Raw genomic sequence first — 56,677 nt, 5'->3', positions numbered from 1 at the left:
TCTCGCCGAGCTGCTTGGCCAGCTCCTGGGCGGCCAGCTTGCCGCCGGCCACGTTGTCGGAGGCCACGGTCTGGGCCACCTCCGCGCCGTTGACGCCGCGGTCGGCCGCGATCACCGGGATCTTGACCCGGTCCGCCGCCTTGACCGCCGGGGCCGCCGCGTCGGAGTCGACCGGGTTGACGATGATCGCCTTCATGTTCTGGCTGGTGAAGTTCTGGACCTGGTTCACCTGCTGGGAGGCGTCGTTCTGGGCGTCGGTGACGGTCAGCGTGACGCCCTCCTTCTTGGCCTCCGCCTCCGCGCCGCTGCGCAGCTGCACGAAGTAGGGGTTGTTCAGGGTCGACACCGACATGCCGATCTTGATGTCCCCGCCCCCCGAGGACGAGCCTCCGGAGCCGCCGTCGCCGGAGGAGCCGCAGGCGGCCAGGCCGAGCGTGAGCGCGGCGCCGGCCATGACAATCGCGGGAATCCGCATGATCTTTACTTCCTTTTCCTAGTTCGTTCCCCTGCGCCGCAGGGTGTCGACGAGGACCGCGAGCGCGATCACCACGCCGATCACGACCTGCTGCCAGAACGCCGAGACGGACAGCAGGTTCAGCCCGTTGCGCAGCACGGCGAGGATGAGCGCGCCGACGAAGGTGCCGAGCGCCCTGCCCTTGCCGCCGGACAGGCTCGCGCCGCCGATGACGACGGCCGCGATCGCGTCCAGTTCGTAGCCCGCCGCGGCCTGCGGCTGCGCCGAGGCCAGCCGGCTGGCCAGGACGATCCCGGCCACCGCCGCGAAGACGCCGGACAGCGCGTACGTGATGAGCTTCTGCCGGTTGACCTTGATGCCGGACAGCCGGGCGGCCTCCTCGTTGCCGCCGATGGCGTACATGGCCCGGCCCGGGTACGTGCGGTTGAGCACCACGGCCGCGATCACGCCCATGACCAGCATCACCAGCACCGGGATCGGCAGGTAGTCGCCGAGCGTGTCGCCCAGGTGCGAGACCGAGTCGGGCATCGCGATCGGGCTGCCCTGCGAGATGACCAGCGCCAGGCCGCGGGCGATGCCGAGCATGGCCAGCGTGGCGATGAACGGCGGCAGCTTGCCGTACGCGATCAGGGCGGCGTTGACCAGGCCGCACACGACGCCGACGGCCAGCGAGACCACGACGGCGACCGGCCACGGGAGCCCGGCGCCGGTGGCCGTCCAGGCCAGCACGATCGCCGACAGCGCGGCGACCGAGCCGACGGACAGGTCGATGCCGCCGGTGACGATCACGAACGTGGCCCCGAAGGCCAGGATCGCGGTGACGGCCGCCTGGACGCCGACGTTGAGCAGGTTCGTCACGCTGAGGAAGTCGGAGGACAACAACGACAGCGCCACGACCAGCACGACGAGCGCGGCGAGCGCGCCGTTCTCGGCGAACCAGGCCGCGGCGGGCGACCGGCGGCCGGTGAGCTTGTTCGGAACGGTGCTACTTGGCACGGGGACCCTCCACATCCGTGACCGCGAGGGCCATGACGTCGTCTTGCGTGGCCCCGGCCGCGGGCAGCTCGCCGACGAGCCTGCCGCGGGCCATGACCAGAATGCGGTCGCTCATGCCGAGCACCTCCGGCAGATCGCTGGAGATCATGAGCACGGCGTGCCCGGAGGCGGTGAGCGCGTTGATGAGCTGGTAGATCTCGACCTTGGCCCCGACGTCGATGCCGCGGGTCGGCTCGTCGAGGATGAGCACGCCCGCGTCGGCGACCAGCCACTTGCCGATGACGACCTTCTGCTGGTTGCCGCCCGACAGCGTGCGGACCTCCTGGTCCAGGCCGGTCATCCGGATGCCGAGCTGCTCGGCCACCTTCCCGGCGGCCCTGCGCTGGCCGGCGCGGTCGACGAAGCCGGCGCGGGTGGCGGCGCGCATGGTGACCAGGCCCAGGTTCTCGGCCACGTCCGCGCCGAGCACCAGGCCCTGGCCCTTGCGGTCCTCGGGGACCAGGCCGAGCCCGGCCTCCATGGCGGCGTGCACGTCGCCGGGCGCCAGGCGCGTGCCACGGACGACCACCTCGCCGGTGTCGTAGCGGTCGGCGCCGAAGACGGCCCGCGCGACCTCGGTGCGGCCGGCGCCGACCAGCCCGGCGACCCCGACCACCTCGCCCGCGCGCACCTCGAACGAGACGTCGTCGAAGACGCCTCTGCGGCCGAGGCCGGAGACCTTGAGCAGGGCCTCGCCGCGTTCGGCGGCCTGCCGCGGGAACTGCTGGTCGATCGGGCGGCCCACCATGAGCCTGACCAGCTCGTCCTGGGCGGTGTCGGCGGGGATCTCGGTGACGGACCTGCCGTCGCGCAGCACGGTCACCCGGTCGCCGATCTCGGCGATCTCCTCCAGGTGGTGGGTGATGAACACGATCGAGACGCCCTCGTCGCGGAGCTGGCGGACGATCGTGAACAGCTTGGCGACCTCGCCGGAGGTGAGCACGGCGGTGGGCTCGTCCATGATGAGCACGCGGGCGTCGAGCGCGAGCGCCTTGGCGATCTCCACCATCTGCATGCGGGCGATGCCGAGCCGGGAGATCGGCGTCGTCGGGTCGACGTCCACGCCGACGCGGTCGAGCAGCGCCTTGGCCTGCCGTTCCATGCGCTTCTTGTCCACCAGCCCGAACCGGCGCGGCGGGCGGCCGAGCGCCAGGTTCTCGGCGACGGTGAGCTGGGGGACCAGGTTGAACTCCTGGTAGATGGTGGCGATGCCGAGCCGCTGGGCGTCGCCCGCCGACCGGATGTCCACCGGCTGCCCGTCGACGGTGACGTGCCCGCCGTCCGGCCGGTACGCGCCCGACAGGATCTTGATCAGCGTGCTCTTGCCCGCGCCGTTCTCGCCGAGCAGGACGTGCACCTCGCCGGCGCGCAGGCTCAGATCGACGCCGTCGAGTGCCACGACGCCGGGGAAGACCTTGCGCAGGCCCTCGGCCTTGAGTATCTCCGCGCTCACTCCATGATCCCTTTCCGCTCGCAAGATCGGCGAATCACCAGGCGCGCCGGCAGGACGTGCGAGTCGGCCGCCTGCCCGCTCTGGATCCGGCCGATCAGGAGCCGCACGGCCAGGCGCCCCATCTCGGCCGTCGGCTGGGCGATGGCGGTGATCGGCGGGGCGGTGTGCTTGAACCAGGTCACGTCGTCGAAGGAGGCGACGGCCACGTCGGCGGGGATGCGCAGGCCCCTGGCCTGGATCTCCTCCAGCCCGCCCAGCGTCATCAGGTTGTCGCCGAAGAAGATCGCCTCGGGCGGCTCGGGCAGGTCGAGCAGCTCGGCGGTGATGCGCCGGCCGCTGCCCTCGCGGAAGTCGCCGGGGCGCACGTACTCGGGGCGCACCTCCAGGCCCTCGGCGGCCATCGCGGCGGCGAAGGCGGCCGTGCGCTCGCGGCCGGTGGACAGGGTGGCCGGGCCGGAGGCCAGCGCGATCCGGCGGTGGCCCTGCTCGCGCAGGTGGCGGACCAGCTCGGCGATGGCGGCGGCGCCGTCGGAACGCACGGAGGGCACGTCGAGCCCGGAGATCGTGCGGTCGAGGAACACCACCGGCCGGCCGGCCTCGGCGAGCTGTTGCACCAGCGGCGTGACCTCGGCGGTCGGGCAGATCAGCAGCCCGTCGACGCGCTGCTCCAGCAGCGTGCGCACGTAGTGGTCCTGCTGGTCGGCGCGCTCGTCGGCGTTGCCCATGACGACCGTGAAGCCCTCGCGCCTGGCCTCGTCCTCGACGCTCCTGGCCAGCTCGGTGAAGAACGGGTTCAGGACGTCGCCGATGATCAGGCCGATCGTCCTGGTCGCGGTGGTGCGCAGGGAGCGGGCGACGGCGTTCGGCACGTAGTTGAGCGCGCTCATCGCGTCGTAAACTCGGCGCCGGGTCTCCTCGTTGACCGAGGGGTTGTCGTTGAGCACGCGGGAGACCGTGGCTACGGAGACACCGGCCTGCGCGGCGACGTCCTTGATCCTTGCCATCGTTCCTCCGTGTAATCGATTACACGGCAGCTTATGAAATCGATTACATGATTGGCAAAGTGAAATGGCTCACACCCCCGGGGGAGAGGGTGTGAGCCGGCTTTCGGTGGTTCGGGTGTCCGGTCCGTCAGACCTTGCTGATCCGGACCGCGTCGGCGATGACGAGGCCCGTGCCGGCCGTCCATCGGCTGATGCCGACGGCGTTGTAGGTGCCGGCGTTCAGCGAGAAGGTGCCGATGCTGCGCCAGCCTCCGCCGCCGGAGCGCTGGTCCACGTAGACGGTCTGGTTGCCGCCCGAGGCCGCCACGATGTACGGCGCCGAGCTGTTGTAGCCCGGATCCGACGGGTACCAGACCTCCACCTTGTACGTGCCCGCGCTGGGGATCGCGGCCTGGAACCAGGCGGGGTCGCTGGAGGCGACCGGGTCGGCGAAGCGGTAGTCGGCGCCGTAACGCTGGCTGGAGTAGGCGGAGGTGCCCCAGTTGGCGCTGGCGGTGAACTTGCCGGAGGTGGCGTTGTCCACGGTGGTGGACCACGAGGGCGTGCCGCCGCCGGTCACGTAGTTCATGTACGTGGTCCAGTTCCAGTACGGCCCCGGATCGGTGTGGTCGGCCCCGGGAACCTCGTTGTGCCCGATGATGTGGGCGCGGTCCTTCGGGATGCCGTACTTGTCGCAGATGGCCTTGGTCAGGGCCGCCGACGCGCGGTACATGGCGTCGGTGAACCACGAGGACTCGCTGACGTAGCCCTCGTGCTCGATGCCGATCGACCTGGTGTTGTACGTCCAGTTGCCGGCGTGCCAGGCGACGTCCTTCTCGCGCACCATCTGGGTGATGGCGCCGCTGGACGACTTCACGACGTAGTGCGCCGAGACCTGCGCGGCCGGGTTCTGGAACCAGGAGATCGTCCCGGCGTACGAGCCCTGCGTCACGTGGATGACCACGCGGTCGATCGCGTAGCTCGACGGCCGGCTGGAGGCGGTGTAGTTGCTGGAGCTGGCCGGGACCCAGGCGGCCGGGCCGTAGTCGGTGCTGAGCACGCCGACGTCGGAGCGCGCGCTCAGGTCGGGGGCCTTGGCGTAGTCGCCGCGGTCGGCGGTGACCTCCTGGGGCTTGACCGTCACACCCCGGGCCGTGATGCCGAGGCCGAGCTGCTCGTAGACCGAGTCGGCGTACAGCCGGGCGATCTCCGGCGAGGAGGCGTTGCCGTACTTGGCGACGGCCTGGTACCAGCGGCCGGCGTCCTTGCGGCCGGCGTCGTCGAGGCCGAGCTCGTCGGCGTAGGAGCGGAGCAGGGCGGCGCCGCCGAGGATGTTGGACTCGTTGTCGGAGCGCAGCTTCTCGACCGGCAGGCCGGCGAGCTCGGCGGCCTTCTCCAGCGCGTGGGTCGTGGGGTTGCTGACCAGGTGCATCAGGCCGTAACCGCCGCTGGCGCTGGGCTTGCCCTGGTGGTTGTCGAGGTGGGTCTCGGCGTAGGCGAGCGCGACCAGCAGATCGCGGGGGACGTCGCTGGCCGAGGCGGCCTTGGCGAACGCCGACGGCAGTGCGGGCTCCCGGGCGGCCTGGGCGGCGGGCTGGCCCGCGGTGATCAGGGCGACGGTCAGGGCGGAGGTGGCGAGGGCAGCTAATCGCGTGCGGGCGAGAATCATGGGGATGCTCCTCGTTGGGGGGTGACGGGTGGAACGCGGGCGCGTGTCCGCGGCCCGCGTTTGGCCGCCGAATGCGGCCCAACGTATGTCACCTCTGACACAATGTCGATAATTGACATTACAGACGTGTTAGGTGAAACTTTCCGCCCGCCGACCGGAGGGTGGCGGGAAAGTTGGGCCCCTGAAAACTATTGCGCTCTGCGGTCGGGGGACTGAAACTTCCTTTCGTGACCGCGCTCCTGCGTACCGTCCTGGCGGCGCTCACCGCCGCCGCCGTCGTCGCCGCCGTGGCTCCCGCCCCCGCCTCCGCAGCCCCCACCTCCGACTCCGCAGTCGCCTCCGCAGCCGCCTGCGCGACCGACCCCGCGACGCCCAAGCGGCAGCTCCGGGCCATGTGGATCTCCTCGGTCGCCAACATCGACTGGCCGAGCCGTACCGGGCTCAGCGTCTCCGCCCAGCAGGCCGAGTTCCGGGCCTGGCTCGACCTGGCCGTCGCCAAGCGCATGAACGCCGTGATCGTGCAGGTCAGGCCGACGGCGGACGCGTTCTGGCCGTCCCCGTACGAGCCGTGGTCGCAATGGCTGACCGGCACCCAGGGGACGAACCCAGGCTACGACCCGCTGGCGTTCATGGTCAGCGAGGCCCACGCGCGGAACCTGGAGTTCCACGCCTGGTTCAACCCGTACCGGGTCGCCAACAACGACGACCCGGCCAAGCTGATCTCCACGCACCCCGCGCGGCAGCACCCCGACTGGCGCTTCGCCTACGGCGGGAAGCTCTACTACAACCCGGGCATCCCGGCGGTCCGCGACTTCATCGAGGACGCCATCATGGACGCCGTCACCCGCTACGACCTGGACGGCGTGCACCTCGACGACTACTTCTACCCCTATCCCGTCAGCGGCCAGGCCATCCCCGACTCGGCCGCCTACGCCCAGTACGGCGGCGCGTTCCCCGACATCGCCGACTGGCGGCGCGACAACGTCAACCTGCTCGTCCGCGAGCTCGGCCAGCGCATCCACACCGCCAAGTCGTGGGTGTCGTTCGGGATCAGCCCGTTCGGGATCTGGCGCAACTCCTCGACCGACCCGCTCGGCTCGCGCACCTCCGGCCTCCAGTCCTACGACGCGATCTACGCCGACAGCCGGCAGTGGGTCAAGCAGGGCTGGATCGACTACCTGGCGCCGCAGATCTACTGGCACATCGGGTTCTCGACGGCCGCCTACGAGGTGCTGACCGCGTGGTGGTCGGACGTCGTGCGCGGCACCGGCGTGCAGCTCGTCGTGGGACAGGCCGCGTACCGGGCCGGCGCCTCGGGTCAGGAGGCCGCCTGGCAGGACCCGGCCGAGCTGAGCGACCACCTGTACGACAACAGGAAACATCCCGAGATCGCCGGTGACGTGTACTTCAGCGCCAAGGACGTCAAGGCCGACCGGATCGGGGCGATCACCAAGCTGGTCACCGACCACTACGCCAAGCCCGCCCTGCTGCCCGCCCGGGGCTCGGGGGCCGCGCCCGCCGCGCCCACGATCACCGCGGCCACCGCGGGCTCGAACGGCGTCCAGCTCACCTGGACCGGCTCCGGGACGGCGTACGCGGTCTACCGCGTGGCCGGCTCCCCGCCCTCGGCCGATCCGTGCTTCTTCGCCGACGCCCGCAACCTGATCGGCACGACCAGGCAGAAGTCCTACACCGACCCCGGCGGCGGCGCGTCCACCTACTACGTGACCGCGCTGAGCAGGACCCATCAGGAGAGCGCGCCGAGCGCGGGCCGGGCGGTGGGCGGCACGGGCGGCTTCAGCGTCGTGATCGACAACGCCGACGCCGGTTTCACGGCCTCCTCCTCCTGGGGCACCTCCAGCTACTCCACCCAGGCCAACGGCGCCGACTACCGCTTCGCCGATCCGGTCGCGGCCAGCGATCCGGCCTGGTTCCGGGCGGCGATCCCGAGCGCGGGCAGCTACCGGGTGGAGGTCTGGTACCCGGCCAACGCGGGGTACAACGGCTCCGCGCCGCACATCGTGGCGGCCTCGGGTGGCAACCAGACGGTCAACGTCGACCAGCGCACCGGCGGCGGGGCCTGGCGGGTGCTGGGGACGTACACGCTGGCGGCCGGGACGTACAACGTGGTCGGGGTGAGCAGGTGGACCTCGGCGACCGGCTACGTGATCGCCGACGCCGTCCGCATCACCAAGGTCTGACCCTTCAGGAGCGGGCCTTCGCCCAGGCGGGGCTGTCGATGAAGTGGTTGTCGAAGCGGTCCTGCGAGGCCAGCAGCTCTTCGAGCGTGGCCTCGCCGGTCTTGAGCCGGGCCAGCAGGCGGAAGTACTCGAACCGCTCGACGCCCGGCGTGATGACGATCAGCAGGTCGGCCTCGGCGCCGGGGGCCGCGGCGAAGGCGTGGGCCACGTGGGGCGGCACGACGGCGACGTCACCCTGCTCCAGGGTGATCACCTCGTCGCCGGCCAGCACCTGCGCCCGGCCGTCGAGGACGTAGAACATCTCGGAGGCGGTGGTGTGGGTGTGCGGCACGGCGCCGTCGGCGCCCTCGCCGAGTGTGATGCGCATGGTGCTCAGGGCGCCGCCGGTGGCGCTGGAGTCGAGGAGCATGCGGCCCGTGCTGGGCGGGCCGCCGATGACCTCGGCGTCGACGGAGCGGATGACGGCGGCGGTACGGGGGTCGAAGAGCGACATGGTGTTTATCCGTTCTCAGGGGTGGCGCCGCGGAGGGCGGTGTCCACGAGGCGTTCGGCGTAGGCGCGGTCGACGGGGGAGCCGGTGATCAGGACGCGGTAGTACAGGGCCCCGGCGAGCTGGTCGAACAGGGCCTCCACGTCGAGGTCGGCGCGTAGCTGGCCGCGCTCCCTGGCCCGTTCGAGCAGGGCGCGGGCCAGGGTGTTGCGGCGGGCGTACATCTGCCGCTCCAGCTCGCCGACGTCGGCGTGGCGGGCGGCGGCGGCCACGAGCTCGGCCACCGTGCCCGCCGACCCGTCGTCGTCGCCGGGCGCGCGGCCCGCCGCGCGCATCCGGTTGAGCCCGGCCGCGATCTTCTCCAGGTACGCGGGCAGGTCGCGGCGGATGTCGCCGGTGTCGGTGATCTCGTCGTGGTCCTGGAGCCGGTTGACGACGGCCAGGGCCAGGTGGTCCTTGGTCGGCCAGCGGCGGTAGAGCGTGGTCTTGGCGATGCCGGCCCGCTCGGCGACCTCGTCGGGGGAGAGCCCGGCGTAGCCGCGCGCGAGCAGCAGCTCGGTGGCGGCCCTGAGCACAGCCTCGTCGACGTCACTCCTGCGCGGCCGTCCCACCATGCCTGCCTCCTTTTCGCTACCTGAGTAGCGTAACTGGCGGCGGACGAATTACGCAACCCGAGTATCGAAACTCTGCCCCTATCGAGGAACCAGCGCCCACACGATCCGCTCCCCGGCCCTGTCCAGGTACGTGCCCCACAGCCCTTTGGTCAGCTCGTGCACCAGCCGGAGTCCGCGTCCCGACTCGTCCGCGTCCAGTGGCATGCGGGGGCGCGGAACCAGCCCGTTCCGGCCCGGGTCGGCCACGGCCAGTCGCCAGAACCCCGCCTCGGGGGCGAGGGACAGCCGAACCCACTGCGCCGCCGCGTGCTGCAACGCGTTCGCGACCAGCTCCGAGGCGATCAGCCGCAGGTCGTCCAGTGCTTGGTGATCCGCCCCCAGCCACGCCGCCAGTTCGGTACGCGCCAGCCGGGGCAGCATCGCCGGATCGCCGACTTCGCCGACCGTCCACACCTTGACGCCCGCGTGCAGGGAACTGGACATGATCACCTCCGGGATGGGGGCGTACAGGCCAGAGATCGCTTGTACGCAGGCCCTCAGGATGCGGTCCATTCGGCTGACGAGCCCCTGAAATCGGCCTTACAGTTCCCTACAGTGAGTACGCCATGCCTCTGCGTGACCGCCCGGCGGAAAGGCCGTGACATGCCGCAAGAAGAAGCAGACACCAGCAAGGAGGCGTGGGCCGAGTACGCCAGACGCCTGCGTACCTTCCGTACGGACCACGGGTTGAGCCAGGAGCGCCTGGCGGACCGGCTGGCCTACAGCGAGAGCGCGGTCGGGCACGTGGAACGCCTTCTGCGCAAGCCGAGCGAAGACTTCACCCGCGAGGTGGAGAAGGCCCTCGGGCTCAAGGGCCAGTTGGCGGAGCTGCTGCCGCAGATCCACGGCGCGCTGGGCCCGCGCTGGTTCCGCGAGTGGCCCAAGGTGGAGGCGGCGGCCCACACCATCAGGACGTCCGAACCCCTGCTGATCCCTGGCCTGCTCCAGACGGAGAGTTACGCCAGACATGTGTTCCTGGGCGAGCCAGGGGTCGTGGAGCAGGAGGCCGAGGAGGCCGTACAGTTCCGGCTGCACCGGCAATCCGTCTTCAGCCGCGCGTCCCCGCCCATGTACTCGGCCCTCGTGGACGAGAGCGTCCTGCATCGGCCGGTCGGCGGCCCGAAAGTGATGAGAGAACAGCTTGCCAAGCTGCTCGACGTGCTCAATCCGCCCTACGTCACGCTCAGGATCATCTCTCTCAGGGCGGGGCTCACCGTGGGGTGTCTCGGAGCCTTTGAGGTGGCCACCCTCCTGGAGGGAGGCCCCGATCACGCCTACCTGGAAAGCGCCGAGGAGGGGCGGGTGACCAATGGCGCCAGGACGGTTCAAGCGCTTATCGTGCGATGGGAGGCCCTGTCCGGCATGGCGTATCCCGTGGACAGGAGCCGCGAGATCATCCGTGAGGTGATGGAGAGCTATGAGTGATGTGAGCGGTCTCCGTACGGGCGTATGGGTCAAGGCGACGGCGTCCGGGGGAAACGGCGGGAGCTGTGTCGAGGTGATGCGGCGGGCGGACGACGGCGTTCTCGTCAGGGACACCAAGGACCGCGGTGAAGGCCCGGTTCTGGCTTTCACCCGGGACGAATGGCTCGCCTTTCTCGACGGTGCCGCCAAGGGGGAGTTCGACCTGTCCTGAGCGCCGGAAGGGTGTCCAGGACGGTGTTGACCATCGGATGTCTCGGCGCCTGCGAGGTGCCGCCCTCCTGGAGAGCCGGCCCGATCACGCCGTGCCAGCGCAGTGCGAGCGCTTATTGTGCGATGGGAGGCTCTGTCCGGCATGGCGTTCCCCGTGGACAGGAGCCGCGAGATCATCCGCGAGGTGATGGAGAGCTATGAGTGACGCGAGCGGTCTCCGTACGGGCGAATGGACCAAGGCTAAGGCGTCGGGCGACAACGGCGGGAGCTGTGTCGAGGTGATGCGGCAATCGGATGACGGCGTTCTCGTCAGGGACACCAAGGACCGGGGTGAAGGTCCGGTTCTGGCCTTCACCCGGGACGAATGGCTCGCCTTCCTCGACGGGGCCGCCAAGGGGGAGTTCGACCTGTCCTGAGCCCGTCAGGAGGCGTACATCACCGACAGGAAGCGGAGGAGGAGGGCTTCCCTGGTCTCGGCGGGCAGGGCGTCCAGGACCGCGTTGACCGTCGCCATCCCCGGCTGGCCGGCGCCCGGACGCAGGTCCACGCCCACCGAGGCGGCCAGTTCGGCGAAGGTCGCGTCGTCAAGGGCGTCCAGGTCCAGGCCGGCGATCAGCTCGACCAGGCCGTCAGGGACCGCCGCGGGGCCGCGACGGCGGGCCTCCGCAGCCGCATCCGCGATCACCCGCAGCATCGCCTCCACGCCGTTCAGCGTCACGCCGGTGACCGTGACGTGCAGGTTCGCGGGGATCCCGGCGTAGGAGAGCTGCGGTTGCAGGAACCAGCCGCGCTCGCGGGCCGCGTCGGCCAGCACGAACACGTCGACGTCGTCCCCGGCGAAGGCCACCAGCGACGACTCGGGCGCGCCCAGGACCCGCAGGCCGGGGATCGCGGCGATGCCCTCCCTGAGCCGGGCCGCCGCCTTGAGGGTGGCGCGGCCGAGCTCCACGTACCCCTCCCGGCCGAGCGCCTGGAGCGTGGCCCACGCGCCGCCGAGCGGACCGGCCGACCTGGAGCTCTGCACGGTGGCGTTGATGATCGTGTAGCCGGGCCAGGCGGCCGAGGCGAAGTACGCCCGGCGCCGCGTCGCCGGGTCGGCGAACAGCACCACCGAGGCGCCCTTCGGCGCGTAGCCGAACTTGTGCAGGTCACAGGAGAGCGAGGTGACCCCCGGCACCGACAGGTCGAACGGCGGCACGTCGGCCCCCGCCTCCCGCAGCCAGGGCAGCAGCCAGCCGCCCACGCACGCGTCCACGTGACAGGCCACGCCCGCCTCGGCCGCCACGGCGGCGACCTCCGCGACCGGGTCGATCACGCCCTGCGGGTACGACGGCGCCGAGACCACCACCAGGACCGTGTCCTCGTCGATCGCCGCCGCCACGTCCGCCACCCGCACCTTGTACGTCTCCAGGTCCACCGGCACGGCCTTGACCCGCAGGCCCAGGTAGTGGGCCGCCTTGTGGAAGGCCGGGTGGGCGGTCACCGGCAGCACGAGGTTGGCGCCGGGCCGCCCGGCCGCGTCCCGCGCCGCCTTGACCGCCAGCATGATCGACTCGGTGCCGCCGCTGGTGAAGATGCCGTGGCCGCCGCCGAGCAGGTCGGCGACCGCGCCCACGACCTGCTTCTCCATCTCGACGATGCTCGGGAACGCCGTCGGGTCCAGGCAGTTGACCTCCAGCATCTCGGCGTACGCGCGGGCCGCCGCCTCGTGCACCTCGGGCCGGCCGGTGTCGTAGACGTACGCGGTCACCTGCCCGCCCCGCACCGGCAGGTCGTGCTGTTTCATCCTGGCCACCTCGGACAGCAGGTCCTCGGCGGTTCTTCCGGACAGGGGGAGGGTCACACGGTCTCCTTGGCGAGGGCGAGCCTGCCGTAGCGGACGACGAACGGCAGGCTGATCAGCATGAGCAGGGCGGGCAGCGCGGTGAAGCCGAGCAGCAGCCCGGTCAGCGCGCCGGCCGGCTGGGCGACGGGCGACTCCACGGGCGCGGAGACGAACCCCGACAGCGCCAGGACCAGCGCGAACAGGCCGGGGCCGAGCGCGAGCCCGGCGGTCTCGCCGGCCGTCCACAGGCCGGTGAACGCGCCGGCCTGGGCGTGGCCGGTACGGGCGGCGTCGGCGTGCACGGTGTCGGGCAGCAGCGACAGCGGCAGCAGTTGCAGCGCGGCGTAGCAGACCCCGGCCAGCGCGGTCAGCGCGAGCGTGGCGGCCAGGCCGCCCGCCGCGATGGCCGGGACCAGGGCGAGCGCCACGACGGCGAACCCGGCCGAGGCGGCCAGGTAACAGCGCACGGTCCCGTACGCGCGGGCCAGCCGGGCCCAGGCCGGCACGGCGAGCATGCTCGGGCCCACCAGGCAGACGAACATCACCGAGGTCAGCCCGTAGTCGCCCAGCCGGTACGAGGCCACGTACGGGGCGCCCGCCAGCATCACCGCCACCCCGAGCGCCTGCGTGACGAACGCCGCCAGCAGCGCGAAGAACGGCCGGTTGCCCCGGGCCAGCCGGAAGGCCGCCGCCGGGCCGAGCTGCCTGGGCCCCGGACGCGACGACACCCACCGCGTGCCCAGCGTGGCGGCCACCAGGGCGGCGGCCATGACCAGGCCGATCGCGACGCCCATGACCGCGTAGCCCGGCCGGCCGCCGCCCGCCAGGTCCACCACGGCGGGGGCCAGGCCGCCCGCGACCAGGATGCCGACGGTCAGGCAGACCACCCGCCACGACATGATCCTGGTCCGCTCGGCCGGGCTCGCCGACATCTCGGCCGGCAGCGCCACGTAGGGCACCTGGAAACTCGCGAAGGCGGTCGCGGCCAGCAGGAACGCCACCCCGGACCACGCGGCCCCCGTGACGCCGCTCGTGATGCCGCCGGGCACGGCGAACATCAGCGCGAACGTCACCGGCAGCGTGGCCGCGCCGACCGCCAGCAGCCGCGTCCGGCGGCCGGTGCGCACGGCCTCGCGGTCGCTGGCGGCGCCGACGAGCGGGTTGAGCAGCACGTCCCAGATCTTCCCGCGCGACCAGGACGGCGCCGCCGACGGCGGCGGGCACGCCGAGCATGTCGGTCAGGTAGTAGAGCAGCAGCAGGCCGGGCACGGCGGAGAACACGCCGGTGCCGACCGAGCCGACGCCGTAACCGAGCAGCCGTCCGCGGCTCAGCCGCCCGGCACCCGTCGGGGCCGCCACGGAGGGCCGGGCATCGGTCATCGGGGGTCGCCGGGAAGGGCGAGGGTGCGGTGGAGGGTGAGATGGAGGTGGGCGCGGAAGCGGCGGAGCGCGGCCCGGTCGCCCGCGCCCCTGCGGCGGCCCTCGGCGTCGAGCACGCCGCCCTTGGCGAAGCCGTGGATCGACCAGATGATCGTCCACATGGCGTACTCCAGGTCGACCGTGCCGTCGATCACGCCGGCCTCGACCGCCGGGCGCAGCGCGCCGGTGACGGCGGAGACCAGGGGCTGGACGTACTGGCGTTCCAGCTCGGTGATGTCGCTCGCGTCGGAGAGCCAGCGGTGCATCCACAGCGCGGGGATCTCCGGGTTGTCCGCGCAGAAGTCGAGGTAGTCGTCCACCAGGCGGTGGATGGAGGCGGCCGGGTCGTCACCGGGCAGATGGGCGAGCGCCTTGTCCAGCGCCGCCTTCTCCGCCCGGTGCGCACGTTCCATGACGGCCAGGTACAGCTCCCGCTTGCCGCCCACGTGGTAGTTGACGGTGGCGATGTTCATCCCCGCCGCGTCGGCGATCTGGCGCGTCGAGGTGCCGTCGTAGCCGAGCGCGGCGAAGAGCTGGGTGGCCGCCTTGAGGATCACGGCCGGCTGTCCGCTGTCGGCAGGTCTCATACGACCGACCGTAGTTCCGTCCCGCCCCCTTGGTCAATCGCTTGATGGAGAGGGTTGCGGTCAGTCCGGAGCCCAGTACTTGACGAGGACCTTGTCCAGGTGCGCCACCACCGGCTTCCACGTGCGGGGCAGCGTGTACCGCGTGGCGTGGTGGCCCTTGTGGGTCAGCGTGTACTTGAGGAAGTCCGCGCCCTGCGGCGGGCGTTCGGACCGGCCGATCCTCAGCTCCTTCAGGTAGCCGCGCAGCTGGCGCTGTTCCCTGGCAGTGAGGCACTTGGTCACCACCGGCCCGGTGCGGCGGCTGAGCCGGAAGCAGCCGTCGGTGTAGACCGTCACGCGGTTCAGCAGCCCCGCGAAGCCGCCCTCCTCGCGCAGGTCGACCAGCACCTTCCGCTGCGTGGTCACCGCCTCGGCGGGCAGCGCGGAGGCCGTGACGGCCAGCGCGAGCGCCGGCAGAAGCACGATTCGCCAGATCTTCATACCTCTATGACGTACGGGAGCCCCGAACGGCTCACTTCCCGAGGCCCGCGTCGCGGGCGCGGACGATGGCCTCGGCGCGGTCGGCGACGTGGAGCTTGGCGAAGATGTTGGAGACGTTGTTGCGCACGGTCTTCGGCGACAGGAACAGGGCCGAGGCGATCTGCGCGTTCGAACGGCCGGCCGCCACCAGCGACAGGATCTCCCGCTCGCGCGGCGTGAGCTGCGGGAAGACCGGGTCGCCGGGGGCCGCGGCGGCCCCCTGGAAGAACTCGGCGACGCGCAGCGCCACCGCCGGGCCGAAGATCGCCTCGCCGTGCGCGACCGCGGTGATCGCCCGGACGATCTCGCCCTGGCCCGCCCCCTTGAGCAGGTAGCCGCGGGCCCCCGCGCGCATCGCGGCGAACAGCGTGGCGTCCTCCTCCGACATGGTCAGCACGACGACGGCGACGTGCGGGCTGTCGGCCACGATGCGCCTGGTGGCCTCGATGCCGTCGAGCCCCGGCATGCGGACGTCCATCACCACGACGTCCGGCTGGAGGTCGGCGGCGCGCTCGACCGCCTCGGGGCCGTCGGCGGCGGTGCCGGCCACCTCGATGCCCGGGATCGAGCCGAGCAGCAGCGCGAGCCCGTCGCGGTAGACCGGGTGGTCGTCGGCCAGCAGGACCCGGATCGGCTCCTGGTCAGACATCGGCGGCCTCCACCCGCATCGGCAGCCGGGCCAGGACCAGGGTGCCGCCGCCGGGCGGGCAGCTCACCTGGCAGTCGCCGCCCAGCTCGGCCGCGCGCTCGCGCAGCGAGAGCATGCCCACGCCCGCCGCCACGTCGGGGCCGATGCCCGCGCCGTCGTCGCGTACCGCCACCTCAAGCGTCCCCTCCCGCGCGGTGAGCGTGATGTCGCAGCGTGCCGCGCCCGCGTGCCTGGCCGCGTTGGCCAGCGCTTCGGACACGATACGGTAGGCCGCCACCTCGACCGCCGCGGGCAGCGCGCCCAGCGGGCCGCCGCCGGTGACGCGGACGTCCAGGGCGGCCGTGCGGAACCGGCCGGCCTGCTGCTCGATCGCGCGCAGCAGGCCCAGCTCGTCGAGCGCGGGCGGGCGCAGGTCGTGGACCAGCCTGCGCACGTCCGCCAGCACCCCGCCGACCTCGGCGGCCGTCTGCTCCAGGATGCGGTCGGCCTGCTCGGGGGCGCTGCCGGCCAGGTTGCGGGCCGCCTCTATGCGCAGCGCCACCGCGCCCAGGCTCGGGCCGAGCCCGTCGTGCAGGTCGCGCCGGAGCCTGCGGCGCTCCTCCTCGCGGGCCAGCACCAGCCGGGCGCGGATGCGCTGCAGGTCGGTGCTCAGCTCGACGGCCCGCGCCGCGGCGGCGGCCTGGCGTACGAGGTCGCCGAGCAGCCGCTGGTCCCGCTCCGTCAGATCGGTACGGCACAGCACCAGCCGCCCCACGGTCTCGCCCCGGTAGGCCACGGGCAGCGACACCGACGGCCCGCGCGGTGACCCGTGCTCCACCACGGAACGTTCCCCGCCCGGCCGCTCGATCTCCACCCGCACGTAGGCCAGCCGGAACGCCTCCGCCAGCGTCGTGGCCACCGCGAGCAGCTGCTCGTCCGGGTCCGTGGCCAGCTCCAGCCGCTCGGCCAGCGTCGAGACCGCGGCGTACGGGTCGTCCCTGGAGCCGCGCACCAGCCTGCGCACCGCCCGCCAGAGCCAGGTGCGCAGCGGGGCGTACAGGACGGCGACGATCGCGATGGCGGCCAGGGCCGAGTCCCGTTCCCCGAGGACGCTGCCCACCAGCGTGAACACCACCACGTCCATGAGCACCACGAGCGCGGCGAGCAGGCCGTAGGCCACGGTGGCCGACAGCAGCCGGTCGATGTCGTACAGGCGGTACTTGGTCACCGCCACCACCACGGCCGCGGCGGTGAACGCGATGGCCAGCGTCAGCAGCACCGCCGGGATCTGCGGGGACAACGACAGCGGCAGCAGGAGCACGATCATGTCGACCAGCGCGGCCCACATCAACCAGCGGATCTGGGCCCGCCGCTCGGCGTCGGCGACCACGTACCTGCGCACCATCGACGCGAACGGCACCACCAGGCTCACCAGGACGGACGCGTACGCCAGCGCCAGCGCCGGCTCCCAGAACCCGTACGGCAGGTCCACGGACAGGAAGTCGAGGCCGAGCCGCGCGATCTCCGGCGGCATCGCCTGGTCGTGGTAGCGCTCCATCACCGCCGTCGGCGCGGTCACCAGCAGGGCCGTGAGCAGCCCGGTCAGCACCAGGCTCGTCACCGACAGCGCCCGCCACACCCGCCCCGGCGGGAGCCGGCCGTCCGGGAACAGCAGGATCAGCAGCGGCAGCCCGAGCAGCAGCGACGCCCCGAACCGCGAGTAGGACCAGTACGCCGCCGCGGCCCCCGGCAGGCCGGGCGAGACGTAGGCGGCGTACGTCGCCCAGCTTCCCGCGAGCCCGTCCAGCAGCCACAGCAGCCCGAACACCACCAGGACCCGGGCCACCGGATGCCGCGGCAGCCGGCGCAGCAGCAGCGCGCCGGGGACGAGCTGGGCGAGCCCGGTCAGCGCGGCCGGCCAGCCGGGCTCCAGCTCCGACGCCGCGGGCAACCGCAGGTCCCCGGCGGCCACGTCCAGCGCCCCGGTGGCGACCGCGATCGCGACCCCGGCGACCGCCACGCCGACGGCCCACCACCCGCGCGCTGCGGTGGCAGGGGACGTCGCTGCCGCTGGAGGGGCGGAAGGTCCGGTTTCTGGCACGGAACGTATTACACCCGACGCTGTGTCCTTATGTCCCGGGACAGGGGTCCCGTCGGCGACGGGACCGGCGGCTCTGCCGGCCCGGGGCGGCCCGCCGGAAACCTGGAGGCACGACATCCCCTCAAGGAGAAAGGACCTCCCGTGGACGGCAAGATCACCACCACCCCCGCGCGGGCCCGCACCGACGTGCCCGCCACCCCGCCCCCATCTGCAGGCCCCGCCATCGCCCCGGCCGCCGTCCGCAGGCTCGGCCTCGCGCTGAGCGCCGGCACGCTCGCCTGGACCGCCAGCATCTTCGTCTACGGCACGCAGGCCCAGGGGTTCGGCGGGCGGGTCGGCGACCTGACCGGACTGCTCTTCCAGCTCGGCCTCTTCGCCCTGCTCGCCGTCCAGATCCAGACCCGCGCGACGGGCACGTCCGGCTTCGCCAGGATGATGCTCAAGGTCGAGCTGGTGCTGCTCGGGCTGGCCAGTGTCTGGTCCCTGCTGCACGGCGTCCTGCCCGACGACCTCCAGGAAGGGCCGGTGATGCAGGCGCTCGACGTGTTCTGGCCGGTGTCCATGCTGGGCATGATGGCCATCGGCATCAAGATCGCCTTCGCCGGGCGCTGGCGCGGTGCGGTGCGGTGGTGGCCGCTCGTCGCCGAGAGCTGGGCCGTGGTGACGGTGCCGGCGTACATGGTGTTCGGCGAGTCGATCTCGAACTGGATCGGCGGCATCCACCTGGTCGTCGGGTACGCCACCCTCGGCGCGCTGCTCGCCCTGCGGCCGCGGCTGACCTCCTAGGCCGGCGGCGTGAGCGGCAGGACGGCGGTCACCTCGGTGCCACCGCCCGGCCGGGGGCCGATCGCGCAGGTGCCGCCGATCTCGGCCGCGCGCTCGCGCATCGACGTCAGGCCCACGCCCGGCGACGGCTCGTCGGGCAGGCCGGTGCCGTCGTCGCCGACCGACACCCGCAGCGCCGCGGCCTCCCGCCGTAACGTGACCAGCACCGACGTGGCCTGGGCGTGGCGGCGCACGTTCGTCAGCGCCTCCTGCACGATCCGGTACGCGGCCGTCTCCACCGCCGCCGGCAACCCGCCCAGCGCCTCCTCGGCACGGTCGGCAATCTCGGGGACCACGGTCACGGTGACCTCGACCCGGGGGCCCGGGGCCTGGCCGAAGGCGCGCAGGGCGCCCGCGAGGCCCAGCTCGTCCAGCACCGGGGGGCGCAGGCCGTCCACCAGCTCGCGCACCGACATCAGCGTGCTGGTCATCTCCTCGCGCACCCGGACCAGCAGCTCCTCCACCGACTCGGGGTCGCGCTCCAGCCGCCGCCGCGCCTCGTCGAGGGTCATCGTCACGCTGGTCAGGGTGGGGCCGAGGCCGTCGTGCAGCTCCCTGCCCAGCCGGCGTCGCTCCTCGTCGCGGGTGGCGCTGATCCGCTCGTGGGAGTCCCGCAGGTCGGTGCTCAGCCGTACGGCGTGCGCCAGCTCGGCCAGGTGCTTGGCCATGACGTCCAGCGGCTCGCGGCCCGGCCGCGCCCCGGCGATCCGCAGCCGCCCGACCGGCTCGCCGTGCCAGGTCAGCTCGACGGACCGGGACCGGGCGCCCAGCTCGCCGTCCACGAACGACAGCGCGGGCTCGCCCGGCACCTCCACGCCCACCCCGCGGGCGACCAGGGACGTGCGCACGACGGAGATCGCCTCGGCCAGCGCCCCCGCCGGGTCCCCGGCCCGCTGCACGGTACGGCTGAGCAGGTCGGCCGCCCGGTACGGGTCGCGTTCCACGTTGAACAGCCGGTCCACCGAGCGCTGGAGGCGCAGGCGTACGGGATGGAAGGCCGCGCCGGTGACCATCGCGGAGGCGAGCCCCGCCGCCGCGCCGTAGCCGTCCGCCAGGCTGTTGGACGTCCAGATGAGCGCCGAGTACGTGAGGCCGGCCCCGACCGCGAGCGTGCCGTACACCAGCGTGCGGTTGAGGATGAGCCGGATGCCGTAGAGCTGGTGGCGCAGCACGGCGGCGATGATCGCGATGGGGATGCCCGCGGCCAGGAAGACCCGTACGGCGATGATGAAGGTGTCCTGGTTGCCCGCGCTGGCGATCCAGTAGCCGACGAAGATCACCATGGCGTAGAAGTACCAGGTGATCTGGCGGCGCACCTCCGGCGTCGCCGCCCGGTACCTGAAGCCCAGCGAGACCACGCCGAGCAGGCACAGCAGGATCATCGGGGGCCCGATCCACGACTCCACGACCTCGGGGATCCTGCCCAGCGCCGCCACCCCGAACGGGTTGCCCACCGGTACCCCGAGCTCGAACGACGGGTCGGGGGACAGGCCGAGCAGCAGCGAGTGCCCGACCATGAGCGCCAGGTTGCCGTAGAGCACCGGTCGCCAGCGCCTCGACGGCAGCCGCCCGTCCGGGAAGAGCAGCGGCATGATCCCCGTGAACGTGGGCACCGGCAGCAGCCACAGCCAGATGGCCGGCCAGGCGACGTAGGGCAGGAGCGGGCCGGGCGCGTGGAAGTACATCCAGCCGGTCAGCGCGAACAGCAGCGAGTACGCCGACCAGACGACGCCCGTCGCCCACATGAGCCAGGGGACCGTCAGCCGGGGCCGCCGGCTGATCAGGAACGCGCCGGCGAGCGGGAACATCAGCCCGATCGGGTCGAGCCCCTGCGTCTCGGCCAGTCCGCCGAGCTGCGCCGCCAGCACCGCCGCCGTCACCACGGCCGCGAGCGAGGCTGCGGCCGCCGCCCACACCCCCGCCAGCACGAGCCGCCGCCGCACCCGCGTGCGGCGGCGTGCGTCCGCGCCGGAGGCGGCCGGCCGCCCGGGGCCGTCGTGCTGAGCAGGGGTCATCGTGGCTCCTTGACCGGCAGTTCCGCGACGACCTCGGTGCCGCCGCCGGGGCGGACGTCCAGCTCGCAGACGCCGCCCACCTCCTCGGCCCGCCCGCGCATCAGGGCGGCCCCCTGGCGGCGCTGCTCGGGCAGCCCGATCCCGTCGTCGGACACCGTCAGCCGCAGCCCGTCGCGCCGCTCCACCCTGATCAGGGCGGTGGTGGCGCGGGCGTGCCTGCGCACGTTCGCCACCGCCTCATGTGCGATCTTGTACGCCGCCACCTCCACCGCGGCCGGCAGGTCGGCCAGCGAGCCCGAGACCACCACGTCCACCCTCGGGCCGGGCGCGTCGGCGAGCAGCCGCAGGGCGCCCTCCAGCCCGAGCTCGTCCAGCCCGGCGCCGTCGAGCGCGGGCGGACGCAGGCCGTACACCAGGTCGCGGACGTCCATGATGGCCTCGGTCATCTGCCTGCGTGCCGTGCTGAGCAGGGGTTCGACCGAGCTGGGATCGCTGGCCAGGCTGAGCCGGGCCTGGTCGACGCTCATCGCCAGGTTCGTCAGCGCCGGTCCGAGGCCGTCGTGCAGGTTGCGACGGAGTTCGCGGCGTTCCTCCTCGCGGGTGACCATCATGCGCTCGCGCGAACGTTGCAGGTCGGCGCTGAGCCGTACGGCGTGCGCCACCTCGGCGAGCTGCCTGGCCAGCATGTCCAGCAGCGCCCGGTCGCGCGGCTCACCGCTGACCGACAGCCAGCCCATCGACTTGCCGTGCCAGACCAGGCGTTCGACCGAGGGGGCCGGGTCCATCTCGCCCGCGATGACGCTGCGCACCCGTCCGCCGGGCAGGACGACCTCCACCGCGACGCCGGGCGCCCCGAGAGCCAGCCGGACGGCGTGGGCCGCCGACGCCAGGGCCTCGGCCGGCCCCCTGGCCTCCTGCACGCTCCGGCTCACCCGGTCGGCCAGCCGGTACGGGTCGCGCTCCCACCTGAACAGCCGGTCCGCCGCGCTCTGCAGGCGCAGCCGTACGGGCTGGAACAGCGCGCCCGCGGCCAGCGCGGCGATCAGGTCGGACCACGAGCCGAGCAGGCCGTCGAGCGCGCCGACCCCGAAGTAGACGGCGCCGACCACGGCGGTCAGCGCGAGGTAGACCAGGGCGCGGTTGAGCAGGAGGAGGGTCCGCTCGCGTCCGCGCAGCCCGGACAGGACCGCTGCCTTGACGAGCAGCGGTCTGACCGCTCCGAGCAGCACCCGCCGGACGTTTTTCGCCATATGTCGGGCACATCATAAGTGGCGTAACCGCTATCGCAGAGAGTCCACCGGCTGCATCTTCGCCGCCCGCAGCGCCGGATAGAGCCCGGCCAGCAACCCCACCACCGCCCCGGCCACCGGCGCGGCCAGCGCGAGCCGCGCGTCGAGGAGCGGCGTCCACTCCCTGGCGGCCGAGACGGCGACGACGGCGACCACGCCGAGGCTCGTGCCGATCACGCCGCCGGCCAGCCCGACCAGCGTCGACTCCACCAGGAACTGGGCGGCCACGTGCCGCCGCGCCGCGCCGAGCGCCCGGCGCAGCCCGATCTCGGGCACTCGTTCCATCACCGTGACGAGCGTGACGTTGGCGATGCCGACCGCGCCCACGACGAGCGAGACCAGGCCGAGGATCAGGAACAGCGCGTTGACGTCGTCCTGGGCGGCGTCGCGGGCCTTGGCCGGGCCGGGCGGCGCGACCACCTGGAGCATGTCCTCGTTGTCGGGGCTGAGCGCGACCGGCGTCTGGCCCGCGACCAGCGCGGTGGCGCCCAGGCCGGTGTTGACCAGCACCCTGGTGACCGTCCGCAGCCCGAACCGGGCCCCGGCGGTCGGCGGCACGAACACCGCCGCGCCCAGGTCGCGCTCCCGGCGCAGCCCGCCGAGCACGCCGATCACCGTGTACGCGTGCCGTCCGATGAAGACCGCGGGCGCCCCGTCGAGCCGGGTGATCCCGAGCAGCCTGGCGGCCTGGTCGCCGAGCACGGCCACCCGGTCGCCGCGCCGGACGTGCCCGGCGTCGTAGAACCTGCCGTGCAGCATCGTGCCGCGCAGGGCCCCGGGAAGTCCGGTGGTCGCGGCGACCAGGGGCAGCGACTGCGTGGTGATGCGCGCCGGATCGACGATGTCGTTGGAGCGCACGGACAGGTTCGCGGTGTCCTCGCTCTCCGACAGCGCGGCGGCCGACTCCACGCCGCGCAGCCTGGTCAGCCGGTCGACCGCGTCCCAGGTCACCAGGGGCGCCTTCGGCGAGGCGGGCACCTCGACGGTGATGGCCGTGGCCACCAGCGCGTCGAAGTGGCCCACGACCTGGTTGCCCGCGGTGGCGGCCACGCCGAGCGTCACGACGAGGGTGGTGATGCCGAGCACGGTGCCGAGCGTGGTGAGCGCCGTGCGCAGCGGCCGGGCCAGCAGGCCGGCGACGGCCTCGCCGGCCAGGTCGCGCAGATCCATCACTCCTCCACCAGGACGCCGTCGATGATCCGTACCCGCCGCTCGGCGCGCGCGCCGACCTCCTGCTCGTGCGTGATGACCATGATGGTCAGGCCCTGCTCCCGCAGCTCGTCGAACAGGTCGAGCACCGCGTCGGTGTTGCGGCTGTCGAGGTTGCCGGTGGGCTCGTCGCACAACAGCAGGGACGGAGAGCCCATGAGGGCCCTGGCGATGGCCGTGCGCTGACGTTCGCCCCCGGACAGCCGGCCGGGGGCGAACCCCGTACGGTGTCCGAGGCCGACGCGGTCGAGCGCCGCCAGGGCCCGCTCCCGCCTGCCCCTGCGTGGCTGCCGGGTGTAGAGCTCGGCGAGCATCACGTTCTCCACCACACTTCGGTGGGCGAGCAGGTGGAAGGACTGGAAGACGAAGCCGATCCGCTCGCCGCGCACCTTGGTCCTGGCGCGGTCGGGGAGCGTGGTGGTCTCGGCGCCGTCGAGGCGGTAGCTGCCGGAGTCCGGCCGGTCGAGCAGGCCGAGCACGTTGAGCAGGGTGGACTTCCCGGAGCCGGACGGGCCCATGACGGCCACGTGGTCGCCGCGGCCCACCCGCAGCGAGACGGCGTCGAGCGCGCGGACCGGCGGCTGCGCGGCGTACAGCCGGCACACCCCCGTCAGCTCGATGACCGGCTCGGCCCGCTGCTCAGGCATCGCCGACCACCACCCGCTCGCCCTCCTTGAGCGCGCCGGTGACCTGGACGTTCCCGTCGGCGGACAGGCCGGTGCGGACCTCGACGTCCCGGGTGCGGTCGGTGGCGTACTCGACGCGTACCCGCGCCTTGCCGTCGGCCGAGGTGATCACGGCCGTCACGGGCACCACCAGGACCGGCTCCTTCGTCGCCCCGACCGTGATCCGCGCGGTCACCGCGGTCCCGGCCTTGAGTTTCCTCGGTGACCGCGGCGTGATCAGGACGGGCACCGCCCCGGCCGCCGTCACGCCGGTCTCCGGCATCCTCGCCTTGTCGCCCACGGCCGTCAGCACGGCCTGGTAGGGCCGGCCGGCGTCCGGCTCGACGGTCACCTGCATGCCCGGACGCAGCAGCTCGGACTCCGCCGTCTCGACCGAGGCCGCGACCGTGAACACGGAACTGGTCACGGTGGCGACCTCGCTCTCGACGCGCTGACCCGCCTTCACCGACACCTTGCGCACCCGGGCGGGCAGCTTCGGCAGGAACACCACCTCGCCGGGCGGGATCGAGACGCCGTACGTGCGGGCGTACTCGGCCAGCATCTCCTTGGCCGCGGCCACGTCCTTGCGGGCGCCGGCCACCTTGAGCCGGGCCGGCGAGAGCTGCCTGGCCTGGCGCAGCGCCTGCTCGGCGGTGGCCAGCGTCTCCTCGGCGGTGCGCACGGCCGCGCGCAGCTCCGTGACCCGGGCCGCGCGGGTCTGCCCGGCCTCCTTCCGGATCAGCTCGCGGGTCTCCTGGGCCGCCGCCAGGTCGGCGCGGGCGTTGGCGACCCGCAGCTCCAGCAGCCGCGTGTCGCCGTCGGACGCGGCGGCCGGTCCGGCGGCTCCGGCGGCTCCGGCGGGAACGCCCGTGGGTGTCGGGGTGGGCGCGCCGGTGGGGTTCCCGGTGGGAGCCGCCGTGGGCGTCGGCGTGGGGGCGCTCGTGGGCCGGCTCCTGGCGGCGGCGAGGGCCTGCTCGGCCTCCAGCAGCCGCTCCTCGGCCGCCCGCACCGCCGAGTCGGCGGCCGACAGCCGGGCCTCGTCGGCGGGGGAGAGCTCGCCGGACCGTGCCTCGGCCAGGGCGCGGCGGGCCACCTTGAGCCCGGTCTTGGCGTTGGCCAGCTTGAGCCTGAGCGGCAGCACGTCCTGCCCCCGGTCGAGGGCCTGCTTCTCGGCCGCCAGGGTCTCCTCGGCGGTCCGTACGGCCTTGCGCAGGGTCTCGTACGTCTGCCGGTCGGCGAGCGTGGGCCGCTGGGCCTCGTAGCCCTTCGCCGCGTAGAACCGGGTGAGCGCGGCGACGGTGGCCGGGTCGAAGACGCCGGTGGACGGTGCGCGGTGGCCCAGCCTGCGCAGCGCCCGCTGCAACTGGGTGACGTCGTCGCCCTCGCTGCCCGGCGCGATCGTGCGGTGCATCGGCACCGAGCCGCGCAGGACGAACACCGGGCGGCCGTTGACCTCCATCAGCACCGCGCCCTCGGCGATCCGGCCGGGACGCGGCGCCCTGGTGGCCCGCTGGAGCTCCGACGTGCCCCCGACGGTCCCGGCCAGGCCGACCGGCAGCGGCGAGGCGTACTCAAGGGTGCCGTTGACCACCACGGTGCTGACCAGCCTGCGGCGCTCGACGGCGGCGGTGACCAGGGACGGTTTGGGCGCGGCGCGCCTGGCGGCCTCGTCGGCCGGCGAGCGCAGCCGGGTGCTCACCGCCCACCCGGCCAGGGCGACGAGCACGACCCCGGCGAGCACGACGGCCGCAAGCCTGCGTGGGGATCTCATGAGAAGGTCACCACGCGAACTGGTCGTTGATCTTCCGCTGGATCGCCATGTCCTTCGGCGCGTAGGCCGCGTAGAAGTCCTTGCCGCACTCCAGGTCGTCGAGCGCCGCCTTGATCTCCCTGTTCAGGTAGGGCTTGGCCTGGGCGGGCGTGAGCGTCGGCACCCAGATCTCCCCGCTGGTGTCCTTGGCGCTGGAGACGGACAGGCCGGGCTTCTGCTTGCGGCCGATCTTGTCCATCTCCGACGTGAAGACGTCCTCGCCGCTGTTGCTCATGGCCCTCGGCTTGGTGTCGCTCACCGCGTAGCCCTTGCCCTTGAGGCAGGCGGCCATGGACGTGGCCAGCTCGACCAGCTCGGGATCGCCGTTGAGCGCGCTCTCCTTGGCCGTCCTGTGGGCCTTGGCGAGCTGTTTGTAGTAGTCGGCGTACGACTTCACCGTGAGGCCGAGCACCTCCTTGCCGACCGTGACGAGGCAGGCGTCCTTCCCCTTGCCGTAGGCGCCGAGCTGGGCGGCGGAGAGCTGGCCCTGGATCTTGATGTTGGGGTCGGCGACGGGCAGGTCGGACCCGGCGCCCTCCAGTTCCTTGGGATAGACCATCGCGGCGAACACCCCGAACCCATATCTGGCGCGATATTTCCGCATTGCCTGGTAGTCACCGGAGTCGCGCTTGCGCACCTCTTCGCTCTTGTCCTCGGGCTGCACGTACGGCACGTACGTGAAGCCCTTCTGCTTCATGCAGTCGGCCTTGGCCGCCTCGAACTGGTGCTTCCTGTCCTTCGCCGCGGTCGGCGACGGCCGGGCGGAATCGGCGGTGACTGCCGGCTCGGCGGCGCCCCCGCAGCCGCAGAGCACGGCCGCCGACAGCGACACGGCGATGGCCAGGCGAGATCTTTTGAGCATGGCGAGGACCATACTCCGTTCCACGAAGTATGGTCAATCCAGACAATGCCGCTGCCGGCGGAAGGGCGCGAAGGCGGCCCCCGTGACCAGCAGGGCGAGCACTCCCCAGTAGGCCAGGTGCTGCCGGGTCAGGGCGTCGGAGTGCAGCACCAGCTCGCCCGACGTCGTCGCCAGGTAGATCGCCGCCGCCAGCGTCCACCGGTGGTCGCGGGCCAGGTAGGCGCTCGCCATCGCCAGCCCGAACGCCACCGCCTCCACGCTCAGCCTGCTCAGGCTGAGCGGGAGCGCCGTGGAGTCCTCCATCCACTCGGGGCCGGCCCAGCTCGCCGCGACGACCGCCGCCCACCACCACCACGACCTCGTGCGCGGCGCCCGCCGCAGGACGAGCAGGCCGGCCAGCGCCACCGTGTAGACGCCCGCCACCAGATAGGGGTCGCTGTCCATGAACAACGGCCGGACCTGGAGGAACGTCGGATAGACCGGTAACAGCGTCGCGTCGAACAGCGGCCACCCGCCGGCCAGCGCCACCGCCTTGGCCCCGGTGAGGAGCGTCAGCGCGGCCGCCGTACGCAGCCGTCCCCGAGCGGTCGCCAGCAGAGTGAGCGCCGACAGCAGCGTCCAGAGCGGCAGGGTGCCGGCGTAGGGCAGCAGCGCGGCCAGGTTCGCCGCCGCGACGGCGGTGACGGCGAGGTGCACGCCGTCCCGCCAGGGGCTGCCGCTCGCCAGGTGGACGATCCGGCTGCGCACGCCGCCCGTGAGCAGCCCCCACGCCTCGCGCGGCACCGGGATCCGGCGTCCCGGGGCGGCCGATTCGAGGAGCACGTCGAGCAGCTCGTCACCATGGGCCGCGCGGTAGGGCCTGGGGTAGGCGAGCATGAGCTTGCGGTAACGCCGTTCGAGCGCGGACGCGGCTCGCACGGACCCGACGGCCGTCATCCGGCCGACGGCCGCAGGACGAGCGAGGCGGCCGCCTGCATGCGCCTGGCCTCGGCCTCCACCAGCGCCTGGCCCTCGTCGGTGATCCGGAAGTAGCGCCGGTTGCGCCCGTTGACCGTCTCCTCACGGTCGACGGTGATGACGCCCCGCTCGTTCAGGCGTTCCAGGATGCCGTAGAGCGTGCCGACGGAGGGCTGGACCCGGCCGCCGGACAGCTCTTTGACCGACTTGCTGATCGCGTGGCCGTGCAGCGGGCCGGCACGCAGCGCGGCGAGCACGAAGTACATCGGCTCGCTGACTTCTGAGGTTCCCCTGGGCATGGGGAGACAGTATTCCGTTCAACGGAGCGTGGGCAACGCGGGCGGACCCCGGAAGGGCCGCCCGCCCGCGTCGGGCGTCACCGGCAGCGGTCGCCGTTGAGGCGGAAGACCTCGGGGGCGGGGTTGGGCCCCGAGGCGTGCGTGCCGACGAAGCCGAACGTCACGGATCCGCCGGGCCTGATCCGGCCGTTGTAGCCGAGGCTCCGCGCCGTCACCACCGCTCCGGACTGGGCGAGCTCGGCCCCCCAGCCCTCCTTGATCCGCTGGCCGCCGGGGAACGACCAGCTCAGGGTCCAGCCGTTCACGCTCTCCCGGCCGGTGTTCTCGATCACGATCTGACTGGTGAAGCCGCCGGGCCACGAGCCGTGCGCCGAGTAGCGCACCCGGCAGGCGGACTGCTCGCCCTTGTCCGCCAGGAACGCCGAGACCCACGCCAGCGGCGAGTTCCAGTTGATGGTCAGCTCGTTGGTGGACCAGGACTCGATGTCGTCGACGTAGCAGAACTGCGGCTTGCAGCCGCGCAGCAGCCGCTGGGCGACCGGGTCCTGGATGGCGGAGTTGGGGCCGCCGGCCAGCGAGCCGCGCGGCGGGTGGGGCAGCGCGTGGTCGAGCTGGTGGGCGTACCAGCGGCTGTGCTGGTTCTGGGCGGAGACCTCGCCGTAGCCGGTGACGTAGGAGATGTTGAGCGCGTTGCGGCCGAGCAGGTAGTCCATGCCCTCCCGGACGGCGGCCCGGTACTTCTCCTGGCCGGTCAGGTCGTAGGCGGTGGCCAGGACGACCAGGTTGTTGAGGACCAGGTTGTTGGAGCCCCAGTCGAAGTCCGCCGGCGCGTACGGCAGCCCGTACGGGTGCGCCCGCTGGACCGCCAGGTACTTGTCCGCCCCCTCGACGACCGACTGCCGCACCTTGTCCCGGCCCGGCAGCGCGTTGGGCACGGTCGCCAGGCCGAGCCGGCCGAGCTGGGCGGTGTTGCCCCAGTCGAAGCCGCGTTCGCGCCAGATGTCGCCGGTGTGGTGCGGCGAGGCCAGCACGAAGTCCGCGAACTCCTTCTCGCCCGTCGTGAGGTAGAGCTCGGCCGCCGCCCAGTAGAACTCGTCGGTCACGTCGGCGTCGTCGTAGGCGCCGCCGCCCACGCCGTCGGCGGGGTCGGCGTACCGGGCCGGGTTCGCCTTCGCCGCCGCCCACGCCCCGCGCGCCGCCTTGAGGTTCCTCGTCGCGAACGCCGCGTCGTAGGGCGCGAACAGCCGGGCCGCCTGCGCCGCCGTCGCGGCCAGGTTGAGCGTCGCGGCCGTGGACGGCGGGTGCAGCTCGCGCTTCTGCGGGTCGAGGTGCGGCAGCAGCGGAAGGCCGGTCCAGTTCTGGTCGTGCACCTTGTGATGGGCCATCCCCGCGTACGGCTTGCCGTCCGGCACCTGCATGCTCAGGATGAACTCCTGCTCCCAGCGGGCCTCGTCCAGCACGTCCGGGACGCCGTTGCCGCTCTCGGGGATCTTGAGCTGGCCGTCGGTGAAGGCGGCCCGGTCGCGCTCGTAGGCCGCCATCAGCTGGTGGACCGCGATGCCGCCGTTGACCACGTACTTGCCGTGGTCGCCGGCGTCGTACCAGCCGCCCTTGACGTTCAGGGTGTAGTCGCAGCCGCCCGGCCGGCAGGGCACGTCCGTGTCGCCCTGGTTGGGGGACGTGCCCGCGTGGCCGGCCGGGCGTCCGTAGCCGGGGCGCAGGCTGTCGATGATCTCGATGCCGCTGCGCTGGGTGTAGTAGAACTTCAGCGCGTCCGTGGGGAGGGAGTCGTACACGTCCGCGCCGATGTCGAACGGCCGGCTGGTCTCGCCGTCGGCGGTCAGCGTGTAGCCCTCGCCGGGCTTGGCGTAGGCGCCGAAGTCGATGGTGTGCACGTTCTGGCCGGAGCCGGCGTCCATGCCTTTGGGGGCGGTACGTCCGTTCGCGACCCTTTCCTGCGCCGCGTTCCGCAGCTCCCAGTCCAGGGGCGTGGTTGCCTCGGTGACCAGGGTGGCCTTCTTCGGGCCCGAGGGCAGGTAGCCGACCATGTTCACGCGGACGCGCGGGCCGGTGTCCGGCTCGTAGACCTCCGGTTCGGCGCCGCCCTTCAGCGACACGTCGTCCATGCAGAACCTCCAGGGCTCGGCGCTGCCGCCCAGCTGGAACGCCACCTGGGCGTTCGGCAGCGAGACCGGGGCGGTGAAGGTGTAGGAGTAGTCGTTCCCCGAGACGCTCAGCTCCGGGGCGGCCGACAGGTACTGCGTCCACGGGTCCACGGGGAGCTGGATCAGGGCCTTGCCGACCTTGGCGGGGGTGGCGGAGGCCGAGAACCTGTAGGCGTAGGTGTCGCCGGCGGCCAGCGGGACGCCGTCCTGGCCGATGATGACGTCCCAGGGGTTGGCGGTGCCGCCGGGGACGTCGGCGCACAGCCTGCCGCCGTCGATGGTCAGGGTGGTGTTGCCGGTGCTCCACCAGGGGGCGGTGCCGGCGTCGAAGGTGCCGTTCACGATCTGCTCGGGTCCCTCGTCGGCGGCGCGGGCGGACGCGGCGGGGGACAGGGCGACCATGGTGAGGAGGGCCAGCAGCGCGGCCCGGCGTCGGGTCATGGAGGTCCTTCGGGGGTTTGGGAGCGCTCCCAATAGCGCGATCCCGATCCTCCTTGCCCACCGCCGCCCCGTCAACGGGTGCGCCCGATCGGGCCCCGAAGACCCTGAAACTTTCACGCTCGGGGCCGCCCCAGCGCCGCAGCAATCGCGACGGGCCCTACCTCTCACAGGCCGGGGGACCGTGATGGCCTGGCCTCCCGCGGTGGCGGGGGATCGGTGAGAGCCCTCTCGCGTGCCTCGGGGAGCGCGAGGGCCCTGACTCTCACGTGGTGGGGGGATCGGAGGTCAGGTGGTGGAGGAGATCCGCGGCCCTGCGGCGGTCGTAAGCGGCGGCCAGGCGGTCTGCGGCGGCCAGCGCCTGTCCGGCGGCCCGGACGGCGGCCCTTCTCCTGCCCGCGGCGGCCAGCACCAGGGCGCGGGCCCACCCGATCCTGGCCGCCGCGCCCGGGTTGCGGGCCAGGTAACGGGTCAGGTGGATGTGGAGGCGGCGGGCGGTCGCGCGGTCCACGTGATCGCGTACGTGCCACAGCAGCTCCGCCAACCCCGACCAGCACTCCAGCATGCCGGGCTGCGCCGACGGCAACCCGTCCGCCAGCGCGAGCGCCCGAACCAGCACCCCCCGCACCTCGGCAACGCCAAGCACCACCGGGCCCTCGGGACCCGCCGCACCCAACGCACCCATCGACCCCGCCAGGGCCGCCGGGTCCATCGGGACCTCCGGGGCTGCCGCGCCCGCAGCGCCCGCCGGGACGGCAGCGGGGGTGGGCGCCACCCGGTCGACAGAGGCGGCGGTGGGGACGGGCGTCGTTCGGTGGGGCGGGGAGGTGGCGGTGGTGAGGCGGGTGGTGGCGGTCAGGAGGCGTAGGGCTTGGATGGTGTGCAGGGACGGGCTGTCATGGAGGCCGAGCCGGGCGGCGAGGGCGCGTCGCCGTTCCGTGGACGCGCGGGCCGCCGCCAGCACCTCCCCGATCCGCTCGGCGGGCACGCCGTCGAGCCGCAGCAGCGCCTCCGCGCGGCCCGCCAGGCACCAGTGGCGGCCGATGTCGTCCCCGCCCACGCGCGTGACCGACAGCTCCTCGGTCTCGGCGAACAGCTCCGCCGCCTCGGCGAACCTCCCCTCCCACAAGGCGGTCTCGGCCAGCATGCCCGCGCAGTTCTCCGCCATCCGGGGGTCCAGCGTCCGGGCCCGTCCCTCGGCGAACGACCGGCGGGCCGCGCCGAACGCGCCCGAGTGCAGCTGGTCCAGCCCGCGCGCCAGCCGCGCCCGGCTGGCCGCCTCCGTCGGGTGCGGGACGCCGTCCAGTGCCCGGTCGGCGAGTCCGCCGTAGTGGGCGGCGAGCCCGTGCCGGCCGGCGATCCGGGCGATCGTCGCGAAGTTCGCGTACGCCTCGGCCCGCAGGGCGGGGTCCGGCGCGCGTTCGGCGGCGTTGAGCTGGCGGAGCGAGGCCACCAGCATCGTCGGCAGATCCTGCTGGTGGTAGGCGAGCCGGGCCAGCAACGTGAGCGCCTGGGCGGCCTCCGGCCCGGCCGCATCCGTCCGCCGCGGCGGCACCAGGCGATGGACGGCCTGCCGGACGGCGGCGGCCAGCACGCCCACGACAGACCCGGCCTGCCGGACGGCGGCGGCCAGCACGCCCACGACAGGCCCGGCCTGCCGGACGGCGGCCGGCACGCCCACGCCAGACCCGCCAAACCCGGCGGACCCGCCGGGCACGGTGGACCCGCCGGGCACGGTGGACCCGCCGGGCCCGGCGGACCCGCCGGGCACGGTGGCGCTCAGCGTGCCCGTGACCGGCTCGGCCGGTCCGGTGGGCAGTGGTTCGCCGAGGGCGGTCAGTGCGGCTCTGGCCAGGCGGGCCGCCTCTCCCTCCCGGGCCAGCTGGTACGCGCTGATCCCCGCCATCCGCAACCACCGCGCCCGCAGGTACGGCACGTCCACGCCGCTCTCCAACCGGCGGCCCACGACGGCCGCCGACTCCTCGTACAGGCGTAACCGCAGGCACAACGTCCAGTAGTGGTCGAGGAAGGCGGGGTCGCCCGACGCGGCCCAGGCCGTCCTGATGTTGTCCAGGTCGGCGCCGAGCACCCGGACGGCCTCGGTGTCCGACGCGTCCTGGAGCGCCGCGGCGTGCCGGTCGAGCAGGCGGGCGAAGCAGGCGGCGTGCCGTTCGCGCACCGCGTCCCGGGTCGCCGGGTCCTCGGCCAGGCGGGCGGCGGCGAACTGCTGGACGAGCGGGTGGACCGCGTACCGGCCGGCCGGGGTGAGGTGCAGCATGCTCTGGTCGACCAGGCGGACCAGCACCCGCGGGGTCGTGCCGGTGACCTCCAGCGCGTGCGGCAGCGTGCAGCCGCCGCCGAACACCGACAGCGCCGCCAGCGCCGCCCGCTCCGGCGGCCCGAGCAGGCTCCAGGACGTCTCGAAGACCGTCCTCATGCACGCGTGCCGCGGGCGGACGGCGGGACCGCCGGCCGAAAGGAGCTCCAGGTCCACGCCGAGCCGCCGGGCCAGCTCCGCGCACGGGACGGCGCGCAGCAGCCCGGCCGCCAGCTCGATGGCCAGGGGAAAGCCGCAGGTGGCGGCGCAGATCGCGGCCACCATGGCGGCTTCGGCGTCGGGGTCGAAGGACGGCTGCGCCCGCACCGCCCTGGCCGCGAACAGCTCCTCGGCGGCCGGCCCCGGCAGCCCCGCCACCTCGACGGCCACCTGGCCGGGCAGCTCGGGACGCCGCCGGCTGGTCGCCAGGACCCGTACGCCGGGGGCGGCGCGCAGGATCTCGCCCACGACCGCGTCGAAGCCGGGAAGGTGCTCCAGGTTGTCCAGGACGAGGAGGAGCCGGCGTCCGGCGAGGGCGGACAGCAGGAGGTCGAGGGCGGGACGCGGCGGCGAGAGGTCCACGCCGAGGCGGCGGGCCAGCGTGGTCACGGCGGCCTCGGGCCGTACCCCCACGAACGAGACGAACGCCACCTCCCGGCCGTCCCGAACGGCGGCGGCCGCGACGGCCAGCCGGGTCTTGCCGACCCCTCCGGGCCCGACCAGCGTCACCAGCCGCCGCCGCGCCACCAGCGCGCGCACCCGCCGGACCTCGTCCGCGCGCCCGACCAGCTCGGAGCCGGGAACGGGCAGGGGCGCCCGCCCGGCGCCGGCCGTCGCGGCGGGGGTGCGGCGGGGGAGCAGGTCACGGCGCAGGGCCTGGGTCTCCGGGGCGGGGGCGACGCCGAGTTCGGCGGCCAGGCGGTGGCGCAGGTCGTCGTAGCAGGCCAGCGCCGCCGCCCGGTTCCCCGCCCCGGCCAGCGACGCCATCAGCAGCCGGTGCGCCTCCTCGTCGAACGGGTCCAGCGCCGCCACGATCCGCGCCAGCCGCACCACCTGCGCGGAACCGTCGGCCCCGGCCTGCGTGAGCAGGTCGCGCAGCAGCGTCCGCACCCGGCCGCGCTCCTCCGCCAGCCAGCCCGCGAAGGCGGGGGCGTCGCCGATGCAGACGCCGTCCAGGAACTCCCCGCGCCACAGGCGCAGCGCCTGCGTGACCGTCGAGGCCGCCACGAGCTGCCGGTGGTCCACGAAGCAGCCGTCGTCGTCACCGAGGAAGCGCACGTGGTCGCGGGTGATGTCGAGCCAGCCGCCCACCTCCCTGCGCAGCTCCGACAGCGCCAGCCGCAGGCTGCCGCGCGCGTTGGCGTCCGGGCGCTCGCCCCACAGCAGCGCGGCCAGCTCCGACCGCGACCGCGGCCCGGTAGTGGTGGCGAGGTAGCACAGCAGCGCCTTGGACTTGGCCGAACGCAGGTCCACCGGCGTGCCCCCGACGGCCAGGTCGGGCGGCCCGAGCAGCAGCAGGGTCAGCGACTCTCCCATGGCGGACGACAGTAGGCGCGCCCGCCCGGACAGACTGCGCCAAAAGCCACAGAAAGCGCGTGTTCCGCGCCACTGACCTGTGCTCTCACGATGTGCTCACGATGCCGTCCGCACTCTGGGACCGGCTTCGCGAGAGCCGCGAGGCACGGACCGAAGGACACGACAGCATGCACGCTCACCGACTGATCGCCACGCTCGCCCTGGCCGCCGGCGTCGCCGCCCCCGTGGCGCTGACCGCGGGCCCGGCCGCCGCCACGACCGCCACGACCGCCTCCTGCGTCATCACCCTGTACGACATCGACGCCAACAACGTGGCCGAACGCGACGGCAAGGACGAGCTCCGCTTCAAGGTCGACGGGAACCTGTTCCCCAAGTTCAGCGCGAACTACTTCTCGATGAAGACCGGCGGCGACGGCGACCCGGCCGACTTCGAGTACCCGTCCACGCTCCTCGTGGGCAGCGAGGACGTCAAGTTCGACCTGCGCGAGGTCACCCCGCCGATCGTGGGCGAGGGCGACAGCCTGGGCAAGGCCACCGCGCACGGCTCGGTCTGCGCGGGCCTGGCCGTCGGCGCGGACACGACCGAGACGACCATCGTCGAGGGCACCGACGAGACGGACTACACCTACACCGTCCGGCTCAAGCTGACCAGGCAGTGACCGAAGTGACCTGACCTGCGCAAGGCCCCGCCGCACGCCGGCGGGGCCTTCACTCACGCCGGATGTTCTGGGAGGGTTCGGAACGTGGTCCCTGCCCTCACCCTGGCCGGGTGCGTCGCGCACGAGTTGCTCGAACGCCAGACCGCCAAGCTGGCCAGGCAGCTCGTACGCGGCTTCGCCGAGGAGATCCCCCTCTACCGGCGGCTGCCGAAGGAGGAGCTCGACGGCGAGATCACCGTCATCACCGAGCACAACCTGCGGCTGATCGCCCGCATGTTCCGCGACCGCCGCCCGCCCACCAGGGCCGAGCTGGCCCCGCTGCGCTCGTCGGCGGCCCGCCGCGCCCAGGAGGGCGTGCCGCTGGAGGCCCTGCTGGCCGCCTACCACCTGGGCGCGCGCAAGGTGTGGGAGCACCTGTTCGCCGCGGCCACGCCCGCCGACTTCGAGGACGTGCTGGCGGCCAACCGCCTCATCCTCCTCTACACGGAGTCGGTGACGGCCGCCGTGTGCACGGCGTACCTGGAGGAGCGTGAGTGGATGCTCAGCCACGAGCAGCACGCGCTGCACGCCGCCGTGTCCGCGCTGCTCGGCGGCGACCGGGCGGCCCTGGCCGGGGTGCGGCTGGCCCCGCGTTACCTGGTGCTGGCGCTCGCCGTCGGCCGGCATCCCGACGAGGAGAGCGACGAGCCGGGCGGGTCGATCGCGGGCCGCCGCAAGCTCCACCGGATCAGGACGGCGCTCCAGCGGGGCGCGGCCGAGCCGGTGCTCTCGGTGCTGGACACGACGGGCGGCCTGGTGTTCGTGCCGATCACCGGTGAGGACCCCGACTGGTACGAGGTCGGCGAGACGGCCGCCGCGATGGCCAAGGCGGCCGGCGTGCCGGTGTGGGCGGCGGCCGAGATCGCCCCGCCGGCCGGGGTGCCGGAGGCGGTCAAGCTGGCCGAGGAGGTCCTGGAGGTGGTGCGGATCTTCGAGCAGTCGCCGGGCGCCTACCGGCTGGCCGACGTGCTGCTGGAGTACCAGCTCACCAGGCCGAGCCAGGCGACCGCCGTGCTCGCCGGCCTGCTCGACCCGCTGCTCGACAACCCCGACCTGCTCAGGACGCTCACGGTCTACCTGGACACCGGCCTCGACCGCCGCCGTACGGCCGAGCTGCTGCACGTGCACCCCAACACGGTCGACTACCGCCTGCGCAGGGCCGTCAGCCTGACCGGCCTCGACCCCGTCGACCCGGCCCACCTGCAACGCATCGGCGCGGCGCTGGCCGCCAGGCGCCAGCACCGCAAGTGACCGGGAGCCGTCCCCGGCGGGGGGCGGCTCCCGTCGCACGATTCAGAGTGCTCAGACCGAGGAAACAGCGGCGGTCACCACAGTGGCGAAGTTCCGCATCCCGAGACCGTTGGGGTGGAACGGGGCGGCGGGCGAGGCCGGCACGTACGGCTCGATCCAGCGCACGCTCGGGGCCTTGCACGGGTCGTGGCCCACGCTCGGCGTCTGCAGGTCGACGAACGACACGCCCGCGGCGGCGGCCTGCTCGGCCAGCATCTGGTTGAAGTACTGGAGGGTGGCGCGGATGTAGTTGGCGTCGGCCTTGATGATCGGGACGGTCGGGTAGCAGCCGTTCGGCGGCGCGTAGGTGGCGTAGCCGACCATGAAGATCCGGGCGCGCGGGGCGCGGGCGCGGATGTCGGTCACCAGCGTGGTCAGCTTGGGCCGCAGCGCGTCGGTCTTGACCCGCCAGGAGTCCTGGCCGTTGACGATGTAGTCGTCGTTGCAGGCGTCGCCGATGGGCGGGGGCAGCAGGTTGAGGCAGTCCTCGATGAAGCCGGTCAGGCCGACGTCGTTGGCGCCGATCTGCACCGTGACCAGGGTGGTGTCCGGGCTGAGCGCGTCGAGCTGGGGCGCGACGCTGCCGAGGTCGGTGCCCTGGGAGTTGTACATGTCGCGGGTCTTGGCGCCGGAGCAGGTGACGTCCCTGAAGGTGGCGGCGCCGATGGCCTGGGCGGTCAGGTGGGCGTAGTTGTGGTCGGAACGCCAGCACCCGAGGTCGGGCACGACCTGGTTGGGCACCAGGGGACCCGACGCGGCGGAGTCGCCGAGCGCCACGTACACCTCGCCCTGGGCGGCGTGTGCGGGCGGCGCGACGCCGAGCGCCAGGGCGGTCGCGGAGAGCAGGACGAGCAACCGTCGGACCATGGAGGACTCCTTCGGCGGGGGTGGGGGGTGCGGAAGCCGTGCCGGTCACCGGCTCCGGTGGGGTGAAGCCGTGCTGGTCAGCGGCGGAAGGGCCCGGTCACCTCGTACGTGATCCCGCCGGTCCCGGCGGTCTCGCCGCTGGTGCCGCGCTGGGAGGAGAAGTAGAGCCGGGTGCCGTCGGGGGAGAACGCGGGGCCGGTGATCTCCGACTTGGCCTGGCCGTCGAGGCGCATGACGGGGGCGACCACGCGGTCGGGGGTGATGATGTTGATCTCCATGTTGCCGCCGTCCTCGGCCACGTACAGGTCGCCGGACGGGCGGCCGGTGATGTTGTCGACGCCGTCGAGGGTGCCGCCGCCCTCGTAGATCGCGGTGACCGTCTGCCTGGCGGTGTCGTAGGCCCAGACCTTGCGGTCGCCCTTGGCGGTGAAGTAGCAGATCCCGGCGGCGTAGTGGCAGCCCTCGCCGCCGCTGAAGTGGCGGGCCGCGGCGACCTGGTGCCTGGTCTGGGTGTCGAAGACGCCGGGCGTCGCGTCGGGCACGGGCCGCCACTCGACGCTGTCGCCGCCGAGCCCGCAGAGCACGTCGAGCCGGCCGCTGGACAGGTCGCCCCAGGTGGTGGGGGTGAAGCGGTAGAAGCAGCCGTCGCCCTCGTCCTCGGTCAGGTAGACGACCTTGTGGTCGGGGTCGCAGGCCGCGGCCTCGTGCTTGAACTTGCCCATCGCGGGGCGCTGCTGGGCGGAGCGGTTGCCGTACGGGTCGGTCTCGTAGACCTTGCCGCGGAAGATCTCCTCGCAGGACAGCCAGGTGCCCCACGGGGTCGCGCCGCCCGCGCAGTTGAGGTTCGTGCCGCTCAGGATCCGGTACGCCCGGTCGATCGAGCCGTCGGCCCTGAACTTGATCGCCGAGGTCCCGCCCACGAGCGGCACCTCGGAGTTGGACACGTAGATCCAGCCGGAGCCGTCGGCGAAGCACGCGCCGCCGTCAGGAGCGGGGTGCCACAGCGTGCCGCCGACGACCCGGCCCGACCTGGCCACCACCCGGCTGGTGAATCCGGCGGGCAGCGCCATGCCGTTCGCGTCCGGGGCGCCGAGCGGCCCGTACGGGCTCACGCCCGCGCCCGCCGCTGAGGCGACGGCGTCGTGCCACATCGCCCCGGAGAAGGCGACCGCCGCGGAGACGGTCCTGAGAAAGGTACGACGGCGCATCATCACTCCACGTGGCTCGCGTCGTTCGATGTCGTTTGAATTCGCAGACATGACGATGAGCCCTGCTCGTCCTTCTGTGAACTGGACAGGGCAGTAAATCCGGACGGTCAAATCTGTGACGCCTCACAAATCTGGGCGGCATTCCGTGAAGCCATTGACGGCGGCCCCGGCGCGATCCACCATGGCCCGAACCCCCGGCCTCGATCAGCCCCCGAGGTGCCCGTGCGCGTGCTTCCCCGTCTCCTCACCGCCCTCGCCCTGGCCTGCGCGACGCTCGCGGCCCCGTCGGCGTCACCGGCTTCGGCGGTCCCTGAACCGTCCGGCTGCGATCCGATCGACCCGGCGGCCTGCCTGCTGCCGTTCCCGAACGACTGGTTCACCGTCGCCGACCGGCGCACCGACACGGGCCGCCGGGTGGCCTTCGCGGCCGGGTCCACGCCGGTCTCGGTCGCCGGCGTGCCGATCGCGCCCGCCGAGTGGAACAGGAACGACGGCTTCTCGCCGGGCTCGATGTTGCTGGCCAGGGTGCCGGGGCTCGACCTGGCCAGGACGGGCGCCGCGCCGATCACCGACATCGGCGGGTCGCTGGACCGGGACGCGCCCGTCGTGCTGCTGGACACCGTGACGGGGGAGCGGTGGCCGTACTGGGCCGAGCTCGACGCGAACGCGCCCGCCGACCGCCAGGCCCTGATCGTCCGCCCGGCCCGCAACCTGAGCGAGGGCCACCGGTACGCCGTCGCCCTGCGCGACCTCCGCGACGCCGCCGGCGCCCCGATCCCGCCGAACCCCGCCTTCGCCGCGGTCGCAGGGCCGCCCCTGCCGCCGGAGCACGAGCTGCACGACCGTCAGCGCCGCCTGCAGCCCGCGCTGTCCGCGCTGCGCCGCGCCGGCGTCGGCACCCGCGGCCTCTACCTGGCCTGGGACTTCACCGTCGCCAGCGCGCGCGGCCTGGCCGGTCCCGCGCTGGCCATGCGCGACGACGCCCTGCGCACGCTGCGCGGCCGCGCGCCCGCCTTCGAGGTCACCTCGGTCACCGACCTCACCCCCGAGCAGGACGCCCAGATCGCCCGCCGGGTCGAGGGCACCTTCCGGGTGCCGAGCTACCTCGACCGGCCCGGCGGCCCGCCCGGGTCGGCGCTCAACCGCGGCCCCGACGGCCTGCCGGCCCGCCTGCCCGGCAACGAGCAGGTGGCGCCCTTCCGCTGCGAGATCCCCCGCGTCGCCTTCGACCGCCCCGCCCGCCCCTCCCTGTACGGCCACGGCCTGCTCGGCAGGCACGCCGAGGTGGGCGCGTCGAACGTGAAGACCATGGCGCAGGAGCACGGCTTCCTGTTCTGCGCCACCAAGTGGATCGGCATGGCCGACGAGGACATCCCGCACGTCGCCTCCGTCTTCACCGACATCTCCCGGTTCGGCACGATCCCTGACCGCACGTTGCAGGGGTTCCTCGACTTCATGTTCCTGGGTCGCGCCATGACCAGCTCCGACGGCTTCGCCGCGCACCCCGCCTTCCGCACCGCCCGCGGCCGCCCGCTGATCGACCTGCGCCACGGCCTGGTGTACGACGGCAACAGCCAGGGCGGCATCCTGGGCGGCGCGCTGGTCGCGCTGTCGAAGGACATCGAGCGCGGCGTGCTCGGCGTGACCGGCATGAACTACAGCACCCTGTTCAACCGCAGCGCCGACGCCGCCCCCTTCCAGGCCGCCTTCGACCGGGCCTACCCCGACAAGCTGGACCAGCAGCTCATTTTGGCGCTCATGCAGATGTTGTGGGACCGCGGCGAGGCCGACGGCTACGCCGCCCACCTGACCGACCGCCCCTACCCGGGGACGCCACGGCACCGGGTGCTCATGCACGTGGCCTTCGGCGACCACCAGGTGGCCACGGTCACCGCCGAGGTCGAGGCCCGCACCGTCGGCGCCCGGCTGCTGACCCCGGCCCTCGCCCCGGGACGCAGCCCGGACGCCGTGCCGTTCTGGGGCATCCCCGCCATCCGCGGCCGGGCCCATCCCGGCTCGGCGCTGGTGATGTGGGACAGCGGCGCCCCCGCGCCGCCGCTCACCAACACCCCGCCCACGCAGGGCGAGGACCCGCACGAGAAGCCGCGCAGGACCCCGGCCGCCCAGCTCCAGAAGTCGGTGTTCCTCAAGACCGGCGTGGTCGCCGACGTCTGCGACGGGCCCTGCGTCACCCGGTGACGCCGGGCCGCCACTGCGTCACCCGGTGACGCCCGGGCGCCACATCGGCCAGAAGAGGGTGCCGTCGGGCAGCGCGAACGGCTCCTCGGCCTGGTAGCCGTGCCTGGCGTACAGGTCGCGGCTGCGGGCGCTGCTGGCCTCCAGGTAGGCGGGCGCGCCGTCCAGCAGGGCGTGGTGGCGGCGCAGCAGCGCCGATCCGAGCCCCCGGCCCTGATGGTCCGGGTGCACGGCCAGGAACGCCAGGTGGTGGTACGGCGGCTCCGGGTGGTGCCGTTCGAACAGCTCGTCCAGCAGCCGGAAGCGGTCGGCCCACCTGCCGGCGGCGGCGGCCAGGCGGCGGTCGTAGTCGGGCGGCTCGGGCAGCGGCGCGTCGGCGGTGTGCGCCAGCCACACCGCGACCGCGCGGCCCTCGTCGAGCAGGTCCACCTCGCCGTGCTCGATGGCGTGCGAGACGAGGATCAGGAAGTCGGCCACCATGATCTCGTGCCGCCCGGCCGGCTCGGGCACCAGGTACGACACCGCGGGCAGCCGCGCGAACGCGGTCGCGATCAGCTCGGCGACCGTGCCGGCGTCACCGGCCGTCGCCCGGCGGACGCCGTGCGCCGCCACGTCCTGTGCGCGCGTCAACGGACGGCCTCCGGCGTGGCGGCGGCCTTGGCGCCCATGCCCACCAGCGAGTACACGCCCGGCTGTCCCGCGCGCAGGACCAGTGCCCAGCCCACGCCGAGCAGGGCGGCCAGCGCGTACACGACCGGCAGGATCCAGGCGAGCGGATCGCCCTCGGGCACCCCGAGCAGCGTCGAGAAGTTGTCCAGCGCCAGCCACACCATCACCGCCAGCGCCAGCGCGGCGGGCACGGGGGCCACGAAGCGCCGCACGAGGCTCTCGCCGCTCGGCTGCCGGGCGAAGAAGGCGACGATCGCGATCGAGGTCACGAACACCAGCAGCAGCACCCCGAACCCGCCGAACGAGCCGCCGTAGAAGAAGAGCTGCACCAGCGGGTCGAGTCCCAGGACCGCGTAGACCACGATGACGACCAACCCGAGCACGGTCTGCGCGATCGAGCCCGACCGGGGCGCGCCGCTGCGCGGCCGGGTGCGGCCGAAGAAGGCGGGCAGCACCCGCTCGCGGCCGAGCGCGAAGAAGTACCGGGCGGTGGTGTTGTGGAAGGAGATCATGGCGGCGAACACGCTGGTGACGAAGAGCACCCGGGCGATGTCCACGACCGCGCCGCCGAGGTGCTGGTTCGCGATGATGAAGATCGTCTCGGCCTGGTCGCGGCGCGCGGCGGCCACGATGTCCGCCGGTCCCGTGGCCACCGTCATCGCCCACGACGACAGCGCGTACAGCCCCGCGATGATCGCCACCGACGCGTACGTGGCCAGCGGCACGGTACGCCGCGGATCCCGGCTCTCCTCCGAGAACACCACCGACGACTCGAACCCGACGAACCCGAGCGTCGCGATGACCAGCAGCGCCCCCACCCCCGGCACGAACAGCGCCGAGGGCGACAACGTCTCGGCCGAGAACCCCGACGGCGCCGGGTTGACCAGGTCCGCCAGGTCGAACAGCAGGATGACCGCCACCTCGGCGGTGAGCAGGACGGCCAGCAGCCGCCCGTTGACGTCCACCCGCATCAGCCCGAGGACGCCCACCAGCGCCCAGGCGACCAGCGAGATGGCCCACCAGGGCGGCGCGCCGCCGAACCAGCGTTCGAGCAGCGGGGTGGCCGCCGCGCCGAAGGCGCCGTACAGGCCGACCTGGAGCGCGTTGTAGGCGATCAGCGCCACCCAGGCCGCCGCGATGCCCGCCGGACGGCCGAGGCCCCGGCTGATGTAGGTGTAGAACGCCCCGGCGTTGGCCATGTGGCGGGCCATGGCCACGTACCCGACCGCGAACACCGCCAGCACCACGCCCACGACCAGGAACGCGATCGGCAGCCCGGTGATGCCGGTGACGGCGTAGCCGGTGGTGATCACGCCGGCGACGACGGTGAGCGGCGCGGCGGCCGACAGGACGAAGTAGACGACCGAGGGCGCGCCGAGCCGGTCGGCGGCCAGGGCGCCGGCGATCGGATCGGGCGCGGCGCCGGATCTCGCGGAGGGCATCGCGTTCCTTTCTGGGGGGTTCAGGTGCGGTGTGGTCAGGTCGGCGGTCCGGGGCTCACGTGCGGTAGGTCAGGACGGCGTCGCCGACGGCCGCGCCCACCTGGCGGCCGAGGTCGCTGAGCGGCTGGGGCATCGCGGCCAGCACCGTGGTCAGGTACTGGTGGGCGCCGCGCCGGTCGGCCGGGTCCTCGACGACGACGTCGGTCAGGTCGCAGGCCTCGGCCAGCGCCGCCAGCGCCATGTCGTGCGGGGTCAGCGGCTGCCACTTCACCAGCGCGAGCCGCAGCCGCGCGGAGGGCCACATGGCCCGGTTGAAGTCGGTGGAGAAATAGCGGAATTGTTTACGCTTGAGCAGCCTCGGGGATTCGCGTTCGAGCAGGCCATTACCCATCAGCCGGCCGGTGACTTCGGTGACCGAGCGTTGCGCGAGGTAGGCCAGCCAGGTCCGCACGTCGGCGTGCTGCGGGGAATTGCCTATTTCGGTCAGCACCTTTCCGGCCAGCTCGTCCGGGACCCGGCGCCGGTCGACCACCCGCAGCCGGACCCCCTCGACGGTGATCCGCTGCTCCAGCACCAGCTCCGCGAGCAGCGCCCCGGCCAGGCCGAGCGCCACACCCGGGACGTGCAGCCGAGGCTTGCCCGAGCCCGTCGCGTCCCAGCAGACGAAGAAGAAATCATCGGCAAGCAAAAAATCGGCCCGCTCACTATAGGGATTGGTGGATGACCGGTTCAGGAAGCAGCGTGTAGCTGCCAGCGGCAATTTGTACCAAAAACCCGCATCTCCGGGCTAGACCCTATTTATCGGGAAATAAAAAACACCGGCTTCATGGAGAAGCCGGTGCCGCCCTGCCGGGGTTTCGGATCGTCAGTTCGCGCAGTCCTGCTTGTCGAGGGCCAGGCCCATCTCGTAGATCTTGCCGTTGCGCAGCAGGAAGTAGTAGTGCGCCTTGGCGTTGCCCGGCACGGCGACGTACGGGAAGCCGCTCGCGGCCGTCCGCAACTTGTTCGCGTACGCGCGCTTGAGCTGGGTGTTGGTCGAGCCGATGCCGATGCCCTGCGGCGTCCTGGCGCCCTTCGGGGCGAAGATGATCGCCACGCCCTGCTTCTTGGAGATGAAGAGGCCGACCGCGTCGCGGCCGGTCCGCCGGGCCTTGAGGTCCCAGCCGGAGCAGGTGGCGGAGTCGAGGCCGGGCTTGTGGACGATCTTCCCGGTGGCCTGGGCGGCCTTGGCGCTCATACCCAGCGTGACCCCGCCGTACCCGTTGGGGCCGAAGGCGGGGGCGGCGAGCGCGGGGGAGGCGATCCCGGCCAGCGCGACACCCGCCGCGAGGGTCGCCGCCGCGATGATGTGCTTCGTCGTCATGCAGGGTTTGACTGCGCGCCCGGCGCACAAGTTCGCCCGGTTCTCGGGCGGGTCCGGGCTGACGTGTCCGTTACGCGGTTGAGGGATGGTCTTGTCCCAGGCCCGGGTACTGGTGCCGGTGATCACAGCCCAGGAGGCACCAGAGATGACGGATGTTCCTATCGTTGTCGGCATAAATCGTACTCAGGATGGTTCTGTTGCTGTCGCTGTGGGCGAGTCGGGCATGTACAGCCTGCAGAAGGAGCGCATCACCCGGCGCAGGCACCACTGGGGCCGCCTGGGCGACCTGCCGGACCTGTACCTGCCCGAGATGCCGCTGCTCAAGGAGCCCGTGGACCTCGTGGTCGAGGGATACGCCGCCGACACCGAGATCGAGCACAAGGGCGCCTACGAGGAGGAGCTGCGCGAGACGCTGAGCCTCAAGGAGGACGCCCGGGTCGTCCAGGTCTCCCACCATCTCAGCCACCTCTACAGCGCGTTCCCGCCCTCGCCGTTCGACCGGGCGGCGGGCCTGGTGATCGGCGCGCAGGGCAGCCGGGTCAGGGACCTCACCGAGCGCGTCCCGCTGCCGAAGGGCACCCGCGACGACATGCTGGAGGTCGCCTCGTTCTACCGCTGCGAGCGCGGCGGCCCGATCGAGTGCCTGGCCAAACAGCTCTGGGACGGCGACTGGGCCCGGCCGACCGGCCTCGGCTGCTTCTACACCCTGCTGACCAAGCTGCTGTGGCCCGAGGGCGAGGGCAACGAGGCCAAGGTCATGGGCCTGGCCCCCTTCGGCGACGCGTACGTGTACGGCCTGCCCGACCTCGACGTACGCGGCCACGAGGTGTTCATCCCCGAGGAGTGGATCGAGACGTTCGCCCAGCGGGACGCCTACGTCTACGAGCCCGGCGGCGAGCGTTTCTCCCGCGCGGCGGACCTGGCCGCGGCCGGGCAGCGGGTCTTCGAGAACGCCCTCGCCCAGGTGGTCGCCTGGCTGCACGGGCAGACCGGCCTGGACCGGCTGGTCTACGCCGGCGGCGCCGCGCTCAACGCCACGGCCAACGGCCGGATCGTCCGCGAGTCGCCGTTCCGCGAGGTGTTCATCCCGCCGAGCCCGCACGACGGCGGCACCGCCGTGGGCTGCGCCCTGTACGGGCTCGTCGAATGCCTCGGCGTCGAGAGCCGCTTCCGCTGGACCGACGACTTCCTCGGCCCCGACCCGGACGAGACCGAGATCACCGCCGCGGTGCGGAGCCTGCCGGACGGCCTGGTGGCCGAACAGCCGGCGGACCTCGTCGGCGCGACGGTGTCGCTGCTGGAGAGCGGCCGGGTCGTGGGCCTGCACCAGGGCCGCAGCGAGTCGGGCCCGAGCGCGCTCGGCAACCGCAGCGTCCTCGCCGACCCGGCCAGGCCGGACATGCAGGACTACGTCAACTTCGAGGTCAAGGGCCGCGAGTGGTTCCGCCCGCTGGCCGCGCTGGTGCTGGCCGAGCACGCCGAGCGCCTCTTCGGCGTCGACCGCCCGGCCCCGTTCCTGCAGTGCGTCGTGGACGTGCGCCCCGAGCACCGCGCGAGCCTGCCGGGCGTGACCCACGTGGACGGCACGGCGCGGATCCAGACCGTGGAGGAGCCGGCCACTCCGTTCCTGCACGCCCTGCTGACCGGGTGGCACGCGGCCACGGGCTCCCCGGTGCTGGCCAACGCCTCGCTCAACGGCCCCGGCGAGCCGCTGACCGAGACGCCCGAGCAGTCGATCGACACCCTGCTCTCGACCAACCTGCACGCCCTGGTCATGCCGCCGTACCTGATCCGCAAGCGCGAGGAGCCGCCGGTGCCCGGCCTGGACTGGGACCGCGACTAGCCCCGCCGCCCGTCGTCGGGAGAGCCGGTGGAAACCAAATCCAGGTCATTGTTCCCGCAGGTCAGGGTGGGTGGCGGAGCCGGTGGGCCGGTCCGGGTTACCGTCGGTCGCATGCGCCTTCACCCAGCCGTCCCCGTGGTGCTGACCGCCCTGGCCACGCTGTCGGCGGCCTGCGGCGGCGGCCCCGTGCGCACCACCCAGGGAGTGGTCGTGACCTCCGCCTCGCCGTCGCAGAGCACGCGGAACGCGCTGGCCGGGAAGGTGGTCGTACTCGACCCGGGGCACAACGGCGGCAACGCCTCCCATCCCAAGGAGATCAGCCGCCCGGTCGACATCATCACCGGGCGCAAACCCTGCAACACCGCGGGCACCCAGACCGCCGCCGGCTACACCGAGCACGCCTTCACCTGGGACGTTGCCCGCCGCCTCAAGCCGCTGCTCGAAGACATGGGCGCCAAGGTGGTGCTGACCAGGCCGGACGACACCGGCGTCGGCCCCTGCATCAACGAGCGGGCGGCCATCGGCAACAAGGCGCGGGCGGACGCCGTCCTGTCCATCCACGCCGACGGCGCGCCGCCGGCCGGCCACGGCTTCCACGTGATCCTGCCGGGCCTGGTGGCCGGGCACAACGACGCGATCATCCAGCCGTCCAAAAGGCTCGGCGTGGCCGTCCGGGACGCCTTCCGTGACGGCACCGGCCTGCCGTACGCCACCTACACCGGCGAGCAGGGCCTGCAGACCCGCACCGACCTGGGCGGGCTCAACCTGTCCACCCGCCCGGCGGTGTTCATCGAGTGCGGCAACATGGCCAACCCGGGCGACGCCGCCAAGATGTCCGACGGCGAGTTCCGCGGCGAGATGGCCGGCTCGCTGGCCGCCGGGCTCAAGCAGTTCCTGACCGGTTAGGCCCCGTAGGCGCGCAGGAAGACCTCGACCGCGGCGTCGGCGAGCCGGTCGAGCTCGGCCTCGGTGTAGTGGTCGCCGCCACCGGAGAACATGACCTTGTTCACCGGGATCCACAGCAGCAGGCCGACGAAGTGGTCGGCGGCCAGCCGCGGGTCGTCGATGAGACGCAGGCCGTGCCCGGCCAGGCGGCCGAAGGCCGTGGACATGCTCTCCAGCGAACGCTCGAAGCCCTGCTCGTACCAGGTGCGGCCGAGGTCGGGGAACCGGTCGGCCTCGGCGATGATCAGCCGCCGCAGCCGCAGCACGTCGGGCTGCATGATCGAGGCCAGGAACTCGTGGGCCAGCTTGCGCAGCCCCTTCTCCAGGTCGTCGTTGCCCTCCAGCGACTCGGTGATCAGCTTGGCCAGGCCCTCGATCTGCGCCGTGGTGTCGAGGATGATCGTGGTGAAGAGCTGTTCCTTGTCGCTGAAGTGCTTGTAGACGGTCTGTTTCGAGACCGCGGCGATCGAGGCGACCTCGTCCATGCTCGCGCCCACGTAGCCGTTGCGCAGGAACACCGCGCGCGCCGCGTCCAGGATCTGCCTGCGCTTGCGGGCCGTCCGGCCACCCTCGTCGGTCACTGTCACGCCACCTTTTCGATCATGAGTTCGCATAGTACTGGACACTTCCGTACTCATCTGAGTACTGTACCGTCCAGTTCCCGAAACGAACAGGAGTGACGACCTCATGAGCGACCTTCAGCAGCAGGTGCAGGAGACCGCCGACAAGCTGGTCGAGTCAGGCGCCGAGCGCGGGTTGCAGGTGGCCGTCTACCGCGACGGCGTGCAGATCGTGGACGTGGTGGCGGGCGTGGCCGACCCGGAGACCGGCCGGCCGGTCACCTCCGACACGCCGTTCTACAACTTCTCCATCGGCAAGGGCGCGACCTCGACGGTCGCCCACATGCTGGCCGAGCGCGGCCTGTACGACTACGACACCCCGGTCGCCGACCTGTGGCCGGAGTTCGCCGGGAACGGCAAGGGCGGCGTCACCGTCCGCCACGTGCTGACCCACACGGCCGGCGTGCCCGGCGTGCCGCTCGACACGACGCCCGAGGACGTCTGCGACTGGGACAAGATGGTCGCCGCCCTGGAGAACGCCGAGCTGTGGTGGGAGCCGGGCACGAAGATGGGCTACCACGCCTACACCTTCGGCTTCCTGGTCGGCGAGATCGTCCGCAGGGCCACCGGCAAGCGCATCTCGCAGGTGCTGCTGGAGGAGGTCTCCGGCCCGCTGGGCGTGGCCCGCGAGCTCTACTTCGGGATGCCGCCGCAGGAGCAGCACCGGCTGGCCCGGCTGGAGGACGAGCCGATGGACCCGTCGGCGTTCGGCGACATGCCGGCCGACCTGCCGATGTTCAGGGCCGGGCCGATGGAGCTGATGCCCAACGCCGCCCTCGGCAGCCGGCCCGACTACCTGACCGCCGACATCCCGGCCGGCGGCAAGACCTCGGCCAGGGCGATCGCGCGCATGTACGCCGCCCTGCTGGGCGAGGTGGACGGTGTGCGGCTGATCTCGCCGGAGCGGCTGCGCGAGGCGACCGCGGTGGCCTACAGCGGCCCGGACGAGGTCTTCGGCATGCCCTCGACGTGGGGGCTGGGCTTCACCATCGGGCTTCCCGGCGGCTCGCCGCAGGAGAGCGCGACGGCGTTCGGCATCGGCGGGGCGGGCGGCAGCTACGCGTGGGCCGACTCCGCGACCGGCACCGCCGTCGCCCTCACCAAGAACCGTCTCACCAACGACTTCGCCGCCGTCGGCGAGCTGGCCGCCCTGGTCGCCCGGTCCTGACCGCCGGGCGCGGGGGCCCGCCGAGCGCTCCCGCGGGCCTCAGCCGTCGCGGCACAGGGGCCGGCCGCCGACCACGCAGGCGATGCCGTCGAGGTCGCAGCTCAGCAGCGTGCCGTCCATGCCGAGCACGAGCACGAGATCGCTCCTCGACCGGTGGGCCAGCATGATCCGGCCGACGACACCGTTGTCCAAGACCACGGTCGGGCGGCTCGCAGCGCTGTCCATGTCCTGGCGACTCCTCTCGGGTTCACAACAGGCCACGCGCCGGACCCGTCCCCACCAGGATGCACAGCCTCCGCCTCCGGCGCATCGGTCATCCGGCTCTACTTTCGTACGGATCCTGCGTTGTCGCCCTCCCGCCATGCTCGCAGACGGCGTGGTGCGAGACTGGCAACGGCAGGCGACGTGCAAGGAGGCCGGCGTGCGGACGTGGTTGACCGAGCGGTTCGGGCTGACGGTGCCCCTGGTGGGCGCGCCCATGGCCGGAGTGGGCGCGGGCCGGCTGGCCGCCGCCGTCTCCGCGGCCGGCGCGCTCGGCGTGATCGGGGTGTCCTCCGCCGCCCCCGCCTCCTGGATCGAGGCCGAGGCCGCCGTCGCCGCCGCGAGCGGGCGGCCGTACGGGATCGGGCTCATGGCCTGGGCGCTGCCCGGCAACCCGGCCCAGTTCGAGGCCGTGCTCGCGGCCCGGCCGCGGCTCGTCTCCGTGAGCTTCGGGCCGTACCGGCGGTACGTGGAGGAGCTGCGGCAGGCTGGCATCACGGTCGTCACGCAGGCGGGCACCACCGACGAGGCCCGCGCCGCCGAGCAGGCCGGCGTCGACGCGGTCGTGGCGCGCGGGGCCGAGGCGGGCGGCCACGGCCGCGCCGACGTCGGCACGCTGCCGCTGCTCCAGAGCGTGCTGGCCGCCGTCCGCGTCCCGGTGCTGGCGGCGGGCGGCATCGCCACCGCGCGCGGGCTGGCCGCCGTGCTGGCGGCGGGGGCCGAGGGCGCGTGGGCCGGCACGGCGTTCATGGGCTGCGCGGAGACGGCCCTGTCGGAGAGGGCGGCGGCCCGCGTGCTGGCCGCGGCGGAGACCGACACCGCCTACGGCCGCGTCTTCGACGTGGCCCAGCGCCTCGACTGGCCGGCCGAGTACGGCGGCCGGGCCCTGCGCAACACGTTCTTCGACCGCTGGGCCGGTCACGAGGAGGAGCTGGCGGCCGACGAGGAGGCCGCGGCGCGGCTCGCCGCCGCCCGCCGCGACGGCGACTTCGACACCGCCTGCATCTACGCGGGGCAGGCCGTCGGGATGGTGCGCGAACGGCGCACGGCCGCCGACGTGGTGGCCGGTTTCGCCGAGGCGGACGCGCTGCTGCGCCGCTTCGCCCCGCCCGGTGGATGACGCGGGTCCTGACCTGATGCATCCTCTTGTGCCATGACAAGTCAGACGTTGCCCCCAGCGCCCGCCGCGCCCTCCGTCGCCACGGCACCGGAGACCGCGCCCGCCAGGGGCAGCGTGCTGGAGGTGATGGAGAAGATCGGCACGGTCGTCGTGCCGATCGCCGTCGCCGTTTACGCCCTGCTCTACCTGGGCTTCGAGAGCGTCTACGACACCTTCGGCATCACTCCTGAGCAGGCCGGGCTCACCCAGGCGAGCATCTTCGGCCACCTGGTGGCGACGCTGGTGCTGCTCTTCCTCACCCTGCTGCCGCTGCTCGGCCTGGTCGTGGGCGCCTGGTGGCTGCTCGACCGGGTCACCCGCGGCGCCGCCGGACGCGTCCTCGACCGGGGGCGGGAACAGCCGTGGCTGGCCGCCGCGGTGGGCGCGGCGTTGTCGGGCGTCGCGTACTGGGGGCTGCTCGGCATCCTCGACGTCACCGGCACGCCGGTACTGATCACGGTCGTGGTGGTCGGGCTGTTCTGCCTGCTGGTGCCGTACCGGTTGCTGCGGGCGCGGCCCACCGGGCGGGCCGCGATGCGGGTGCTGACGGGCGCGCTGGTGGGGGTGGGCCTGGGGTTCGTGCTCGTCGGCTGGATGACGCAGGGGGCCGAGGGGGTGCACGACCGCGGCGAGGCCAACCTCGTGCTCCAGCTCACCGGGTTCTCCAACCAGTGGGCCGAGGTGCGCGACGACTCCGGCAAGCTCCTGTCGAAGGGGCAGCGCTGGCTGGTGCTCGGCCAGGACTCCGGCGCCTACGTGTTCTACGACTGCGCCACGGCCGGCACGATCCGCCGTCCGATCGACGCGACGGTGCTGAGCAGGATCGAGCTCGACCCCGAGTTCGACGCCCCCCGCCCCTGTGGCTACGCGGCCAAATAGAACACGTTCCGCTAAGTTACCCAGTAGTATGACCACCGAACAGTGGTAGGCGAGGAAATGGGTCACCATGTCTGAGCTAGAACGTGTTCCGCCCGGAGTGGATCCGAACGTGCCAAGCTCTGCCCGGGTGTACGACTACATGCTCGGCGGCAAGGACAACGTCGCCGTCGACCGCGCGGTCGCCGAGAAGCTGCTGGCCGTCGCGCCCGACGCCCGAGCCGTCGCCAGGGCCAACCGCCGCTTCCAGATCGAGGCCGTGCGCCACGTCGCCCGCCAGGGCGTGCGCCAGTTCATCGACCTCGGCACCGGCATCCCCACCTCGCCCAGCATCCACGAGACCGTCCGCGAGGTGAGCCCGGCCTGCCGGGTGGTCTACGTGGACCACGACCCGATGGTCCGCCTGCACGCCCGGGTGATGCTCGCCGACCAGCCCGGCGTCGCCGGCATCCAGGGCGACCTGCGCAGGCCCGCCGACATACTCGCCGACCCGCACGTCACCGGCCTCATCGACTTCGACCAGCCGGTCTGCGTGCTGATGGTCGGCGTGCTGCACTTCGTCACCGACGCCGAGGACCCGCCCGGCATCGTGGCCGCCTTCAGGAAGCCCATGGCGCCCGGCAGCCATCTGGTGCTCTCCCACGCGATGGCAGAGAGCTCTCCCGAGGCCATCGCCCAGCTCGACCTGGCCACGGCCGGCTCGCCCGCCCAGGGCGCGTTCCGCAGCCACGGCGAGGTGCTGCGGCTGTTCGACGGGTTCGAGCTGATCGGCCCCGGCCTGGTGCCCGTCCAGGACTGGCGGCTCGCGGACGACGGCCGTCTCCCGCTGGTGGACGGCACACCCCGGCTCCGGCTCGACGCGGGCGTGGGCCGGGTGCCCGTTCAGTAGTCCTTCAGCGCGATGTTGGTGGCGAACTTGTCGGTCACCTTCATCATCAGGCCGAGCAGGAAGCCGAACTTGAAGGTCCAGTTCCGCATGCGGATCCCGGCGGGGGTGCCGGGCGCCAGGAACGTGCCCGCGTTGTTGCCGCTCCTCGTCACCTTGGAGTAGCGGCGCATCTGGCGCTCGTACTCGGCGAAGGCCGCGCGGTGGTCGCCGCCCGCCGCGGCCAGCTCCTCGGCCAGCACGTACGCGCCCACCAGAGCCAGCCCGCTGCCGAAGCCGCCCAGCGTGTTGCCGTACGCCGCGTCGCCCAGCAGCGCCACCCGGCCGTCGACGTACCGGTCGATGTTCACCCTGCTGATCGAGTCGAGGTAGACGTCCTTGGCGCCGCGCACCGCGTCGAGGACCTGCGGGGTGCGCCAGCCCATGCCGGCGTAGGCCCGCGCCAGGATCTCCTTCTGCTGCTCGACGTCGTAACGGTCGTAGTCGAGCCGCTCGGAGGCGAAGACGAAGAACGCCGGCGCCTTCGGCCCGCCGACCGCGACCATCCTGCCGGGCTCGTTGTACATCTGGCCGTGGGGGCCGAAGTCGCTGTCCAGCTCCACCAGCGCGTAGTAGTGGCCGAGGAAGTCCACGCAGTCGGACTCGGGGCCGAAGGCCAGCCTGCGGACGTTGGAGTGGATGCCGTCCGCGCCCACGACCAGGTCGAACGTGCGGGGTGCCGAGCGTTCGAAGGTGACGTGCACGCCGCCCGGGGTCTCGGTGAGCGAGGTGATGGAGTCGTCGAAGACGTACTCGCAGGTGGCGGCGGTGCGCTCGTACAGCAGGCGGGCCAGGTCGCCGCGGCGGATCTCGATGTCGCCGCCGGTGAACTCGCCGGGCATGACCCCGAGCGTGCGGCCGGCGGCGTCCACGAAGTACTGGTCGGTGCCGCCGGTCTGGAGGCGGCGCACGTCGTCCATGATGCCCATGCGGGTCAGGACCGTGCGGTGGGTCTCGCCCTTGAAGTCCACCGCCTGGCCGCCCTCGCGCAGGGCCGGCGCCTTCTCGACGACGGTGACGTTGCAGCCGCGGCGGGCCAGGCAGTGGGCCAGCGCGGGGCCGCCGATGCTGGCGCCGGAGATGAGTACGCGGGTGTTGTGCAGGTTGTCTCTCATGTCGGCAAGCCTCGCCTGGAGCGCTGACAGCCCGGCGACGATCGGCTGACAGTCCCCGGCGCGGCCGTCCCGGACTGTCAGGGGCCGTCCCGGACTGTCAGGCGAGGATCGTGGACCGGGCCTCGTCCCTGGTCATCGCGGCGCCGCGGGCGTACAGGGCGGCGAAGCGCTCCGGGCCGAGCGCGGCCGTGGCGGCGGCGGCCGTCGCGGCGACGTCGTGGTCGCCGGTCACCGCCGTCCCGCGCAGCGCCACCCCCACGCCGAGCAGCAGCGCCGCCCGTTCCGGCGGGTCGTCGAGCAGGGCGGCCCCGGCCAGGCCCTCGACGGCGTCGGCCAGGTCGCTGTCGACCGGCGAGCGCAGCGCGACGGCCACCGCCTCCCGGTGCCGGGCCGCGGCCTCGCCCGCCTCGCCCCTGGCCTGGGCCAGCCGGGCCAGCGCCGTGAGCACCTGCGGATCCGTGCTGCCGGCCAGCGGAGAGCCCGGAGCGGTGGCGGCCAGCGCGTCCCGCAGCCGTTCGGCGGCCTCGCCGAGATCCCCCTCGATCCTGGCCAGGTCGCCCAGCCGGACGTGCACGGCCGCCGTCCGCTCGGGCCGGCCCAGCTCGCGGGCCAGCTCACGGGCGCGCAGGCAGTCGGCCCTGGCCGCGGCCAGGTCGCCCGCGCGCAGCCGGGCGTCGGCTCGCCGGCACAACACGTCCACCAGCTCGTCCAGCGCCCCGAGCTCGTCGAGCAGCCCGAGCGCCTGCGCCCACAGCTCCGTCGCCCGCGCCCACTCGCCGCGCCAGCCCGCGATCACCGCCAGCCAGTCCAGCCCCTGCGCCTTCCCCCAGCGCTCGCCCAGCGCGCCGAACTCCGCCAGCACGATCTCCAGCTCCCGCTCGGCCGCCGCGATCCCGCCGTTCAGCAGCATGAGCAGCGCTTCGCCGAGCCGGCCGAGCGCCTGGCTCCACGGGTCGCCGCCGAGCTCGCGCTGCCGCGGCCGTTCCACGCCGCGCTCGGGCGGGCCCGCGGTCATGCCCCACAGCGCGGCGGCGAACGGATGCCGTACCGGCCGGTCCGGCATCGTCGTGATCTCGGCGGCCCGCCTCCAGTGCGGCGACCCGGTGCCGGGGGCGGCGTGCAGGACGGCGAGCACGTACTCGTCGGTCAGGCCCGCCGGCGGCTCGGTGCCGATCACGTCGAGCAGCCGCCGGGCGGGCTGGACGGCCTGGCCGCGCCGCCCGCTCAGATACCAGTACATGGCCAGGGCGGCGATCAGCCGCAGCGCGGCCGGCGGGTCGTGCTCGACGCTCCAGCGCAGCGCGGCCTGGAGATCGGCGTCGTCGGCCCCCAGGCGGGCCAGCCATTCGAGCTGCTCGGCACGGTAGAGGTGGGGTTCGGCGCGCCGGGCGTGCTCCAGGTGCCAGGCGGCGTGCGCGGCGCGCATCCGCTGCTCCTCGCCCGCCTCGGCCAGCCGCTCGGCGCAGAACAGCCGGATGGTGTCGAGCATGCGGTAGTGGTCGCCGGCGGTCTCCACCAGCGACTTGTCCACCAGGTCGGCCAGGAGCACCGCGCTGTCCTCGCCGCACACCCGCTCGACCGCCGCCAGCCGGGCCCCGCCGGAGAACACCGAGAACCGCCTGGCCAGCACCTGCTCCTCGGCGTCCAGCAGGTCCCAGCTCCACTCCACCACCGCGTGCAGCGTCCGGTGCCGGACGGCGGCCGTGCGGTCGCCGCGCGAGAGCAGCCGGAACCGGCCGTGCTCGGCCAGCCGCGCGGCGATCTCCGCCACGGGGAACGTGCGCACCCGGGCCGCGGCCAGCTCGATGGCCAGCGGCAGGCCGTCCAGCGCCGCGCAGATGCTCAGCGTCGCGTCGAGGTCCAGCTCCAGCCCAGGCCGTACGGCGGCGGCCCGGTCGGCGAACAGCCTGACCGCCGGGTAGGCGAGGGCGTCTCCGGCGGAAGTGCCCGGGGGCGGGGTGCCCAGCGGCGGGAGCGGCACCAGGTGCTCGCCGGTGATGCCCAGCGGCTCCCTGCTGGTGGCCAGGACGCGCACGCCGGGACAGCCGTCCAGGAGGCGGCGGGCCAGCGTGGCGGCCTCGGCGACGACGTGCTCGCAGTTGTCCAGGATGAGCAGCAGGTCCTGCTCGGCGAGGGCGGCGACCAGGCGCTCGGCCGGATCGGCCAGGCCGGGGACGCCCAGGCTGAGCGCCGACTCGCGCAAGCCGAGCGCGTTCAGCACGAGCAGCGGCACCTGTTCCTCCCCGGCCGCGGGCGACAGGTCGGCGAAGCACGCCTGCCGCTCCTTGTCGCGGGTGGCGGCCTCGACGGCCAGGCGGGTCTTGCCGGTGCCGCCGGGGCCGGTGATCGTGACCAGGCGCGCCCCGCGCAGCGCGGCCAGGCGTGCCAGCTCCTCCTCACGGCCCACGAACGTGGTGAGCTGCGGCGGCGGCGCCGACCGCGTGGCGTGCGCGCGTCGCTGCTCGCCCCGCAGGATCGCCAGGTGCAGCGCCGCCAGCTCGGGCGAGGGGTCGGCGCCCAGCTCGTCGGCGAGCAGCCGCCGTGCCTCGTCGTAGACGGCCAGCGCCTCGGCCTGCCGTCCGGCCGCGTGCAGGGCGCGCATCAGCAGGGCGCGCGGGCGTTCCCGCAGCGGGTGGGCGGCGACCAGCTCGCGCAGCTCCGCCGCGGGCTCGGCCTCGGGCAGGTGGAGGTCGGCCTCGTACAGGTCCTCCCGGGCCGCGAGGCGCAGCTCCTCCAGCCGGTCGGCCTGGCCCGGCGCGTACGCGGCCTCGCGCACGTCCGCGAGCGCCGGGCCGCGCCACAGGTCCAGGCACTCCCTGAGGACGGCCGCCGCCGCGGCGTGCCGGCCGGCCGCGAGCAGCCGCCGGCCATCGCGGGCCAGCCGCTCGAAGCGGTGGGCGTCGACGTCCTCGGGCGGGACCGCCAGCCGGTAGCCGGCGCCGTGGAACTCGATCAGGTCGGCGGGCAGGTTGCGCCGCAGCCGGGAGATCTGCGCCTGTACGGCGTTGGCCGCGCCCGCCGGCGGGCTCTGGCCGTACTGGGCGTCGATGAGCCGGTCGACGCCGACCGTACGACCGGCCTCCAGCAGCAGCAGGACCAGCAGGGCACGCGGTCGGGGGCCGCCCACGGCGATCGGGTCGCCGCCGGCCGATCGCACCTCCAACGGGCCCAGGATGCCGAACTGCACGTGCCCGATTGTCCAGCATCGTGGCTGTTATCCGCACGTGGAGGGGTGTGACCAGCGGTAACAGAAATGTCGGTATGCCTACCGATGAACATACGTATTTTCGAGCAGTCAACCAACGCCTAGCGTCTGGCGGCAACAAGGCGAAACGGTCCACTTGCTGTATCCGTCACCCTTTATCACCCCCCACATCCCCCTCACGCCCCGCGACCCAGGAGACCCCTGACCGCGCGGCGGCCCGCGCACGCCCAAAGGCGGCAACGGCCTGAGGGAGCCCGCCGAAAGGAGCACCACAGCGTGAAACGCAAAGCCTTACTCGCGGCGGTCGCCGGCCTGGCCACGGCCGCGACCATGACGCTCCCCGCGTCACCCGCGAGCGCCGCCCCTCCCGGAGCCACCCCCGCCCAACAAGGCTCCAGCAGCACCCGAGCGGCGGCAGACCCCGCCTCGCTCGCCGCGGCGGTCGCCGACAAGGCGGTCTCCAGCCAGCTCGACAACCTCAGCAGAGGCCCCGACGAGGCCTACAGCCGCCGAGCGGTCACCCCTGGCGCCGGCGACATGTTCTACGTCGCCTACGAGCGCACCTACAAGGGCCTGCCCATGGTCGGCGGCGACGCCGTCGTGGTGACCGACGCCGCCGGACACGTCCGCGACACCGTCTCGGCCACCGGCCCCACCACGCGTGACGTCGCCACCAAGGCCACCGTCAGCGCCGCCAAGGCCACCGCCACCGCCAAGGCCCGCCTGTCCCGCGTCGACGACAGCGCCGCCCCCCGCCTGGTCGTGCT

48 protein-coding genes and 1 pseudogene (1 of these 49 cut by a window edge) are annotated in these 56,677 nt (G+C 73.2%); 15 read left to right on the top strand and 34 right to left on the bottom strand.

What is annotated here, in order from left to right; genetic code table 11:
- The 5 genes from ABZ444_RS30165 to ABZ444_RS30145 form a co-directional block, all read right to left on the bottom strand.
- Positions 1-475, bottom strand: the 5' portion of a protein-coding gene (locus ABZ444_RS30165) for a substrate-binding domain-containing protein (protein WP_352358764.1). It extends 470 nt beyond the left edge of the window; only the first 475 of its 945 coding nucleotides appear in the window; it begins with the start codon at positions 473-475; its stop codon lies off the left edge, out of view.
- Between the two features lie 18 nt (positions 476-493).
- Complete coding sequence (locus tag ABZ444_RS30160; RefSeq protein WP_358003940.1) at positions 494-1,471, bottom strand: ABC transporter permease; 978 nt, start codon at positions 1,469-1,471, stop codon at positions 494-496.
- Positions 1,461-2,963: a sugar ABC transporter ATP-binding protein gene (locus ABZ444_RS30155; protein ID WP_352320686.1), complete on the bottom strand. Its 1,503-nt coding sequence runs from the start codon at positions 2,961-2,963 to the stop codon at positions 1,461-1,463. Before ABZ444_RS30155 ends, ABZ444_RS30160 begins: the two co-directional genes overlap by 11 nt.
- Positions 2,960-3,967, bottom strand: a complete 1,008-nt coding sequence (locus ABZ444_RS30150) for a LacI family DNA-binding transcriptional regulator (protein WP_358003937.1) — start codon at positions 3,965-3,967, stop codon at positions 2,960-2,962. The genes ABZ444_RS30155 and ABZ444_RS30150 overlap by 4 nt, the downstream gene beginning before the upstream one ends.
- 127 nt (positions 3,968-4,094) lie before the next feature.
- A complete protein-coding gene (locus tag ABZ444_RS30145; protein ID WP_358003934.1) occupies positions 4,095-5,615 on the bottom strand; it encodes an N-acetylmuramoyl-L-alanine amidase in 1,521 nt (506 codons plus the stop codon).
- A gap of 227 nt (positions 5,616-5,842) precedes the next feature.
- On the opposite strand from ABZ444_RS30145, the gene ABZ444_RS30140 reads away from it, so the two are divergent.
- Positions 5,843-7,816, top strand: a complete 1,974-nt coding sequence (locus ABZ444_RS30140) for a family 10 glycosylhydrolase (RefSeq protein WP_358003931.1) — start codon at positions 5,843-5,845, stop codon at positions 7,814-7,816.
- Between the two features lie 4 nt (positions 7,817-7,820).
- Here ABZ444_RS30140 and ABZ444_RS30135 read toward each other — a convergent pair whose 3' ends face one another.
- The 3 genes from ABZ444_RS30135 to ABZ444_RS30125 form a co-directional block, all read right to left on the bottom strand.
- Positions 7,821-8,309 (bottom strand): cupin domain-containing protein, encoded by a 489-nt coding sequence (locus tag ABZ444_RS30135; RefSeq protein WP_358003928.1) that lies wholly within the window; start codon positions 8,307-8,309, stop codon positions 7,821-7,823.
- Positions 8,310-8,314: 5 nt separating this feature from the next.
- The gene (locus ABZ444_RS30130; RefSeq protein WP_358003925.1) at positions 8,315-8,920 is read right to left on the bottom strand and encodes a TetR/AcrR family transcriptional regulator; all 606 of its coding nucleotides are present in this window, start codon (positions 8,918-8,920) and stop codon (positions 8,315-8,317) included.
- A gap of 78 nt (positions 8,921-8,998) precedes the next feature.
- The gene (locus tag ABZ444_RS30125; RefSeq protein ID WP_358003922.1) at positions 8,999-9,403 is read right to left on the bottom strand and encodes an ATP-binding protein; all 405 of its coding nucleotides are present in this window, start codon (positions 9,401-9,403) and stop codon (positions 8,999-9,001) included.
- 132 nt (positions 9,404-9,535) lie between these two features.
- Here ABZ444_RS30125 and ABZ444_RS30120 point away from each other — a divergent pair, with 132 nt between their 5' ends.
- The 3 genes from ABZ444_RS30120 (at position 9,536) to ABZ444_RS30110 (ending at position 11,010) form a co-directional block, all read left to right on the top strand.
- Positions 9,536-10,384: a helix-turn-helix transcriptional regulator gene (locus ABZ444_RS30120; protein WP_358003919.1), complete on the top strand. Its 849-nt coding sequence runs from the start codon at positions 9,536-9,538 to the stop codon at positions 10,382-10,384.
- The gene (locus tag ABZ444_RS30115) at positions 10,377-10,595 is read left to right on the top strand and encodes a DUF397 domain-containing protein (protein ID WP_358003916.1); all 219 of its coding nucleotides are present in this window, start codon (positions 10,377-10,379) and stop codon (positions 10,593-10,595) included. Before ABZ444_RS30120 ends, ABZ444_RS30115 begins: the two co-directional genes overlap by 8 nt.
- Before the next feature lie 196 nt (positions 10,596-10,791).
- Positions 10,792-11,010 (top strand): DUF397 domain-containing protein, encoded by a 219-nt coding sequence (locus tag ABZ444_RS30110; protein WP_358003913.1) that lies wholly within the window; start codon positions 10,792-10,794, stop codon positions 11,008-11,010.
- Between the two features lie 5 nt (positions 11,011-11,015).
- On the opposite strand, the gene ABZ444_RS30105 is transcribed toward ABZ444_RS30110, so the two are convergent.
- From ABZ444_RS30105 to ABZ444_RS30080, 6 genes are all read right to left on the bottom strand, one after another.
- Positions 11,016-12,437: an aspartate aminotransferase family protein gene (locus ABZ444_RS30105; RefSeq protein ID WP_358003910.1), complete on the bottom strand. Its 1,422-nt coding sequence runs from the start codon at positions 12,435-12,437 to the stop codon at positions 11,016-11,018.
- Entirely contained in the window at positions 12,434-13,591 is a 1,158-nt protein-coding gene (locus tag ABZ444_RS30100) for an MFS transporter (protein ID WP_358003907.1), read from the bottom strand. Before ABZ444_RS30100 ends, ABZ444_RS30105 begins: the two co-directional genes overlap by 4 nt.
- Positions 13,592-13,795: 204 nt before the next feature.
- The gene (locus tag ABZ444_RS30095) at positions 13,796-14,425 is read right to left on the bottom strand and encodes a TetR/AcrR family transcriptional regulator (RefSeq protein WP_358003904.1); all 630 of its coding nucleotides are present in this window, start codon (positions 14,423-14,425) and stop codon (positions 13,796-13,798) included.
- Positions 14,426-14,485: 60 nt separating this feature from the next.
- Positions 14,486-14,905, bottom strand: a complete 420-nt coding sequence (locus ABZ444_RS30090) for a hypothetical protein (RefSeq protein ID WP_358003901.1) — start codon at positions 14,903-14,905, stop codon at positions 14,486-14,488.
- Between the two features lie 31 nt (positions 14,906-14,936).
- On the bottom strand, positions 14,937-15,593 hold the full coding sequence (locus tag ABZ444_RS30085) for a response regulator transcription factor (protein ID WP_357975020.1): 657 nt from the start codon (positions 15,591-15,593) through the stop codon (positions 14,937-14,939).
- A complete protein-coding gene (locus tag ABZ444_RS30080; RefSeq protein WP_358003898.1) occupies positions 15,586-17,592 on the bottom strand; it encodes a histidine kinase in 2,007 nt (668 codons plus the stop codon). Before ABZ444_RS30080 ends, ABZ444_RS30085 begins: the two co-directional genes overlap by 8 nt.
- A gap of 222 nt (positions 17,593-17,814) precedes the next feature.
- Between ABZ444_RS30080 and ABZ444_RS30075 the strand changes: the two genes are divergently transcribed.
- Entirely contained in the window at positions 17,815-18,459 is a 645-nt protein-coding gene (locus ABZ444_RS30075) for a hypothetical protein (protein ID WP_358003895.1), read from the top strand.
- Here the strand turns inward: ABZ444_RS30075 and ABZ444_RS30070 are convergent.
- The 10 genes from ABZ444_RS30070 to ABZ444_RS30025 all read right to left on the bottom strand — a co-directional run bounded on the left by ABZ444_RS30070 (position 18,456) and on the right by ABZ444_RS30025 (position 34,060).
- Entirely contained in the window at positions 18,456-20,513 is a 2,058-nt protein-coding gene (locus ABZ444_RS30070; protein WP_358003892.1) for a sensor histidine kinase, read from the bottom strand. The genes ABZ444_RS30075 and ABZ444_RS30070 overlap by 4 nt on opposite strands.
- Positions 20,510-21,763: a histidine kinase gene (locus tag ABZ444_RS30065; protein WP_358003889.1), complete on the bottom strand. Its 1,254-nt coding sequence runs from the start codon at positions 21,761-21,763 to the stop codon at positions 20,510-20,512. Before ABZ444_RS30065 ends, ABZ444_RS30070 begins: the two co-directional genes overlap by 4 nt.
- A gap of 30 nt (positions 21,764-21,793) precedes the next feature.
- Positions 21,794-22,972 (bottom strand): ABC transporter permease, encoded by a 1,179-nt coding sequence (locus ABZ444_RS30060; protein ID WP_358003886.1) that lies wholly within the window; start codon positions 22,970-22,972, stop codon positions 21,794-21,796.
- Positions 22,972-23,658, bottom strand: coding sequence for an ABC transporter ATP-binding protein (locus ABZ444_RS30055; protein WP_358003883.1), 687 nt, complete (start codon positions 23,656-23,658; stop codon positions 22,972-22,974). The genes ABZ444_RS30060 and ABZ444_RS30055 overlap by 1 nt, the downstream gene beginning before the upstream one ends.
- Positions 23,651-25,447, bottom strand: coding sequence for a peptidoglycan-binding protein (locus ABZ444_RS30050; RefSeq protein ID WP_358003881.1), 1,797 nt, complete (start codon positions 25,445-25,447; stop codon positions 23,651-23,653). Before ABZ444_RS30050 ends, ABZ444_RS30055 begins: the two co-directional genes overlap by 8 nt.
- Positions 25,448-25,454: 7 nt before the next feature.
- On the bottom strand, positions 25,455-26,348 hold the full coding sequence (locus tag ABZ444_RS30045; protein ID WP_358003878.1) for a hypothetical protein: 894 nt from the start codon (positions 26,346-26,348) through the stop codon (positions 25,455-25,457).
- A gap of 33 nt (positions 26,349-26,381) precedes the next feature.
- Positions 26,382-27,266 (bottom strand): hypothetical protein, encoded by an 885-nt coding sequence (locus ABZ444_RS30040; protein ID WP_358003876.1) that lies wholly within the window; start codon positions 27,264-27,266, stop codon positions 26,382-26,384.
- Between the two features lie 14 nt (positions 27,267-27,280).
- Positions 27,281-27,604, bottom strand: a complete 324-nt coding sequence (locus ABZ444_RS30035) for a PadR family transcriptional regulator (RefSeq protein ID WP_189651648.1) — start codon at positions 27,602-27,604, stop codon at positions 27,281-27,283.
- A gap of 77 nt (positions 27,605-27,681) precedes the next feature.
- Positions 27,682-30,210, bottom strand: a complete 2,529-nt coding sequence (locus ABZ444_RS30030; RefSeq protein ID WP_358003873.1) for a glycoside hydrolase family 9 protein — start codon at positions 30,208-30,210, stop codon at positions 27,682-27,684.
- Between the two features lie 262 nt (positions 30,211-30,472).
- Positions 30,473-34,060, bottom strand: a complete 3,588-nt coding sequence (locus tag ABZ444_RS30025; RefSeq protein WP_358003870.1) for a BTAD domain-containing putative transcriptional regulator — start codon at positions 34,058-34,060, stop codon at positions 30,473-30,475.
- Positions 34,061-34,227: 167 nt separating this feature from the next.
- On the opposite strand from ABZ444_RS30025, the gene ABZ444_RS30020 reads away from it, so the two are divergent.
- Positions 34,228-34,719: a hypothetical protein gene (locus ABZ444_RS30020; RefSeq protein ID WP_358003867.1), complete on the top strand. Its 492-nt coding sequence runs from the start codon at positions 34,228-34,230 to the stop codon at positions 34,717-34,719.
- Between the two features lie 84 nt (positions 34,720-34,803).
- Positions 34,804-36,009, top strand: a complete 1,206-nt coding sequence (locus ABZ444_RS30015; protein WP_358003864.1) for a helix-turn-helix domain-containing protein — start codon at positions 34,804-34,806, stop codon at positions 36,007-36,009.
- A 51-nt stretch (positions 36,010-36,060) separates the two neighbouring features.
- On the opposite strand, the gene ABZ444_RS30010 is transcribed toward ABZ444_RS30015, so the two are convergent.
- On the bottom strand, positions 36,061-36,915 hold the full coding sequence (locus tag ABZ444_RS30010) for an SGNH/GDSL hydrolase family protein (protein WP_358003861.1): 855 nt from the start codon (positions 36,913-36,915) through the stop codon (positions 36,061-36,063).
- Between the two features lie 77 nt (positions 36,916-36,992).
- Positions 36,993-38,123, bottom strand: a complete 1,131-nt coding sequence (locus tag ABZ444_RS30005) for an alkaline phosphatase PhoX (protein ID WP_358004051.1) — start codon at positions 38,121-38,123, stop codon at positions 36,993-36,995.
- Positions 38,124-38,351: 228 nt separating this feature from the next.
- On the opposite strand from ABZ444_RS30005, the gene ABZ444_RS30000 reads away from it, so the two are divergent.
- Positions 38,352-40,322 (top strand): hypothetical protein, encoded by a 1,971-nt coding sequence (locus tag ABZ444_RS30000; protein ID WP_358003858.1) that lies wholly within the window; start codon positions 38,352-38,354, stop codon positions 40,320-40,322.
- Between the two features lie 18 nt (positions 40,323-40,340).
- Here ABZ444_RS30000 and ABZ444_RS29995 read toward each other — a convergent pair whose 3' ends face one another.
- The 4 genes from ABZ444_RS29995 to ABZ444_RS29980 form a co-directional block, all read right to left on the bottom strand.
- Positions 40,341-40,949 (bottom strand): GNAT family N-acetyltransferase, encoded by a 609-nt coding sequence (locus ABZ444_RS29995; RefSeq protein WP_358003855.1) that lies wholly within the window; start codon positions 40,947-40,949, stop codon positions 40,341-40,343.
- Positions 40,946-42,430, bottom strand: a complete 1,485-nt coding sequence (locus tag ABZ444_RS29990; RefSeq protein WP_358003852.1) for an APC family permease — start codon at positions 42,428-42,430, stop codon at positions 40,946-40,948. The genes ABZ444_RS29995 and ABZ444_RS29990 overlap by 4 nt, the downstream gene beginning before the upstream one ends.
- Before the next feature lie 55 nt (positions 42,431-42,485).
- Complete coding sequence (locus tag ABZ444_RS29985) at positions 42,486-43,118, bottom strand: GPP34 family phosphoprotein (protein ID WP_358003849.1); 633 nt, start codon at positions 43,116-43,118, stop codon at positions 42,486-42,488.
- A 177-nt stretch (positions 43,119-43,295) separates the two neighbouring features.
- On the bottom strand, positions 43,296-43,793 hold the full coding sequence (locus ABZ444_RS29980; RefSeq protein WP_358003846.1) for a hypothetical protein: 498 nt from the start codon (positions 43,791-43,793) through the stop codon (positions 43,296-43,298).
- Between the two features lie 223 nt (positions 43,794-44,016).
- On the opposite strand from ABZ444_RS29980, the gene ABZ444_RS29975 reads away from it, so the two are divergent.
- Both ABZ444_RS29975 and ABZ444_RS29970 read left to right on the top strand, forming a co-directional pair.
- On the top strand, positions 44,017-45,636 hold the full coding sequence (locus ABZ444_RS29975; RefSeq protein WP_358003843.1) for a carbamoyltransferase C-terminal domain-containing protein: 1,620 nt from the start codon (positions 44,017-44,019) through the stop codon (positions 45,634-45,636).
- Between the two features lie 111 nt (positions 45,637-45,747).
- Positions 45,748-46,542 (top strand): N-acetylmuramoyl-L-alanine amidase, encoded by a 795-nt coding sequence (locus ABZ444_RS29970; protein WP_358003840.1) that lies wholly within the window; start codon positions 45,748-45,750, stop codon positions 46,540-46,542.
- On the opposite strand, the gene ABZ444_RS29965 is transcribed toward ABZ444_RS29970, so the two are convergent.
- Positions 46,539-47,162 carry a TetR/AcrR family transcriptional regulator gene (locus tag ABZ444_RS29965; RefSeq protein WP_358003837.1) on the bottom strand — a complete coding sequence of 208 codons (624 nt, stop codon included), beginning with the start codon at positions 47,160-47,162 and terminating at the stop codon, positions 46,539-46,541. The genes ABZ444_RS29970 and ABZ444_RS29965 overlap by 4 nt on opposite strands.
- 106 nt (positions 47,163-47,268) lie before the next feature.
- Between ABZ444_RS29965 and ABZ444_RS29960 the strand changes: the two genes are divergently transcribed.
- Positions 47,269-48,369 carry a serine hydrolase domain-containing protein gene (locus tag ABZ444_RS29960; protein WP_358003834.1) on the top strand — a complete coding sequence of 367 codons (1,101 nt, stop codon included), beginning with the start codon at positions 47,269-47,271 and terminating at the stop codon, positions 48,367-48,369.
- 39 nt (positions 48,370-48,408) lie between these two features.
- Here the strand turns inward: ABZ444_RS29960 and ABZ444_RS29955 are convergent, their stop codons facing one another.
- The gene (locus tag ABZ444_RS29955; RefSeq protein ID WP_352320620.1) at positions 48,409-48,594 is read right to left on the bottom strand and encodes a hypothetical protein; all 186 of its coding nucleotides are present in this window, start codon (positions 48,592-48,594) and stop codon (positions 48,409-48,411) included.
- A gap of 196 nt (positions 48,595-48,790) precedes the next feature.
- Between ABZ444_RS29955 and ABZ444_RS29950 the strand changes: the two genes are divergently transcribed.
- The 3 genes from ABZ444_RS29950 to ABZ444_RS29940 all read left to right on the top strand — a co-directional run bounded on the left by ABZ444_RS29950 (position 48,791) and on the right by ABZ444_RS29940 (position 51,554).
- On the top strand, positions 48,791-49,750 hold the full coding sequence (locus tag ABZ444_RS29950; RefSeq protein ID WP_358003831.1) for a nitronate monooxygenase: 960 nt from the start codon (positions 48,791-48,793) through the stop codon (positions 49,748-49,750).
- 33 nt (positions 49,751-49,783) lie between these two features.
- A complete protein-coding gene (locus tag ABZ444_RS29945) occupies positions 49,784-50,668 on the top strand; it encodes a hypothetical protein (protein WP_358003828.1) in 885 nt (294 codons plus the stop codon).
- Positions 50,669-50,735: 67 nt separating this feature from the next.
- Positions 50,736-51,554, top strand: coding sequence for an SAM-dependent methyltransferase (locus tag ABZ444_RS29940; RefSeq protein ID WP_358003825.1), 819 nt, complete (start codon positions 50,736-50,738; stop codon positions 51,552-51,554).
- Here the strand turns inward: ABZ444_RS29940 and ABZ444_RS29935 are convergent.
- Positions 51,548-52,705: an FAD-dependent monooxygenase gene (locus ABZ444_RS29935; protein WP_358003822.1), complete on the bottom strand. Its 1,158-nt coding sequence runs from the start codon at positions 52,703-52,705 to the stop codon at positions 51,548-51,550. The two genes, ABZ444_RS29940 and ABZ444_RS29935, sit on opposite strands and share 7 nt — an antisense overlap.
- Positions 52,706-52,802: 97 nt before the next feature.
- Positions 52,803-55,892, bottom strand: a complete 3,090-nt coding sequence (locus ABZ444_RS29930; RefSeq protein ID WP_358003820.1) for a BTAD domain-containing putative transcriptional regulator — start codon at positions 55,890-55,892, stop codon at positions 52,803-52,805.
- A gap of 294 nt (positions 55,893-56,186) precedes the next feature.
- On the opposite strand from ABZ444_RS29930, the pseudogene ABZ444_RS29925 reads away from it, so the two are divergent.
- Positions 56,187-56,677: pseudogene (locus ABZ444_RS29925) on the top strand (peptidase M28); the annotation flags it as partial.

Origin of the sequence: Nonomuraea sp. NPDC005730 (assembly GCF_040630865.1) — a bacterium.
GTDB lineage: Bacteria > Actinomycetota > Actinomycetes > Streptosporangiales > Streptosporangiaceae > Nonomuraea.
This window is presented reverse-complemented; position numbering and strand designations above follow the sequence as displayed.

Excerpts from the sequence above, each read along its gene's own strand:
- ABZ444_RS30150 (WP_358003937.1), bottom strand. The coding sequence starts at position 3,967 with ATGGCAAGGATCAAGGACGTCGCCGCGCAGGCCGGTGTCTCCGTAGCC.
- ABZ444_RS30145 (WP_358003934.1), bottom strand. The coding sequence starts at position 5,615 with ATGATTCTCGCCCGCACGCGATTAGCTGCCCTCGCCACCTCCGCCCTG.
- ABZ444_RS30135 (WP_358003928.1), bottom strand. The coding sequence starts at position 8,309 with ATGTCGCTCTTCGACCCCCGTACCGCCGCCGTCATCCGCTCCGTCGAC.
- ABZ444_RS30130 (WP_358003925.1), bottom strand. The coding sequence starts at position 8,920 with ATGGTGGGACGGCCGCGCAGGAGTGACGTCGACGAGGCTGTGCTCAGG.
- ABZ444_RS30125 (WP_358003922.1), bottom strand. The coding sequence starts at position 9,403 with ATGTCCAGTTCCCTGCACGCGGGCGTCAAGGTGTGGACGGTCGGCGAA.
- ABZ444_RS30115 (WP_358003916.1), top strand. The coding sequence starts at position 10,377 with ATGAGTGATGTGAGCGGTCTCCGTACGGGCGTATGGGTCAAGGCGACG.
- ABZ444_RS30110 (WP_358003913.1), top strand. The coding sequence starts at position 10,792 with ATGAGTGACGCGAGCGGTCTCCGTACGGGCGAATGGACCAAGGCTAAG.
- ABZ444_RS30095 (WP_358003904.1), bottom strand. The coding sequence starts at position 14,425 with ATGAGACCTGCCGACAGCGGACAGCCGGCCGTGATCCTCAAGGCGGCC.
- ABZ444_RS30090 (WP_358003901.1), bottom strand. The coding sequence starts at position 14,905 with ATGAAGATCTGGCGAATCGTGCTTCTGCCGGCGCTCGCGCTGGCCGTC.
- ABZ444_RS30085 (WP_357975020.1), bottom strand. The coding sequence starts at position 15,593 with ATGTCTGACCAGGAGCCGATCCGGGTCCTGCTGGCCGACGACCACCCG.
- ABZ444_RS30070 (WP_358003892.1), bottom strand. The coding sequence starts at position 20,513 with ATGACCCCTGCTCAGCACGACGGCCCCGGGCGGCCGGCCGCCTCCGGC.
- ABZ444_RS30065 (WP_358003889.1), bottom strand. The coding sequence starts at position 21,763 with ATGGCGAAAAACGTCCGGCGGGTGCTGCTCGGAGCGGTCAGACCGCTG.
- ABZ444_RS30060 (WP_358003886.1), bottom strand. The coding sequence starts at position 22,972 with ATGGATCTGCGCGACCTGGCCGGCGAGGCCGTCGCCGGCCTGCTGGCC.
- ABZ444_RS30055 (WP_358003883.1), bottom strand. The coding sequence starts at position 23,658 with ATGCCTGAGCAGCGGGCCGAGCCGGTCATCGAGCTGACGGGGGTGTGC.
- ABZ444_RS30050 (WP_358003881.1), bottom strand. The coding sequence starts at position 25,447 with ATGAGATCCCCACGCAGGCTTGCGGCCGTCGTGCTCGCCGGGGTCGTG.
- ABZ444_RS30045 (WP_358003878.1), bottom strand. The coding sequence starts at position 26,348 with ATGCTCAAAAGATCTCGCCTGGCCATCGCCGTGTCGCTGTCGGCGGCC.
- ABZ444_RS30035 (WP_189651648.1), bottom strand. The coding sequence starts at position 27,604 with ATGCCCAGGGGAACCTCAGAAGTCAGCGAGCCGATGTACTTCGTGCTC.
- ABZ444_RS30030 (WP_358003873.1), bottom strand. The coding sequence starts at position 30,210 with ATGACCCGACGCCGGGCCGCGCTGCTGGCCCTCCTCACCATGGTCGCC.
- ABZ444_RS30025 (WP_358003870.1), bottom strand. The coding sequence starts at position 34,060 with ATGGGAGAGTCGCTGACCCTGCTGCTGCTCGGGCCGCCCGACCTGGCC.
- ABZ444_RS30020 (WP_358003867.1), top strand. The coding sequence starts at position 34,228 with ATGCACGCTCACCGACTGATCGCCACGCTCGCCCTGGCCGCCGGCGTC.
- ABZ444_RS30010 (WP_358003861.1), bottom strand. The coding sequence starts at position 36,915 with ATGGTCCGACGGTTGCTCGTCCTGCTCTCCGCGACCGCCCTGGCGCTC.
- ABZ444_RS30005 (WP_358004051.1), bottom strand. The coding sequence starts at position 38,123 with ATGCGCCGTCGTACCTTTCTCAGGACCGTCTCCGCGGCGGTCGCCTTC.
- ABZ444_RS29990 (WP_358003852.1), bottom strand. The coding sequence starts at position 42,430 with ATGCCCTCCGCGAGATCCGGCGCCGCGCCCGATCCGATCGCCGGCGCC.
- ABZ444_RS29980 (WP_358003846.1), bottom strand. The coding sequence starts at position 43,793 with ATGACGACGAAGCACATCATCGCGGCGGCGACCCTCGCGGCGGGTGTC.
- ABZ444_RS29975 (WP_358003843.1), top strand. The coding sequence starts at position 44,017 with ATGTACAGCCTGCAGAAGGAGCGCATCACCCGGCGCAGGCACCACTGG.
- ABZ444_RS29970 (WP_358003840.1), top strand. The coding sequence starts at position 45,748 with ATGCGCCTTCACCCAGCCGTCCCCGTGGTGCTGACCGCCCTGGCCACG.
- ABZ444_RS29960 (WP_358003834.1), top strand. The coding sequence starts at position 47,269 with ATGAGCGACCTTCAGCAGCAGGTGCAGGAGACCGCCGACAAGCTGGTC.
- ABZ444_RS29955 (WP_352320620.1), bottom strand. The coding sequence starts at position 48,594 with ATGGACAGCGCTGCGAGCCGCCCGACCGTGGTCTTGGACAACGGTGTC.
- ABZ444_RS29945 (WP_358003828.1), top strand. The coding sequence starts at position 49,784 with ATGACAAGTCAGACGTTGCCCCCAGCGCCCGCCGCGCCCTCCGTCGCC.
- ABZ444_RS29940 (WP_358003825.1), top strand. The coding sequence starts at position 50,736 with ATGTCTGAGCTAGAACGTGTTCCGCCCGGAGTGGATCCGAACGTGCCA.
- ABZ444_RS29935 (WP_358003822.1), bottom strand. The coding sequence starts at position 52,705 with ATGAGAGACAACCTGCACAACACCCGCGTACTCATCTCCGGCGCCAGC.